The sequence below is a fragment of the Corynebacterium sp. MSK032 genome (genome assembly GCF_030232065.1).
Classification (GTDB): domain Bacteria; phylum Actinomycetota; class Actinomycetes; order Mycobacteriales; family Mycobacteriaceae; genus Corynebacterium; species Corynebacterium jeikeium_D.
In genome coordinates this window covers 1-57671 of sequence record NZ_JASPJR010000005.1, presented here as the reverse complement: position 1 = coordinate 57671, position 57671 = coordinate 1, and the positions used below count along the sequence as shown (strand labels likewise).

Below are 57671 nucleotides of genomic sequence, written 5' to 3'. Positions count from 1 at the left end.
CGCCCGGATCTCGTCGTTGTCGTTGTCGACGCCACGGCACTGGGCCGTGGCCTCTACATGGCCGCGGAATTGGCGGAACAGCCCCAGCGCATCGTTCTGGCTCTGACCAAACTAGATGTTGCCAAGGCCAAGGGCATCGATGTGAATCCGGACGCATTGCAGTCAGCTATGGGGATGCCGGTGGTGGCGCTGGATCCCCGTCGTAAAGCGGGAATGGCGCGGTTGGCCGACGCGGTAGCAGCGGCTCTGGACGGATGTAGTTCGGTGTCGTCACCGATTCGCCAGGTCGATGGTGAATCGATTGAACGCCTGGACGACGCACGCTTTGCCGCGATTGATGCGGCGGTTGCGGCATCTACGGGCGGGGTGGAAGATCGCCAGACTTTCTCCGACCGCATTGATAACGTGGTTCTTCACCCGGTGCTCGGACCGATTGTGTTCCTGGCAGTTATGTGGGCAGTCTTCCAAATCACGACGACGGTAGCAGCACCGTTGCAGGACGGTTTGGAAACCCTTATTACCGGTAATTTCGCAGATTTGGTTACTCGTGGATTAGAAGCGGTGGGATGGGACCATCCGATTGTCACCGGGCTGCTTGTAAACGGCATCATCGGTGGTGTCGGCATGGTGCTGACCTTCGTTCCGCTGATGGCACTCATGTTCCTGTGCCTCGCAGTACTCGAGGATTCAGGGTATATGGCGCGTGCAGCCGTGGTGGCTGACCGTGTCATGCGTGCAATTGGTCTTCCGGGTAAGGCATTTATTCCGCTGATTGTTGGCTTTGGTTGTAACGTGCCAGCGATTTCGGCAACACGTGTGCTGAGTAATCCGCGCCACCGCATTTTGACGGCACTACTGGTTCCGTTTACCTCCTGCTCGGCGCGTCTAACCGTGTATGTCATGTTGGGTGCGGTGTTCTTCTCGGAACACGCGGGCACAGTCGTCTTCGCTATGTACGTGATCTCGATTCTGCTGATCGTTCTGACCGGCCTTGCACTGCGTAAGACCTTGTGGCGCACCATGCCGTCGGAACCGCTGGTCATTGACCTGCCAACCTACCAGCTTCCGACCGCACGGCTGGCACTATCTGTGATGTGGATGCGTCTGAAGGGCTTCCTGCAGACCGCTAGTGGAATCATCGTCAGCACCGTCATCGTCGTATGGCTTCTGATGTCTATCCCGGTTGTCTCCGGGCACTCCTTTGCCGATGAAGACCTGGCACCGCAGGACTCCGCATACGGTGCAGTCAGCGAAACTATTGCTCCTGTGTTTAACCCGGCAGGTTTCGGTACATGGTCTCTGACAGGTCCGTTGGTGACGGGCTTTGTGGCCAAGGAAGCCGTCATTTCTACCTGGGCACAGACCTATGCAGTGGAGGACGTCACCGACTCCGATTCGAGCGAACAGGCCTCCAGCCCGCTCGCGGAGAATATTCGACGTGACTTTGACAATGCATCCGATGGACATGGATTGGCAGCAGTCTGGGCCTACATGATCTTCCTGCTGGCTTACACACCGTGCGTGGCTACGCTCGCGGCACAACGTCGAGAGATCGGCTTGAAGTGGACGGGCTTCGGTTTGCTAGCGCAGCTGGTCGTTGCATGGGCACTGGCCGTGATTGTTTTCCAAGGGTTGAAGCTGTTCCTGTAAAGCCTCGTTGATTCCTAGTAGCTTCGGCAAAGCTACTAAGTCACACTTGCGAACTAGAAATCAGATCCAACAAGAATCGCGATACGGAAAGGAGCTATCGCCGTGGGACTCTTTAGAGCCAGGAAGAATACGACGGTTACTCGTCGGCCTTCAGAAGCCGTTCAGGATGCAATTGCGCAGGGCATTAGCTCCCGACGCAAGATTTGCGAAATCACTGGCCTGCAGCGAGCAACGGTAGACCTCATCCTTGACCGCATGGAACACACCGGCCAACTGCGCCGGGAATCCCTCGGTGGCATGTGCCCAGGCGGAGGTTGTTCCAACTGCGGAATGTCCGACAGCGGTACGTGTGCTGGCGGTAGTTCTAATAGTGGTCCGGTCGCACTGGTTCTGACACGCAGGCCACCTTCTGCAGCCTAAGTCTTGAGCTTCGGCTCGGTATTCTCCGCACACAATGCGGAGAATTTGGCTTGTCATGCGACAATAGCAGCTAGTATGACGAATTTTTCCAACAACTTTGATGAGGTCAGCGACGAAACGTCGCAGCAAGCTCGCACCTCGCACGAGATGGACGATTTTTTCATCGACGCTAATGATGCTGGCGAGAACGCCGATAGTGCCTCCGGGGATGCGTTCGCAACGAACGTCGGCACGCAAAGGGAACCTACCGTCGGTGATTTGGATTTGGAGGCGCGTTCCTCTCTGCGCCGGCTGACCAGGTCAGTAGCACATACTGAATCCGAAGAGGTGATGGTCGAGTACCGTCAGCTCCGACTGGAGCGCGTTGTGCTGCTCGGTGTCTGGACATCCGGGACCCTGCAGGAAGCCGAAGTGGCGATGGAGGAGCTCGCCGCGCTGGCAGAGACTGCAGGTTCGGAAGTTTTAGAGATGGTGCTGCAGCGTCGCGATAAGCCGGACCCTGGTACTTACGTGGGATCCGGCAAGCTCAACGAGCTTCGCGATATTGTCGCCTCTACCGGCGCAGATACAGTTATTTGCGACGGTGAGCTGTCTCCCGGCCAGTTGGTGGCGCTGGAGGATCGCCTTGACGCCAAGGTTATTGACCGCACCATGCTGATTCTGGATATCTTTGCTCAGCACGCGAAGTCCAAGGAGGGCAAGGCGCAGGTCTCGCTGGCACAAATGCAGTACCTGTACACGCGTCTGCGCGGCTGGGGCGGCAACCTATCGCGTCAGGCTGGTGGTCGCGCGGGCTCCAACGGCGGCGTGGGTCTGCGTGGTCCGGGTGAAACTAAGATCGAAACCGATCGTCAGCGCCTACGCCAAGATATGGCGCGAATCCGCAAGGAATTAGCTGGCATGAAGACTGCGCGTGAGATTAAACGCGCACGTCGTAAGGCTGGACACCTGCCGCGCGTGGCAATTGTCGGCTACACCAACGCGGGTAAATCTTCGTTGCTCAACGCACTGACAGGCGCTGGTGTGCTGGTGGAAGACGCGCTGTTTGCAACGCTGGATCCGACGACTCGTCGCACCAAGCTTCGCGACGGTCGCACGGTGATTATGACCGATACGGTCGGATTTGTTCGCCACTTGCCGACGCAGCTCATTGAAGCTTTTCGCTCGACCTTGGAAGAGGTGCTCGAAGCCGACGTCATCATGCACGTCGTAGACTCCTCTGACCCATTCCCGCTGGAGCAGATTAAGGCTGTCAACAAAGTCATCAACGAAATCGCGGAGGAAGAAAAGGCCGAGATTCCGCCCGAGCTGTTGGTAGTCAACAAGGTGGACAAGGCCGATGGCATCACTCTGGCGCAACTGCGCCACCAGCTCGATGATGCGGTCTTTGTCTCTGCGCGAACGGGTGAGGGGATCGGTGAACTGGAGACCCGACTCGAGCTTGCACTCAATGAGCTGGAGTCTCACGTCCACATGTTGATCCCCTATGACAAGGGCAATATTGTCTCCATGCTCCACGAAGATGCGACCGTGCTGTCGGAGACATGGACAGAGCAAGGCACCCAGATGGATGTGCGTTTGCCCACTAGCCTCGCGGATGAACTGTCGGCATACCGCATCGAACCTGCAGCGGATCCTCACTTCACGGCGGATGCGAATGAGGATAGTAGCAACGACGCCTAGTCGGAACAGGGAGAGCGACAAAGAGCTCCGGCAGTCCTGGGTTTAATGCGGTATCCGTGGCGTGATCTGCGGTGGGCATCCACTAGCATTACAACCATGAATTCTACTTCTGACGCGGAGACCCAACAGGGAACCTCCGCAAATCCGCCTGCTGAAAACGCCGAACGTGGCCGTCTTTTCGGTTGGGATATTCACGGTGACGGTCGAAAGATTGCACCGGGAGCCGTGGTGGCTCCCAACGAACGCCTCGATTGGCCTCGTACAATTGGCATTGGCGCACAGCACGTCATTGCCATGTTTGGTGCAACTCTTCTGGTGCCGCTGTTGACTGGTTTCCCAGTCAATACCACACTGCTGTTCTCGGGTATCGGCACGATTGTCTTCCTGCTAATCACCCGAAACCGCTTGCCCTCTTACCTGGGCTCGTCGTTTGCCTTCATCGCACCACTGACCGCGACACAGGCGCAGGGTATTGGTGTTCAGCTCGGTGTCGTGCTCTGCGCCGGCATCGCGCTCATGCTCGTTGGCTGCGTTGTAAAGTTCGCCGGCAAGCGTGTCCTCGATGCAGTGATGCCACCTGCAGTAACCGGTGCCATCGTCGCTCTCATCGGACTTAACCTGGCGCCTGCCGCCACGGAGAACTTCGCCACTCAGCCGTTGGTCGCATTTGTCACGATGGCATCCATTGTCTTCGCAACCGTCGCTGGCCGCGGTATGGTCAGCCGTCTGGGTGTCCTTATCGGCGTACTAATCGGCTGGGTCTTCGCCGCTGCCACTGGAAATCTCTCGCCCGAGGCTACAGAAACTGTCGGCAATGCCGCCTGGATTGGTCTGCCCGCATTCCACGCGCCGGAGTTCCACTTCAATGCGATGCTGATTGGTCTGCCCGTCATCGTAGTACTCATCGCAGAGAATGTCGGTCACGTCAAGGCTGTTGCTGCCATGACCGGCCGAAACCTCGATGACATCGCTGGCGATGCTCTTATTGCAGACGGTCTAGCCACCACCATCGCCGGTTCAGCTGGTGGTTCTGGTACCACTACCTACGCTGAAAATATCGGTGTTATGGCCGCTACCCGTGTCTATTCGACCGCAGCTTACTGGGTGGCAGCTTTCACCGCCATTGCACTGGCTTTCATTCCAAAGTTCGGCGCACTCATCTTGACTATTCCTACCGGCGTGCTCGGTGGGGCAACGATGGTGCTCTACGGCCTGATCGGTTTGCTCGGTGTGCGCATCTGGATGGACGAAAAGGTCGACTTCAACAACCCGGTTAATCTCACCGCTGCCGCCACCGCGCTGATCGCGGGTATCGGTAACCTCACCCTCGACATTGGTTCGCTGACGCTGGAGGGTATTGCTTGGGGGTCGGTCGGCATTATTATCGGCTATCCAATTTTGAACTGGCTCTACAATCGCATCGGCGAGAACCGCTCGTAGGCCACCCGTCCAGGGCAGAATCTCGCACGAATGCTTAACGACGGACCCCGTGACCGTTGCCACGATGTTTCGTCGTTAAGCTCTTTTGCTTTTTAATCGCTCAGGTCTTGGGCGATGAGTTCGGCGATTTTCTCTACCGCAACCGCGTTACTACTGGTCACAGTGACTTCATCGCCGAATTCGGCACCGAGTGCCATGAGCATCAACGAGGATGAAGCATCGGCCGGTTCGTTGTCGGGCTCGTCTGAGTCAAGGAGCTCGACCAGAATTTCTTCCTGAAAACGGGAGGCACGCTCAGCGATGACCGTTGCAGGGCGGGCATGAATACCCACCTTGGAGCCGACGTGGACATGTTGAGTAACCATGCGAGCGGCATCCTGCCTTTCTGCTTCTCGATTTCCTCGATGCCATTTCTGAGCTTAATAGGTTGCCCGGATGGGTTGGGGAATGTTTGCTGAAAATCGTAGAAATGCTCGTTGGGATAAACCAGCCGGTGCGGTAAAAACTACGCTTCCGCTGAAACGTCTGCTTCTAGGTTTTGATTATCGGTGCTGACTTGCCGCGGCCACAGGCTTTTAGCTGCCACAACGAGAATTGCTGCCACTATGCTGCCCAAGACGATTGCAGTAAGCCATGCGACAGGGTTGTCGATTGCAAACAGCACAAAAATACCTCCGTGCGGAACACGTGTGGCCGCACCCAAAGCCATTGAGGTGCCACCGGTGACGGCACCGCCAATCACAATCGACGGAATCACACGTAGCGGATCTGCGGCGGCGAAGGGAATTACTCCCTCTGAAATGAAGGCCGCACCGAGCACCCAGCCCGCTTTGCCGTTTTGACGCTCCGCCGAACTGAACAGCTTTGGTCGGATCACAACTGCCAGAGATGTAGCCAATGGAGGTACCATGCCCGCCGCCATCACAGCGGCCATGACCTTCCATGATGCGGGATCTGCTGAGGCGATGTTTGCGACGGCAAAAAGATAAGCAGCCTTGTTGATCATTCCGCCCATATCCACGCACATCATTGCGCCGAGAAGACCACCGAACAGGAACGCCGCCGTCGTATCCAGTGATTGCAGCCACTGCTGCAGAGCCGTCATCAGCCACGCCAGCGGCATCCCGAGCAGCAGGTACATGGTGAGCCCAACGGACATAGCGCCGAGCATAGGAATCACGACAACCGGCATCAGCGGTCGCAGCCAGTCCGGGACTTTCATCCTCAACAGTAGGGCTACAACTAGTCCCGCCAGGATGCCTGTCACCAGGCCCCCAAGGAAGCCGGCGCCAACCGTGACCGCGATGGCACCGCCAATAAAGCCTGGTGCAATGCCGGCTCTGCCAGCCATGCCAAAGGCGATATAAGCACTCATTACAGCCACAATGACCTGCATGCCGTGGTTGCCAATGGCAAAAAGCGCCGAGCCGAGATACAGCCACAGCCCACTACGATCAATTAGCACGGTGCCGAGATCTTCTGTCGGCACAGCAATCGGGGCATCGAGTCCGATAATCTCCGGCAGCCGCAAATCCCTAGTCACGGCGTCAGCTACTACACCAACCTGATGACCGCCGACGAGGAATCCCAGCGCAATCAACAACCCCGATGCGGCCACGAACGGCACCATATAGCTGACACCGGTCATAATGGCATCACGAACCCAGTGTCCGAAGGCTTTGTCACCGCCTAACGATGATTTATGTGCCCCCACCTTCGTAGTTGCTTGTACCCTCTCAGATGAAGGGTCTGCGCCTGTAGTACCGGTTTGCGAACCGGCCTCCTTGTCGTGGTCATCCTTAGGTTGCGGCGCCTTTCGGTCGTAGGCGCGAACCCGTGATTGTTCTGCTTTTGCCTTCGCTTGTTTAATAACCGCAGTAGGTTCATTGACTGCCTTACGAATTGGCACTTTGACCTGTGGTTTATCGCTGAAGCGCTTAAGCCCCGTAACCCCAATATCGGCTGCGATTACTAGCACGTCGGCCCGGACAATTGCCTCTGCGGGGGCTTCCTGGGTTCCTGCCGAGCCCTGCGTCTCTACAGTTAGTGTGACATCAGACATGCTTTCTGCCGCGCCAGTAAGCGCTTCGGCTGCCAAATAAGTGTGTGCGATGCCCGTGGGGCAGGCCGTGATGGCGACGATATTGGTCTTCGCCGGAGGTTTTTTCGCTTTCCGACGAGGCGCTTTGGTGACGTGCTCGCTAATGATCCGGGCAGTCTCTTCATCGCTTTCAGCACCGCGAAGAGCTGCGCGAAACCCCTTATCGCGAAGTGCTTTTGCGAGTGCGGCCAGAATATCGACGTGGACATCGCTGTTACTAGATGGGACACCAATGAAAAAGAGCAGGTCCGCCGGCCCATCTGGTGTGGTGAATTCTGTAGCGCTGGTTAAGCGGGCAAACATCAGGGTCGGCTTCGACCAGTCCTCATGGCGGCAGTGGGGGATGGCTATCCCTCCCGACAGACCTGTCGGGGCCTTCTCTTCGCGTTCGAGGGCTGCTGCGACGATGCCGTTGCTGTCGGTGGCGCGGCCGGTCTCTACAGCTTTAGCGACGAGATAGTTAAGGATCTTCTCCTTTTGCGGACCGATATCTAGGTCAAGGAACACTGTCGACTCATCGGCTAGGTCTGATGCAATAGCGGAAAAATCTGCCGAAGAAGACATGGTTTTCTAATGCTCCTTATCTAGGCATCGAAAAGCTAAGTGTCGAGCTGCCATAACCGGCCGGCCTCGGGGTGAACCTGTTCTGGATAGGGGATGGTCGTACCGGGAAGACTGGTTGCCGCCGCCCCATAAGCTACGGCGGTGGTTAGTGCATCTTGGTAGCTATCACCGCGTTCGCGGGACATAACGTAGCCGGCCAAAGCACAGTCTCCAGCACCGACCGTCGACTGAGCGACTATCGAGGGGGAGGTAGCAGCGAAACAACCGCCTGACTTCACTGAAAGCACCGCCCCTGCTTCGCCGAGAGTGGTCAGGACTTCGGAAACGCCAAGCTCGTTCAGCGCACGAGCAGCCTGCGCTACGGGAAGATAGTTCCCTTCGGCTGCAGCGGCCTCAAGTTCTTCGCCGTCCTGATCAATGATTTGACCAAGTTCGTAGGCGTTCGGCTTCATCAAAAAAGGTCGCACCTTTGGAAATGCGCGAACGACCTCAGTCAGTGGGCCGTCGCTCGTATCCATAGCAACACGAATATTCGGGTTGACCGAATACACCGCCTCGGTGCATTGAACGTAAAAATCCCTGGGGACACCAGGGGGCAATGAACCTGCGAAAACTACCCACGTGGCGTGTTTAGCATGGTGGATAAGTTTCTCCAGGACACGCCTACGGTGCGCTTTCGTCAATGTCATGCCAGGGGAATTGAGCTTGGTGGTCGTCCCATCTGGCTCTGCGAGTGTGAGATTAACGCGGGCTTCGTTAGTCGTGTTGATGGCTTCATGGGGTATGCCAGAGACTTCCAACAGGCGCGTGAATTTTCCGGAGTCCGATGCCGGGTAGAGCGCGAGCGTCTTTTCTCCGGCGTAGTGCAACGCCTTGGACACATTAATTCCCTTGCCACCAGCCATGTCCTCAGCCATTGGTAGGCGGAACACGCCACCTCGCTTGAGCTCCGTATCGAGTCGAGCAAGTCGATCGATTGACGGATTTACAGTCAAGGTCAGGATCATGAAGAAACCACAACCTCGACACCTTGCTCCCTGAGATCGTTGACGAACTGTTCCGGGGCAGAGGAATCTGTAATCACGACGTCGATATCTTCCAATGCTGCAAAGCTGACGAGAAAGTCGCGGCCAAGTTTCGTCGAGTCCGCCATAACGATGACCTTGCGCGCATTCGTAATCATCGCGCGCTTTACCGCCGCTTCCTGCGGATCAGCAGTAGAAAGACCGTGGTCAATTGTCAAGGCATTAGAACCAATGAAAGCGACATCGGCACGCATAACCGCGAGAGTGCGGAGTGCCGTATCGCCAGCAACCGCCTGAGTAATGACGCGAACTTGGCCGCCAAGGAGTTGAAGCTCAATGCGGTTCGATCCTGCGAGTGTGATGGCGTTGGGAAGAGAGTTTGTGACAACCGACCAACGGCGGTTATCAGGGGAGTGGACCATCAGCTCTGCAAGAGCCTCGGTGGTAGTTCCAGCATCGAGAAAAATTCCACCACCAGAGTCAGGCAGAAAATCCGCAGCACAGCGGGCAATAGAGAGCTTCGCGTCCTTTTGCGCGTTCTTTCGAGCGGCAACTGAAAACTCAACAGTCTGAAAAGAACGAGTAGCCACAGCGCCACCGTGTACGCGGTGAACTGCGCCCTCTGCATCCAACTGAGCTAGGTCACGGCGAATCGTCTCTGCTGTGACATCGAAAGCTTCCGCAAGATCAGCGACCGTCACGCGCCCTTCGACTGCTGTCAAAGACGCAATCTTCCGGCGGCGTTCCTCTGCGTACATTCCCCGCTCCTTAGCTGTTAAGAAATTTCAGCTTTACTATCTGTTCCCAGTATGCCCGTTTATGTCTGTTTCGGGCAACGAAAATGTGGGAAATTAGAGGCTGCGTAGGACGCTGACAATCTTGCCGAGGATTTTGGCGTGCTCCGCGGGGAGTGGGTCAAAGGCGCGATTATGGGGCATGAGCCACTTGCCAGCAGCGTCTTCGTGCCATTCCTTGACTGTTGCTTCATCTTCAAACAGGGCTGCAACGAAATCTCCCTGTTCGACCACGTCTTGGGAACGGACTACCACCCAGTCTCCGTCGAGAATGCCCGCGTCAACCATGGAATCACCCACGACCTTGAGTAGGTATAGCTGACCAGAGCCCGTAATCTCCATCGGAAGTGCCATGTGACTTTCCACATGCTGCTCCGCCAAAATAGGGTTGCCAGCCGCAATCTGTCCAACGATAGGAACGAAGATTGGCTCTGGCATGTCCTCTGGCATCTCGGGAGTTTGGGTGGTGCCAGTAGCCTTTGGCCCAGGCTTTACCGGAGTGAAAGTGCCAGCGGAGGACTTCGAATCCCTTACGTTTACCGCGCGGGGTTTGTGTGGGTCGCGGCGGAGAAAGCCCTTCTTCTCCAACTCCTTGAGTTGGTATGCCACCGACGAGGTGGAATTCAAGCCCACAGCATCCCCAATTTCTCGAATGCTCGGTGGGTATCCGCGAAGTACGACGGCATCCGAAATGACGTCAAGAATCCGACGCTGCCGATCGGTGAGTGTTTTAGGGTTCGCTTTCTTCTTTTGAGCCATGGAACATCCCTTCTCAAACTCTTTCGAATGAATCATAACTCAAAACTGTTCGAATCGTCGAGCATCGAACACTGTGCCCCCTTGAATTCTTTAGAAAACGTGTACATTATCCGTGCTCGGAGGCGGTGGTGATGTCGAAAATCGAAAATAAATCCGGATAGCAGTAGACAATATTCGAACATGGTGTTATAAATCGAACATGACAAGTTACTCGAACAGTCGTTTGATGAAAGGGTCTAGACGGATTCTCCGCATCCGCCCTTGGACATAGTCTCCACAGCGTCGGGAAACGGTCGTACAACTCTTATTCTCTCCAGGCCGGCAACGGTGGGAGAGTCAACGTTGGAAAGGGAGAAAACATGATGTCTACGGTTTCAACCGCACTTGGTGTTAGCAGCACATCTGATATTGACTTTTCTCAAGTTTCCGAGCTCCCTGCTCGGACGACACGGAAAGCCCCGTTGGTGTGGGGTGAACGTAGTGCGTCTTGCACACAGCACATCGTTCGGCCCGGTCAGCGTGCACGTATTGCACAGCGCAATCGAAATGGGGCTTCATCGGCGCGAATGCGGAGGGACAGGTCGCGGCCCAGTCATGTCTCGGTCAACTACGGGCGTCCGTCTCTATCCGTTAGCAGGGCGCAGCAGTCCAATCGTAGTGATGTATCCGCAGGCACTAACCTGACTCGCCTGATGGCGGTATGGGCTCTAGGGCTTGGTGCTTTCTTCGGAGTTTTCGGCAGCATGGTCTTTGAACAGGGACAAAGTGAGGCGGTCGAAAGCACCTTTACGTCTACGTACGCTTCCTACTCCGCGCAATAATCATTCCAGTTTCCGGTGTTGGGGTGGGACGTAGACTGGAGACCGTGTATTGCCAGTTTTGTCATCATGATCAGACACGAGTCTTGGACTCACGGTTGATAGATAACGGTATGGGGATTCGTCGCCGAAGGGAATGCCTGAATTGCGGCAAACGTTTTTCTACGATTGAACGCTCGCAGCTGATGGTCGTTAAACGGGATGGAATCCCTGAGGAATTCAACCGCGAAAAGGTTATCCAGGGTGTTCGACGTGCGTGCCAGGGGCGCGAAGTATCAGAGTCTCAGCTGAAGAAACTTGCACAAAAAGTGGAGGAGAGCCTCCGCGAGAAAGGCACGCCCCGGGTGGACTCAAACGATATCGGCCTTGCCATCCTTGAGCCGCTCAAAGAACTGGACGAAGTTGGCTATCTCCGCTTCGCTTCGGTGTACAAGTCCTTTTCCTCCGCGGACGATTTCGCGCAAGAGATTGCCAGCATGCGCAAGGGGAAAGGACCGCAGGCTAATGGCAACGAGGTTAAAAAGAACTAACGCAGTTTATCCACACGTTTCTTTATTCGAGTCAGGGATACGCTCTGGGCGGTACCCAGCCGTTGTGCGAAAAGGCTGACGCGCAGCTCTTGAATGAGCCACTGAATATCCCGTACCTCCGCGGAATTCGAACGTGCCTTAGGCAGCTGCTGAAGCTTTGCCGCCAAGTATTCGCGGGCCTCAGTCACCTCATCTTCACGTTCGGCATCACGGTCCGGGTCACGGTCCATTTCCTCAAGCCGAATCTCCATCGCTTGGAGATAACGTGGCAAATGTCGTAGGTGCTGCCAACCGTGCCTTGCCACAGCGCCCTTAGGGAACATGAACTCCAGCTGGCGACGCATATCGTCAATAGCATCGCCTTCCCACTTGTTTAGCTGATTTACCACCGAGACATAACGAGGCATTGCCTGGGCAACGCCGACGACCAATTGGCGCACCTCTGAGGCGACTCCAGAACGAACGTGTTCGAGTAGTTTGTCGAATTCCTTCGGATCGCGGACCGGGCCGCCGGCAGCCATCATACGGTCGCGAATCACTGCGACACGGCAGTCCTCGACAAGCCCATCGGCGCCCCCATGTGGCCATGCGTCCACGCCAACACGTTGCTGGAGTGGAAGCCCCTTAGTCATTTGTGCACCATTTACTGGGCAATCCCGCAATAGCATTGTCAAGTTTGTGGTCGCCAACGTCGCCTCAGCCTGAGCCTTAGTTGGTTTGACCTCAATGGCCACGCCATCCTTGGTGGTCACCAGCGTCGGATACATCGTGACGGACTGACCGTCGACATTACTTTTGACCGTTAATGAGACGGCGCCCAAGTTCTCTGAAGTCCACTTTTTCACAGCTTCGCGTGCTGCAGACTTCGAACGTTTCGACACAGCAGTTGAGACCGTCGAGGCATGCTTGTCTCGAAGCGCAGCAAGATCTCGGCTCTGATCGACGATCTTTCCATGGCGGTCGACCACTGCGTAGTTAAAGCGCAAGTGTGCTGGCAGCTTCGAAGGGGCAAAGTCTGCACCATTGATGCCCGAGCCTCCGAGTCGTCGTAAAGCATCGGCAAAAACATCGACGAAGCGGCCTGAGTACGGAGTCATCGTCTCCAGCGCGCGGCGTGCGAAATCCGGGGCGGGGACAACGGACTTCCGCAGTGCCTTCGGCAGAGTGCGAATGTAGGCTTCCGCGAGCTCAGCGCGAAGACCTGGTACCTGCCAGTCGAAGCCATCTTCACGCAGACCTGCAAGAAGAGGCACGGGGACACGGAGAGTCACACCGTCATCAGGGGCGCCCGGTTCGAATTTATAGGACAGAGAGAAATCGACCGAGCCCTGCTGCCACATTTCGGGGAAGGCGTTGTCGTCGATGTCGCCGGCTTCGGGGTTGAGCAGCTTATTGGGATCAAAGTCCAGTAGATTTGGCTGCTTGGGCTTAGTTTTCTTCCACCAGCGGTCAAAATTGGTGGCCGTGGTGATAGAGGCGGGCAGCTTGGAGTCGTAGAACGCGTAGAGCACGTCGTCATCGACGACAATGCCGCGGGAACGCTGCTTTTCCTCGATCTTCTCGGCTTCGGCAAGTTTGTCTTGATTGTTCTTAAAGAACTCGTGATGTGTGTTCCATTCGCCGTCGACAAGCGCAGAGCGAATGAAGATCGAGCGGGCGGCGTCGGCATTGACTCGGTGATAAGGCATCAAACGGTCAACCACCACGGGCACGCCGTAGAGCGTCGACTTCTGGTAAGCCATCGCTGCACCGCGCTTAGTAGACCAGTGAGGCTTTGAGTACTGGTGCTTGAGCAGATGAGGGGCTACCTTCTCTAGCCACTGCGGCTGAATCGTGCCGACGTTGCGCGCAAAAGTGCGCGAGGTCTCGACGATTTCCGCAGCCATCACCCAGCGAGGCGGCTTCTTTGCCAACGCGGACGAGGGGTGAATGAGGAACTTAGTGTTGCGGGTGCCAGTAAATTCCTTGCCCTCGCCCTCGCGCGTACCAATCATCGATAACAGACCCGGTAACAGTGACTTTGCCACCTCGTCGGGATTGTCGACACCGTTGGTTGAGCTGCGGGCCGAAAGATGCCAGCCCAGCTCGGCCGTTGCCTGGTGGAGCTGACGCACCAAGTCCTGCCACTCGCGAACGCGCAGATAGTGGAGGTACTCGCGCTTGCACATCTTGCGGAATTGGTTACCGCTAAGCTCGCGACGCTTTTCCTCCAGGTACTCCCAGAGCTTCAGTAGGGAGTTGAAGTCGCTGGTGGTGTCCTTAAAACGGGCATGTAGCTGATCTGCCTGAGCTTGGAACTCCAGTGGACGTTCGCGAACATCCTGCAGAGACAAAGCGGCGACAATGACGGTTACCGCCCCAAGAGTGGTGTTCTCGTACCCTTCGACCAGCATGCGGGCAAGACGCGGGTCGACTGGGATACGGGCAATTTGTCGGCCGATGTCCGTCAGCTCGGGGGCATCAGACCCCGACGTGGTGGTAATAGCCTGAAGCTCTGTGAGCAGGTTAATGCCATCGCGGATTGCTTTGTGCTCTGGTGGCTGGACAAAGGGGAAGTCCTCAATCGCGCCAAGCCGCAGTGAAATCATTTGCAGTACAACCGAAGCGAGATTGGTGCGCAGAATCTCCGGATCCGTAAACTCGGGGCGCGAGAGAAAATCCTCTTCGCTGTAGAGACGAATCGCCACACCATCAGCTACACGGCCACAGCGTCCAGAGCGCTGATTCGCGGATGCCTGGCTGATGTCCTCAACTGGCAGGCGCTGCACCTTCGTGCGGGTGGAGTAGCGGGAAATGCGTGCGGTACCAGTATCGACGACATACTCGATACCAGGGACCGTCAGCGACGTTTCCGCAATGTTGGTCGCCAGCACAATGCGACGCCCGGAATGCGGAGTGAAGATCCGATGCTGCTCTGCATTAGATAGCCGACCGAATAGTGGAACGGCTTCTACACCTTTCCAGTGTTTGCCCTCGATGGCTTCGGCAGCTTCTCGGATCTCTCGCTCACCCGAAAAGAACACCAGGATATCGCCGTCGCCAAGCCGCATCAGCTCTTCACACGCAGCGATTACACCATCGATCTGCTCGATGGCGACTTCCTTTTCCTGCCCATTCTTCGCAACAACGGTCCGCACCAGCGGGCGATAGCGGATTTCCACCGGGTAGGTGCGCCCCGACACCTCGATGATGGGCGCAGGGTGCTCGTCGTCAGGCGCGAAATGACGAGCGAACCGTTCCGGATCAATCGTCGCGGAAGTGATAATGATTTTCAGATCTGGACGCTGCGGCAGAATATGCTTTAAATATCCCAGCAGGAAGTCGATGTTGAGGCTGCGCTCGTGCGCCTCATCGATGATGATGGTGTCGTACTCGCGTAGCAGTCGGTCGCGGCCAATTTCGGCCAGCAGGATACCGTCGGTCATCAGTTTGATGCAGGTATCCTTGCTCACGCGATCATCAAAACGCACTGCATAGCCGACGTGCTGTCCAATCTTTTCGCCCAGCTCATGAGCGATGCGCTCCGCGACGGAACGCGCCGCAATACGACGTGGCTGAGTGTGACCAATCTTGCCCCGCACGCCGCGTCCCAGTTCGAGGCATATCTTCGGGATCTGCGTAGTCTTACCAGAGCCAGTCTCACCAGCAATAATGACGACCTGGTTGTTTTCAATTGCCTCTGCAATGTCGTCGCGGCGCGCGGACACCGGCAACTGGGCAGGGTAGGTGATGCGAGGAATCGCTTTACGACGATCTTCTAACCGCTCCAGCGCAAAGTCGAGGTCTGCAGAGATTGCAGACAGCGCCTTCGGCGCGGATGCTCGCTTTAGCCGGCGTCGGAAGGACTGAGCCTCCCGAATCGGCAATTGATCAGCGAGCTGGTAGAGCTCCTTTTTACGCGTGTCCTTAGCAGGTTTGCCAGAGCGCTGTGGCCTGGCGGAATTGCGGTGGCCGGAGTGGTGGTTTCCCGACTGGGCACGTGGAGCTGGTTTATCAGAACGGCTAGGAGTACTCATGGTTGCCTACTAGATTAGCCGCGTCTGGGGAGACAACCCACATCTGTGCTGATTAAGAGGTGCTCGAGATAGTCCGATGGCAGCAGGGAGCGTCCTACTTTGCGGCTGCTAGCTCTTCGGCAACTTCCTTGCAGTCCTCGCGCCCACAGTGCTGTGTCTCGGTGTGCTCCCAGCAATCATCGCAAATAAGCACCTGACGACGGCAGGTATCTTCGTTGATGCAGTTCTGGAAGGTGTTTGTGGGCTTGCCGCAGTGGACGCAGTGCCCGAGCTGTACGTAGTCCTCGTCTTCGATGCCATCGCCAAACTCCATATGCATGCGCTTGTCGAAGACATATAGGGAGCCTTCCCACAGCCCCTTATTGCCAAACTTTTCGCCGTAGCGCACAATACCGCCGTCGATTTGGTAGACCTCTTCGAAACCGCGGTTCTTCATAAGTGCGGAGAGGATCTCGCAGCGGATGCCGCCGGTGCAGTAGGAGATAACCGGCTTGTCCTTCATCCAGTCGTACTTACCGGATTCCAGTTCGTCGATGAAGTCGTGCGTGGTCTTTACGTCCGGGACGACAGCGTTTTTAAACTTGCCAATCTCGGCTTCCATTGCGTTGCGGCCATCGAAGAAGATGACATCGTCGCCGCGTTCCTCGACCAGTTTATTGACCTCTTCCGGCTTCAAATGTGTGCCGCCGCCAATGACACCATCGACATCGACTTTCAGCTCACCCGGAGCACCGAAAGCGACGATTTCGTCGCGAACCCTGACGGAGAGTTTTGGAAAGTCATCAGCGCCGCCTTCGCTCCACTTGAACTGCATGGAGTGAAAAGCGGGGTACTGCTTGGTTTTCTTGATGTACTTCTTGCAGGCATCGAGATCACCGCCGACGGTGCCATTGATGCCGTGCTCGGACACCAGAATGCGGCCCTTGAGCCCTAACGACTCGCAAAGATCGCGCTGCCATAGCATGATGGCACGCGGATCGGACAGTGGGGCGAACTGGTAGTACAGAAGAATCTTGCTGATGCTCACGGGGACTATTCTAGTCTGCTCTCTCAGTTATCCTATTTTCGGCGTGAGCTGCTGGTATGGCTTAGTGCTTCTGATAGAGAGCCTTCTTCTGGTACTTAGGCTCCGAAGTCACTAGCACACCGAGGTTGCGGAAAATTGTTTCGTCCACGCTGCCCAGAATGGTGGTGGTGTGGACATCGCAGTTTCGAAGGTTCTTCAGCTCGGCGAGGGCTGCGCGGGCATCGTCGCTGGTGGCCGCCGACACGGAAAGGGCGATAAGAACCTCGTCGGTATGTAAGCGGGGGTTGCGGCTGCCCAGGTGATGCGTCTTAAGCGTTTGAATTGGCTCAATGGCAGCTGGGGAGAGCAAGTGCAAGTCCGGGTCGATATTGGCGAGCTTCTTGAGAGCGTTGAGGAGCATTGCTGCTGAGCATCCGAGTAGTTCAGAAGTCTTGCCCGTGATGATTGTGCCGTCGTGCAATTCGATTGCGCTACCCGGTGCCCCGGTAGATTTCTCAACTTCAAGTGCTGGTGCGACGACTCGGCGGGCGGCTGTCGACACGTTGGCCTTGCTCATAATCATGGCAATGCGCTGTGAGACTTCGTCGTCTGCGCTGTTCTTGTGTTCGTCGACAAGAGCCTTGTAGTAACGGCGAACGATTTCCTGGTTGGATGCCTCTCGGCACACTTCGTCATCGTCGATACAGTAACCGGCCATATTGACGCCCATGTCGGTCGGTGACTTGTACGGCGACTCGCCCGCGAGCTTCTCCAACAGAGTGCGCAGCAGTGGGAAGACCTCGACATCACGGTTATAGCTGGTGACCTTGGTGTCATAGGCGGCCAAATGAAAAGGGTCGATGAGATTGATGTCATCGAGATCAGCTGTTGCCGCCTCGTAGGCCAGATTTACCGGGTGTTCGAGTGCCAGGTTCCAGATAGGGAAGGTCTCAAACTTTGCGTAACCGGAACGAATTCCGTGTTTGTGATCGTGATAAATCTGCGATAGACAGGTCGCCAGCTTTCCAGAGCCCGGGCCCGGCGCTGTAACAACGACCAAGTCCCGCGACGTTTGCGCCCATTCATTCAGCCCGAAGCCGGCTTCACTGACAATTTTCTCCGTGTTTGTCGGGTAGCCCTCGATATTGCGATGGCGGATTACGCTCAATCCGAGTCGCTGCAGGCGCTCAATGAAGTTCTTTGCCAGGGTGTTGTCGTCGGAAAGCTGCGTGACGACGACGCTGTCGACTAGAAACCCGCGTTCACGAAAGACATCGACGAGGCGCAGCACATCGTCTTCGTAAGTGATGTCGAGGTCAGCGCGGACCTTGTGGCGCTCCAAATCCTTGGCATTGATGCACACCATGATTTCCAGATCGTCTTTGAGGCGATCGAGCATAGCGATTTTATTGTCAGGCGTGAAGCCGGGGAGCACGCGCGAGGCATGCATGTCATCAAATAGCTTGCCGCCCATTTCGAGATAGAGCTTGCCGCCTTCACCTGCGATGTCTGCGCGCCGCTTCTTAATATGAGCGGATTGCATTTCGATGTACTTTTCGCGGTTAAAACCGACAGCCTGAGCCATGGTGCCCTTTCTGAAGTTGTGTCTGCGAGGAGCGCGCTAAAGCTTGCGAAATTCTACTGTGTCCATGGTAGTGATACTGCCTTGCGAATGTCGTATCGGTTACTGCTGTCGCGGGGGGAATTTTGGGAACTTTGGCTTATTAGGCCACGCGTAGGGGATTGTCTGATTAAAGTCCAACATATTGATATTCAAAAAGAAATATGAAGAGGATGTGACATGCTCGATCCCCAGATGGCATCATCGTCGAATTCGGCAGAACCAACCGCACGCGCCCCGTACCAAGTGGGCAGGCGAGGCTTCCTCGTCGGAGCAACTGCCGTGTCAGCTGCGAGTATGATGCCTGCCGTAAATGGTGCATCAAAGGCAAACGCCGCTCCTGCAAACGGGGCTTCTGCCGCCGCGGGGAATTCGACCACCACTTTGAATGTCGGTCGAGGAATGGCTGACATGACAGGCGAGCCACTCGGCGCTGGCATGAACGGGTATGCGGTCATGGACCAGACCACCTCGGGTCTGCGTCTTCGCCAGATGGCGCGTGCATTCATCTTCGGTGATGACAACGACAACCGTGTCGTCCACGTCACCGCAGATATGGGGCTCATGTTCCAGTCCATCCAGATGGAAGTTCTGCGGCGACTGCGAGCTCTCTTCGGAGACCTCTACCACGAGGGCAACGTGCTTATCTGCGCATCTCATACGCATGTCGCGCCGGGTGGTACATCGGGCCATCTTATGGTCGACCTGACTACTCTCGGTTTCCGTCCCGTCACTTTCGAAGCTGTGGTCGTCGGTGTGGTCAAGGCTATTGAACGTGCACACGCTGATTACCAGCCGTCGACTATCCACCTGACCAAGGGGATTGCCAAGGATGCGGGTGTTAACCGCTCCCTGGAGGCATTCAGGCGTAACCCCGAGGAAGAACAGCGTCTTTTCCCCGACGGAGTCAACCCGGAAAGCCATACACTGCACGTGAGTCGCGGTGGTCGCGAAGTCGGATTCATTAACTGGTATGGAATTCATCCGACCACCTTCGGCCCCGAGCACACCATCATCGACGGCGACAACAAGGGCTATGCAGCATGGAAGGTTGAGGTCGACCGCGGGGTTACCCACCGTGAGCCGGCCGATGCCCCCTTTGTCGCCGCATTTACCATGTCGTGCCCGGGTGACATCAGCCCGAACATGGGGCTCGTGCCAAATTCGGGTCCCGGCAACGGAGACGAAGCAGAGTCCGCCCGCATTCTCGGTCAGCGTCAGATTGACGCTACCCAGGGTCAGACCATTGCACTGCCAGGAGGCGGAATCTCTACCGTCCACAAGTGGGTCAACCTCGGCGATGTCGACATTGACGGCCAATTCACGCCCGACGGCCAGCCGCACCGCACTGGACCTGCAATCCTCGGTGCGGCCTTCGCAGCCAGTAGCCAGGAGGACGGCGGCGGCGAACCAGCCCTAGGTTTCAACGAGGGCCAGCGTGGAGGCACACCGTGGGTACGTCAGCTCAATAACGTCGTACTCCCGAAAAATATCGGGGAGATTCAGGGCGAGAAAGAATGCCTGCTGCCAGTGGGCTACATCGATGGTCTTCTCCAGCAGACCCACATGTTCTCCATCACCCGCATCGGTGGCTTCACCTTGATTACCAACGGCCTTGAACCAACCACGATGTCGGGTTACCGCATGCGTCAGCACGTCGCTGAAATCCTCGGCGTTCCAATCGACACTGTCATCTGCCAGGGCTACACCAACAGCTATGGACACTACGTCGTTACCCCAGAGGAATACGATCAGCAGGACTACGAGGGCGGCGCAACGGCTTTCGGCAAGTACACGCTCAGTGCGATGATCTCCATCTATCACGATCTCGCCCACGCGCTTGCCGACGGCATGGCTGTCGACCCGGGCAGTGCTGCAGGTGACCTCACTGGCATCATCCCGCCGTCGCCAGCAGGAGGAAAGACTATCGATTCCGTACCAATGGGCAAGAATTTTGGTGACGTGCTCGAATCGACTGCAAGCGTCACGGTAGGGCAGCAGGCCGTTGCCCAATTCGTCGCGGCAAATCCGAATAACGACTTGCGACTGGAAGACGGCTACCTACTCATCAAAAATGACCGCGGTGAGATCGTTTCTGACGACTGGGACCAGGCAACTGTCATTGAATTTGCCAAGGACGGTAATTACACCACCGCCAAGGTCACTTGGGAGACCGGAGGAGTCGCGCCGGGCAAGTATGACATCATCGTGCGTGGTAGCGCGTTGGGTGCCGGTGATTCGCTGAACGAGTTCGAGGGAGCCGCCGCGGTGGAGCTCGTGTAAGAACGTCCAATTAAATACGTCCATGCGCACAATGTGACTTATACTTCGGCCTTTAAAAACTCGTCAAGGCCTTGTCTCACGTATAGTCCGTTGTGCGCACTATTTTTATGTATCCGTCAATTTGGCAGGAGCAATTTGCTTCATGAATACCCCAAACGATCCATATAGCAACAACGATCCTTACGGTGACGGCAGCCGGGACAATGAGTCCAATAACTATGACTCCCAGAGTCACGGTTTTCCCAACAATGGTTCGCAGGACTACAACCCTTACGGGTTCGATTCGGACGCACAACATGGCCCGCGTGGACCAGCGGATTCGCCCCAGTGGAATCAGGCTTACGGCCGTGAACAGGCTTATGGCGAAATTCCTTCTTATGGAACTGGCGAGTCGCGCGATAGTTACGGCGGGCAACCCTATGGTGCAGGCTCGAGCTATTGGCAGCAACCGGCAGGCGGGAATCCTGCAGCCGGTGCACTTGCTCCCGGAGTCAACATGCCAGGTGGCGATGAGCCACCGGTGAAGCCTGTGGCACAGGGGCCGACGAAGGTCGACATTGGAAGTGCCTTTTCCGCGGCGTTTCGTAGTCTAAACAGCAATTTTGCTTCCTGGCTTGGCATCATGCTGACGTTCTTCGCCGTACTAGTAGCCCTGATTGTTGGCGCAGCGGCAATTCTCTTTGCATCTGGTGATTTCGATCCGGACTTCGAGCCGAACTATCCAGGCGATGTTCCGTTTGAGGATCTAGGGTCAATGTTCGCGACTCTCGGCGCGATGGCACTCCTAATTGCCGTGGGCATGTTCGCGATGCAGGCATTTATGCTGCGCGGTGCATTCGAAGCTGTCGACGGGCGAGTGCCGAGCTACGGTACTTTCTTCCGTGTAAACCGGTGGGGATCTCTTATCGGTGCCTACATTGTCACGTTCCTGGTGGGGCTGCTCGCCATGCTTCCGGGGATGGCGCTCTTCATCGCTGGAGTATCCCTGTCTGCCAACGGCAGTGAAGCTGCAGCTGCGATGATTCCCATCGGCTACCTGTTGGTACTTGTGCTGTCCATCTTCATCATGCCAATCACAGCGACTATGCCGCTTCTTGTTTTTGATGGTCGAGCAACAGCACTTGAGGCTCCGGTCGTCGCATGGCGCTTGGTGAAGCCTCAGTATTGGACGATGCTCGTTGCATTCATTCTGACGTCGATTGTTTCTTCCGCAGGTGCAATGCTCTTCTATATCGGTATGTTGTACACAGTCCCGCTTGCTCTCCTAGTGCAAGTACATATCTACCGTCAGCTCATCGGTGGCCGGCGGGTTATCAATGAAGCCCAGGAGAATCCGGGTTATTACCCGCCACAGCAGTAGCCAAAAACGAACAAGAAAAAGCGCCCAAGGAACCGGTACAAATTGGTTCCTCGGGCGCTATTTCGTCAGCAGGTAATCCTGCGGGGGAGCGTTCGGCTATCAAAAGCCGAACCTATGCTCCGAATATTTAGCGGGTAGCCTCAGCGAAGACAGCCTGTGCAACACCAGAGACGGTGCCTGCAATCTTCACAGCTTCCCAGACCTGCTCCTTGGTCAGACCAGCATCGCGGACGACCTTTGCGTGAGAAGTCACGCAAGCTTCACAGCCGTTGATGGCAGAAACTGCCAGAGACCACAGCTCGAAGTCTTCCTTCTCGACACCCGGATTGGAGATGATGTTCATGCGCAGGCCGAACTTGACCTGTGCGTAGTCATCACCGAGCATGTGGCGAGTGCGGTAAGCAACGTTGTTCATGCCCATAACGGTGGCCGCACCAAGCGCAGACTCGAAAGCCTCGTCAGACAGGTGCTCCTTGGCTTCCTCAGCGATCTCGGAGAAAACGGTCTCGTTGCAGGTGGCAGCAGCGGATGCAAGCAGGGTACCCCACAGCTGCTGCTCGGAGAGTTCCGTAGAACGGGTGAGAGTGCCAAGGTTCAGCTTCATGTCCTTGGCGTACTCCGGTAGACCGGAACGAAGGTTATCGATGCTCATATGAGTTACTTCAGCTCCTGCTTCAGAACGTCCATCTTGTCGATGTTCTTGGTCGGGTCATTCTTCTGCCAGTTACATGCGCAGACCTCTTCAGACTGAAGAGCGTCGAGAACACGCAGAACCTCGTCAACGTTACGACCGACAGCGTCCGGGGTAACGGAGACGAACTGAATGATGCCGTCCGGGTCAATGATGAAGGTTGCGCGGTCTGCAACACCGTCAGCGTTCTCGACGCCGAGTGCACGCATCAGGTCATGGCGGATGTCGGAGAACATCGGGAACGGGATGTCCAGCAGTTCCTCGTGGGTTGCACGCCAGTTGAAGTGGGAGAACTCGTTGTCGCCAGAGCCACCGAGAATAACGGTGTCACGGTCCTCGAATTCCTCATTCAGCTTGCCGAATGCAGCAATCTCAGTCGGGCAGACAAAGGTGAAGTCCTTCGGGTAGAAGAAGACGACCTTCCACTTACCCTCGTAGGACTCATTGGTTACCTGCTCGAAGTAGTCATCCGGAGAAGAAGCGTTTGCATCACGCAGGTTGCCGCCCTTCAGAGCGGTCAGAGAAAACTCGGGGAACTTGTCGCCAACAGTCAAAATTGCCATGGAATCCTCCTGAATGTATTCCTTTTGGGGTCACACACCATTATGCCTATGGATTCCCGAACCGTCAAGAGGAAAAAGTTAATAAGCTCGTGTAGGCTTATAGGTATGCGTAATAGAGATTATCGGCCCACTTTGCCTCAGTTACGTGCCTTTGTCGCGATTGCCGATACCGGTCACTTCGGTCAAGCCGCTGCCCGCCTCGGCATTTCACAGCCCAGCCTGTCACAAGCGCTTTCCACCCTTGAGCAGGGACTGGGGGTGCAGCTTGTAGAGCGTTCGACTCGCCGAGTGCTGGTGACGCCACTCGGTCGCGGTCTGATTCCATATGCCCGCCAAGCATCTGAAATTGTTGACGAGATTGTTGCTCGCGCCTCTGGCCGTACAGATGATTTGTCCGGACCACTATCCATTGGTGTTATCCCTACGGTTGCTCCATACGTGCTGCCCAACTTCCTCCAGTTGGTTCGTGACGAGCTGCCAGATCTAAAGCCTAGGATTGTCGAAGAGCCGACCGAGCGCCTCATCGAATCACTTCGCTCCGGCACCATTGATGCAGCCATCATGGCACTGCCATCCGATGTGCCTTCCTTTGAAGAGATTTACCTCTACGACGAGGAGTTCTACATCGTCGTGCCAGAGGATCATCCGCTGGCAGGTAAGGAAGACGTAAAGCTTGAGGCAATCAGGGACTTGGACTTGCTTCTGCTTGACGACGGTCATTGCCTGCGCGACCAGGTGTTGGATATTTGTCGCAAGGTCGATGCTGTTCACGGCGAGACCTCCAGCTTGGAAACACGGGCGGCTTCTCTATCCACCGTCGTGCAGTGTGTTGCCGGTGGGTTGGGGCAGTCGCTTGTACCGGAATCGGCTGTCAAGATTGAGGCCGACCGCCCCGGCCTGGCTGTTGCACGATTCGAAGGTCCGGCACGGCCGGGACGCACCATTGGGCTGGTTCACCGCGCATCATCGGTACGCGGCGGCGAGTTCAATCGAATTGCTGAACTGGTACGGCAGGCATACATGGACGCTGTTGCCTAAAGCTCTCTTGGCGCATGCTGCAATAGCGTACGAAATAAGCAAAAACCGGGCTGGCAGTTCCAGCCCGGTTTTTCGCGTTTATCCCTGAATAATTCGCAGCGATCCCAACCTGACCTCGCCGTATTCATCAGATGCAGCCAAGTCAACGTCCGCTTCAAAGCGCCAGCCGTGGTCGCCCTCAGGGTCATCGAGTATCTGGATCACATGCCATAGGCCCTCACCAGCCTTGCGGTCAATCGAAATCATATCGCCGCCGCGAGCCTTTGCATCGATCCCTAGGTCATCGTATTCATCGAAGTAGTCATCCATTGCGGCAGGCCAATCTGGCGCATCGTCGAGGTAGTTGTCCAGGTCGGCCAGCTCCTCCTCCTTTTCAAAGGCAAAGAGCTGCACGTGGCGGAACATGAGATTGCGCACCATACGGGTAAATGCACGTTCGTTGCCTGTAAGGGGCCGCGACTCGTCGGTGCCAAAAGCCGCTTCCTTGAGAGTTTCCTCGTCCAATGGCTTGTCCGGATCGGCCATTTGCGCCCATTCATCCACCAGGGAGTTATCCACCTGCACAACGAGCTCGCCGAGCCATTCCACAATGTCCCGAAGTTCCTCGTTAGCGGCTTCCGGTGGGAGAGAATGTCGCAAAGTGCGCCAGGCATCGGTGAGGTAGCGCAAGAAAATACCTTCAGAGCGGGCAATTCCATACTCAGATACCACGTCCGAGAAAGTCATGGCCTTTTCCACCATCTCGCGCACTACTGACTTGGGCGACAGCGAAAATTCACGCACCCACGGGTGACCTTGAGCATAGGTGTCGAATGCACCCTCCAGCTCGTCGGCAAGCGGCATCGGCCATGTGATGTCTTCGACGATGTTCATACGTTCGGTGTAATCAACACCCTCGGCCTTGAGCGCGGCGATTTCTTCACCGCGTGCCTTTTTCTGCTGCGCGATGAGCAGTGGGCGAGGGTCTTCCAGAATTGACTCAAACACACTGATGACATCGAGTGCGTAGTTCGGGCTGTCCTTATCCAACAGTTCGAGCGCGGCGATGGCGAAAGGCGACAGCGGCTGATTGAGCGCGAAGTCACGCTGCAGCTCCATTGTCAGCTCGGGGCGGCAGTCATCGCCCTCGCCATGCGTGACGACGATTCCCGCGTTGACCAAACCGCGGTAGAGCTCAATTGCGGTCAGAATAGCCTCATTTTGCTGGTGGCGGGTGTCGTGATTGGTGCGCAGCAGATGACGCATGTGTTCGTAGGTATCGCCACCACGTGCAATGACGTTGAGCAACATACCGTTGGTCACTGCAAAGCGGCTGGTCAGCGGCTCTGGTGGCTGAGAAACGATTTTGTCGAAGGTCTTCTCCGACCATGTCACTTCGCCCTTGGGAACGGACTTCAGCCGCAACTTCTTCAGTTTGGCCTCATCCTGGCCGGCACGGCGCCGCAGCTTGGCGTTTTCGATTTCGTGTTCAGGTGCTTCGACAACTACGGTGCCCTCGGTGTCGTAGCCAGCACGGCCGGCGCGTCCAGCGATCTGGTGGAACTCGCGTGACTTGAGAATACGGCTACGACGGCCATCGAACTTGGCCAAACCGGTAATCAGCACCGTGCGAATAGGCACGTTGATGCCGACGCCGAGGGTATCCGTGCCACAGATGACCTTCAGCAGACCAGTCTGAGAGAGACGCTCAACCAAACGACGGTACTTCGGCAGCATTCCCGCATGGTGGACGCCAATGCCCTGGCGCACCAACTTGGAAAGAACTCGACCAAAGGCCGTGGTAAACCGGAAATCGCCAATCTCTTCGCGAATCCGCTCCTTCTCCTCCTTCGTCAGCAGCTTCAGACCGGTCAGTGCCTGAGCCTGTTCAGCTGCTTGGCGCTGGGAGAAAAAGACGATGTAGATTGGGGCTTTGCCGGATTCCAGCAACTCCGCCAGCGTGTCATGAACTGGTGTGTAGACATAGTGGAAATCCAGCGGTACCGGGCGCGTCGTACCTGTAACGAGGTTGACGTCGAGTCCCGTGCGTTCCTTCAAATCCGTCTCAAACTTTTGAGTATCGCCGAGAGTGGCGGACATCAACAGGAATTGGCAACGGGAAAGCTCGAGCAAGGGCACTTGCCATGCCCACCCGCGATCGGGATCCGCATAGAAGTGGAATTCATCCATTACCACCTGGTCAATATCGGCGTCGGCCCCGTCGCGCAGGGCGATATTGGCGACAATTTCCGCAGTTGCGCAGATGATGGGTGCACCACCGTTGACGGTGGCATCGCCGGTCATCATACCGACGTTCTCAGCGCCAAAGACCTCGCAGAGGGCAAAGAACTTCTCGCTGACCAAGGCCTTAATAGGCGCTGTGTAAAAGCTGCGTTGGCCACGGGCAAGCGCGCAGAAGTGGGCAGCAATAGCCACCATGGACTTGCCCGACCCTGTCGGAGTGGCAAGGATGACGTGGTCGCCACCAGCGAGACCAATAGCGGCCTCCTCCTGGGCCGGGTAGAGCGTGATGCCCTGATCCCTGGTCCAGGCAATGAACGAGTCCATAATCGCATCGTCGAAAAGGGACTCTGGAACCTCAGCTAGGTCGGGAAGCATTTCAGATAGTGACACGCTTCCCACCCTAGCGGTAACCCCGGATTAGAAGCGGAACCAGGGCTTCCAGCCGCGCCGACGGCGGGGCTTTTCCGGTTCACCGGATTCTTCGCTTTCCGCCTGCTCTTCCCGAGGCTGTTCAGACTCGGGCTGTTCTGACTCAGGCTGTTCGGCAGTGCCGTCTGCAGAAAACTCCGCAGACCTATCATCCGCCGAGGCCGACTCGGGTTCTTCCGAGTGTGCGTCAGTGTCCTCTGATGTAGTTGCCGAGGAATCCGAGTTGGCCGGGGTCTCCGCCTCGTCGTCAAGCGAGGAAGAATCCTCTACTGGGCGCAGCGGTTGAGAAGCGAGGAACCTTTCGAACTCAGCGCCAATCTCGTCGGCCGAAGGCATCTCGCCGTTAGGTCCAAGTAGGGGAGAAGTCTCCAGCTCTTGACGACGTTGAACTTCCTGGTCGTACTGTTCCTCGAGAAGATTGACCAGCTGAGAGACCTCGCCGGAATCATTCGTCTGCGTATTGAGCAGCTCCGCCACCCGCGCGGATTCCTTCTCCAACGCCTCAAGCGGGAGCTCGAGCTTGGCTAGTTTTGCTACCTCCTGCAACAGCCGCAGTGACGCCAGCGGATACTCAGAGGCCGCGACATAGTGTGGCACCTGTGCGGTGAAACCAAAGGCATCACAACCGCGGCTGGCGAGCTCGTACTCAATGTTCAGGCTCGCAGCACCCGGAACTGTGACGCGGTTTCCCCAGGTATGCATATCACCGAGTTTCCGCTTATCTGTGCCGTGGGCGATGATGCCCAGCGGTCGGGTGTGCGGAACCGTCATCGGTGCCGAGTACAGCGACACAGTCCGACCGACATCGTAGCGCTCCGCCAAATCTGCCACGGCAGTCGAGAAAGCCTCCCACCGCATGTCTGGCTCAGGGCCAGAAAGCAGCAAGAACGGCTTACCGACGTTGTCGCGAACCACATTGAGTGACAGGTTCAAATCGAATACATCCACAATCTGGTCGTGGTTCATCGTCACAGAGGGACGGCGAGAACGATAATCAATCAGCTCGTCGATAGAAAAGTTCACCAATGGACGGTGCTCGAGAGCACCCAAGAGGAAACTAGCTGATTCCGAGACGGCATTACCGGCATCCGCATAACCGCTAAGTGCAATGACCAGGGTCAGATGGCCCTCGCTTCCCGTTACGTCAGGAACCGGAAAAACTACCTCGTACATATTGCCCTGAGGCTTGTCGGTCGGATCACTCACGTACGACTACCTCCTGCATCACATTTTTCGTCATTTGAAGTAAACAACCACGATACCGCAGAAATTATTCCAGTTATCCACAAGTTGAAAGTAGTCCACAGATGGGCCGATTTTTCCGGTCGCGCACAAGCAAGGCTGTTGCGGATTCGATAACAATGAGAGCCACCAGATGGCGAGAGGATTGTCCGCTGTCGAGCTATTCCAATGGGGGAAAAGGGGTAAGGAATTAATGGGAAACAAACAGAACTTCGGTGCAGGACAAAAGCCTGAAATTGAGCCGAGTGTTTTTTTGACGAACCTGCCGGGAATCGTTGGATTCTATCCGCGGGGGCAGGTAGTGATTGCGGCGTTGTATCGTCAGCAGGTCGAAGATCTCATCGATGGCAAGGTCGAGTTTGATCCGACAGCGCATGCTGGCCCGATGCTGATTAAGGATGTGGCCTCGATGGAGAACAATCCTGACTTGGTGCGGGCAGCCGCGGACTTCCTGCTCGATGAAGGATGCACTCACGCAGATGTGTTTATCATCGACGAATCCTGGGGGATTGAAAAGGACTCCACACCTATTACAGGCTGGCTGCGAGAAGGCGGCCTGTATGAGGTGCGTTTGGCGGGCGTTGCCACTATTGCTGCGGGGGAAGTTGTCACGGACGAGCAGGGAGAGATCGTCGGCATTGTCGGTGACAGTCTGATGACCGACAATGCAAATCTAATCTCCCGGCAGGGAGAGCAGATTTTCAAAAACTATGAGGAGTACCGCAGCTATTTTCGAGGTGGCCAATTCCGCGACAGTAAAGACAGGGCTCTGATTGAACGCCTCCGGGAACGAGCGACAGCCGTTGAGCAGCCTAGGAAGCTCAAAATTGGTTCGGACAATCCCGCGCTCATCGAGCATTTCGACATGCTAAAAGCCGCCGTGGAAAACGTGGCCGATGGTGTGATGGATGCACATGAGGCGGTTCGCGATGAAACCGCGGGATATGCCATTGCTGCAGCACTGACCAACGTCACCTTGCGCGATATGTCCATGATTTTCATTACTACGCAGTTGGCGCAATCAATGGGAGAAATCTGGCGCGAGGCCGCAATCGTCCACCGCGGCAGCCTGCGTGCTAACGCTTTAGCGTGTTTTGCCATCGCAAAGTTCGCGGCTGGGCTGGAGAACTATGCGCAAACAGCTCTCGATGAGGCAGCGGGGGAGCAACCGAATCATTCACTGACTCAGTTGCTGGAAATTGCGGTCGCCAATCAAATTGTGCCGAGGTGCGTTGGCACAATTCTTGGTGCGGCACAAGAGGTGCTGCGCAGGGTATACAAGGTGAAAATGCCGCGTATTGATTAGCGACCCTGCAAGCTGTGCTGCAGTACCTAGCGGTGCGCCGAGTGGGCTCGGTCGCCGAGGTTCTTGGTGTACTCCCATGCATCGGCGACGATGGTTTCCAGCTCCGTATGATTGGGCTTCCATCCGAGCTCGTCCATGGCGCGCTGAGAAGAGGCAATAAGGGTTGCCGGATCACCGGCTCTACGCGGTGCATCCTCAGCAGGAATCGGGTGACCGGTGACCTTACGGCAGGTCTCAATAACCTGGCGAACCGAAAAGCCGTCGCCAGAACCGAGGTTGAAGATACGGTGGGTTCCCGGCGTGTTGGACTCCAGTGCCAAGACGTGCGCATCGGCGAGGTCTTTGATGTGGATGTAGTCACGAACCGCGGTGCCGTCCGGAGTCGGCCAGTCATTGCCAAAGACCATAATCTTGTCGCGGTGACCGAGCGCAACCTGCAGTACCAGGGGGATGAGGTGAGTTTCCACCTCACGGTTTTCGCCAAAACCGCCCCAGGCACCCGCCACATTGAAGTAACGCAAGCTGGTAGCGCCGATGTTGTATGCCTTGGCGTAAGACGAGATGGCGTAGTCCATGGCCAGCTTGGTGGCACCGTAAGGGTTGGTCGGTGCGGTTGGCATGTCTTCGGTAATTGGTGTCTTCTCTGGCTCACCGTAGGTTGCAGCTGTCGAAGAGAACACCAGGTTATTCGTACCGGTATCACGCATTGCGTCGAGTAGCTTCAGGGTTTGGCCCACATTGTTGTGCCAGTAGTCGGAAGGAACCTCAACAGACTCGCCAACAAGCGATTTCGCAGCGAAATGAACGACGCCGTCGAAGCTGTCGGAGGACAGAACCTCGTAGGCCTTGTCCGCCACATCGCCTTCGACTAGGGTCGCGCCCTCTGGCACCGCATCACGGTTGCCAACAGAGAAGTTGTCCAGAATGGTGACGTCGTGGCCAAGAGAAATCAATACTGCCGAGCACACGCTACCGACGTAGCCGGCACCACCAGTGACGAGGAGTTTCATTTGATAATCACCATGATTGCGTGAGACAGAGTATCCGGAATGTCAAGAGAATGATCACCACGGGCGAGAGTCACGCGGCCGGCGGCAACCTCGGCAAGTGCCTCAGTACCCGGCATAATTCCAGCCTTGTGGAGACGCTTCATGTAGCTCTGCTCGACCTGCAGGATTTCGTTAATCTGGACGATCTCAACGGTGTACTCGCCGGGGTTTAGATCGGACAGTCGGCGAACGTTCTCTAACGACTCTGGTGACTGAGTCCCACCGAGGTCTCCCAAACCGGGAATCGGATTGCCGAATGGGGAGCGTGTGTAAGAGTCAAGCACGTCGAGAAGTTTGCGCTCGACCTCGTCACTCATTACGTGCTCCCAGCGGCAGGCTTCGTCGTGAACCTTGTCCCATTCGAGGCCAATGACATCCGTAAGTAGGCGCTCAGCTAGGCGGTGCTTACGCATGACAGCCGTGGCCAGCCTGCGGCCCTCGTCGGAAAGCTGCAAGCTGCGATCTGGGGCAACTACGAGAAGGCCATCGCGCTCCATGCGCGCAACGGTTTGGCTAACGGTCGGCCCCGACTGCTCAAGGCGTTCGGCAATGCGAGCACGCAAAGGAATGATGCCCTCTTCTTCGAGTTCGAAAATCGTACGTAAGTACATTTCCGTGGTGTCAACCAAATCCCTCACGGTTTTCCTCCGATAACACAGTCTTAAAAGTTTTCACTCAAGTATTAGGATAACCACACTTGCGCAAGAAAGATGTTAGGGCTCGCAAATCTAGTGGCTTTGGTGCTGATTAGGCAGCGAAAAGCTTGGTTCGGTGGGCGCTGCTGAGACGGAAGGGAGCGTACGCGATGTCGAAAGTTCGACGTGCAGACGAAAACGCCGACCGCCAGTGTGGATGAAACTCCGGCACGGGGTCGGCATTGAAGTCCAGCTCTATCTCAGGGCTGAAATTAGGAACCCTATCGATGTCACCGCCATGTGGCGTTAGTTTGCGTACTCACGCAGCTTGTCAGCACGGTCACCCTCGCGGAGCTTGGACATAACTTCCCGCTCAATCTGGCGGACGCGCTCTCGAGACAGGCCAAAGTGGCGGCCAATCTGATCCAGCGTGCGGGGCAGGCCATCGTCGAGACCGTAGCGGAGCTTAATAACTTCCTGCTCTCGAATCTCGAGAGTGGACAGAACCTTGCGGACATCGTGGTGACGCAGGGAAGCGACAACTGCCTCCTCGGCATCAGTTGCCTCTGAGTCCTCGATGAAGTCTCCCAGAGGAGCTTCCTCATCAGTGCCCACCGGCATGTCCAAGCTCACCGGGTCGCGGGACTGACGCAGCAGCATCTCAATCTTGGCTTCTGGAATGCCGGATTCCTCTGCCAATTCCTCATTCGTAGCCTCACGGCCGAGTTGCTGGTAGAGCTCACGCTTGATACGAGAAATCTTGTTGACCTGCTCAACCAAATGAACAGGGAGGCGAATGGTGCGCGACTGATCAGCCATACCGCGGGTAATAGCTTGGCGAATCCACCACGTTGCGTAAGTGGAGAACTTGAAACCCTTGGTGTAGTCGAACTTTTCCATGGCGCGGATGAGGCCCAAGTTGCCCTCCTGGATTAGATCCAGCAGAGGCATACCGCGGTTGGTGTAGCGCTTCGCCAGCGAGACCACAAGACGGAGATTGGCTTCGAGTAGGTGGGCGCGTGCAGCCTTACCTTCCTTTGCCAAAATCTTGACATCACGCTTCTTTGCGCGGGTCATTTTCGCGCCGGTCTGCAGCAAATGCTCGGCGTATACACCGGCTTCAATGCGCTTAGAAAGTTCCACCTCTTCTTCAGCGCTGAGAAGAGCAGTCTTTCCGATGCCGTTCAAATACACACGAACCAAATCGGCGGACGGATTGGAGTTATTGCCAGTGCGGCGCCCCTTGTCCCGTGGCTGACCTTCCAGTTCGTCATTTTGAATATCGGCACTCTTCATGAATCTGCCTCCTGGATTTTTAAGTGGACTCGATAACTACAACGCACGGAGTTACGGAAATGTTCCCGTGAAAGTTGATGAATGTCAATAGGGTAATTTTGCCATGCAAATATAATGTTAAGAAAAACTGCCGCGACTAGCATTCTACGAGAACTGTAAAGGGTCCATCATTGACGGATGCGACCTCCATCATCGCTCCAAATTGTCCCGTTTCGACCGTCAAGCCACGATTGCGCAAGTTCTCGACAATTTTTTCTATGACGGGTCCGGCCTCTGGGCCCGGAGCCGCGTCTACCCACGACGGCCGCCGTCCCTTCTTTGTCGCCCCCATCAACGTGAATTGGCTAACAACGAGCACCGGGGCGCCAGCGTCGACAGCGCTGAGCTCGCCATCCAGAATGCGCAGCTCCGCAATCTTGCGGGCCATCGTTTCCCAAGCATCGGCAGTGTCCTCGCGGCCAACACCTACGAGCGCCAAAATGGCGCCGGTATCGCCTCCGTCAACGTGGCCAACAACGGAGCCGTCGACAGTGACTGACGCGGATTTAACTCGGGTGAGAACGGCTTTCATTTACTGTTTATCCTCCAAGAGCTCGGCGGGGAGAATCAGACCATGGCGAACCAAGTCAACGACGATGGGAACTAGGGCGTCCTTGATTGCAGGGACTTCGGACTCATCAAAGGCTCCAAACATTGCCATGATGTCGATGACGGAGCCCAGGGCAGCTTCGGGATGCAGTGCACCCAGGATGGTTGCGACGGACTCATCGATTGAGTGTGTCCAGGCGGGGCCGTCGGTGCGTGAGATGCGCGTATCGAACTCAGTGAAGCCCTGGCCGCTGTCGACGTCGGCAAGCGAAACGCGTTCTAAGGCGACGCCGGGTCGCACAGTAAAGGCAGCTTCGAGGATGGTGTTAGCAGTTTGTGCGCGAAGCCATTCGGCGCGGCCGAGATACTCCTGGGCTTCGGCGCCGAAGGGAGCGGCCAAAGGCTGCGGCATTTCTTCGCACACGGCGGAAGTCGGGCCGGCAATGCGTTGGACTGTGATGTAGCCGAACCCGATGCCTGTCACGCCGCTGTTGCGGAAGTGCTCCAGCCAGGCACGGGAGCGCTCGCAGCCTTCTGGGCTGCGGGGGTCGATGGACTCGTCTCGAAGCCAGGTGCCGATGTATTCCGCCGGCGTGGCGACATCTCGTTGTGTTACCCACACTTCGAGGCCTTCAGCAGGGAGCCAAGAGGCGATGCGCTGTTGCCAACTTTCGCCTTCGATATGGGCCCAAGCACCGAGCAGATGCGCCGTGCCGCCGTCGGTGAGATGGTCGGCCAGACCGCGGATCATAAGTTCGGTGGCACCGTCCAGATTCAATCCTGAGTCACGGTAAACATGTTCCACACTTGGCAGCCCTACGACGAACGGCGGGTTCGCCACAATGCGGTCAAACTTCTTGCCTGCAACCGGTTCAAACCACGAACCTTCGACGGCCTGCGCCTGGTCGAAGCCATTTGCGGCGAAAGCAGCGCGGGCAAAAAACAGCGCCCGGGGGTGAATGTCCGTCGCGACAATCGACTTTGCATCCGGCTGGGCAAGACTCTGGACGCCACAACCGGCACCGAGGTCGAGTACGGATTCCACCGCCGAGGTCGGCGAAATATCGAGGAGGGAGCGGGAAGCCCGCCCTACGCCCAAGACATGATCGGGTCCAGGAACGTGATCGCTCATAGAGGCATCGCGGTCGGAAAAGACAATACGGTCGACTCCCGCAATCTCGACCGGGCGCACATCGATACACACCTGTGCGTTGGTGGCGGTGCCGGCAAGTATGCCGCTGCCCAGTAACTTGGCTGTCAGCTCAGCCCCAAATAGCTGCTGTGCGTCGGCGAAATCGCCCAGGATGAAAAGACGCAACGCGGTCACAGTGTCCGCAGAAACGCCCTCAGTTTCGGTAAGTAGAACATCGACAACGCCGGGCTCACCGCGGTCCAGCGCGGCCAGTCCCTCGGCGCCTAGGACTCGACGCAGTGACTTACTGGAAAACTCAAGGCGCCTGAGCGCGGTGGCAAATTCCTCCGCACAGTCGACAAAATCACGAAGCTGCTGATCAGTCGGTGGGGTGAAGGTGGAGGGGGAAAAGGTCATCGTAGGCACTACCTTCGTCGTAAAGCGGGGCGGAGGGGCTAGTTAGGGGAGCTTGACGACGAATCGTCGTCTTCCGGCATATCGATGACATTTGCGTCATCGAAGGGATTTGAGGTGGTCTCGTTACCGGACTGCGTCGGTGCGTCGGTGTCTTCGGTACTGGCGGCAGAACCGAGCGCGCGCATCTCTGCTTCCTTGAGGGCGCGCTGGCGTTGCTGCTCCTCCCATTTGCGGTTTTGCTCGCGTACAACTCCAGGCTTGTAGACGCGCGGCTTACGCTTGTCAGCGGGTTCTCCAACGCCATTGGCGATGACAACCGCGATCCACGGCATGGGTACGGAGACGACCATGAGAATCGCTGCAATCCACGGCACATCCCACCACAGATAAAAAGCGCCGGAAAGAAGCAGCAGCGGAATGCGAGACCATTGCAGAGCCGCGTAGACGTGGCGGCGGTGGTCATAGTTGCGAATCCGAGAGCCGCGGGCGTCGGTAATCAACGCCGCGTCTTTCTTGCGTCGCCGGGAACTTCCGCGTTTCGGCAGCGCGGAGTCGCGACGGTCATTGATTCGCGCCATGGTTGTCTAGCATACGCCTGTGGCGTGGGGTCGTCTCAACTAGCTATGTCCGTTGCAGCCGCATGCTCGCGTAGTCGTAGCGATGTTGTGGATGGCTGTGGAAGGCAGCAGTCAGCAGCGGCCAGCACCTGGGTCACTGGGCATAATTTGACCGATGGGGCACAATTGGAATCTGTGAGCACTCCATTGAAGACGACAAAGACGATTGAACGCACCGATACCCGCGTCGATGAGTCGACGAGGGACGATACCCCGAAGTTCTTCCATTACGTCAAGAAGGACCAGATCGTGAACTCCGCGGTCAACGGCTCCTACGTCGTTGCTCTGTGCGGTGAAACCTTCCCTGTGAAGAAGTCAGCGAAGCCGGGTTCACCGGTATGCCCTGACTGCGAGCGGATTTACAAATCCCTGCGTCGCAAGTGAGCGGGCTTCGTAAATGGCAGCAGGAGGCTCTCGACAAATACCTGGCGACTAACCCCAAGGACTTCCTTGCAGTGGCGACACCGGGCGCAGGTAAGACGACCTTCGCCCTGCGTATCGCCAGTGAGTTGCTGTCGCGCCGGATTGTCGAGCGCATCATCGTCGTAGTTCCCACTGAACACCTGAAAGTGCAGTGGGCTGCTTCTGCTGCTCGTTCGGGGATTGCGTTGGATCCCAAATTCTCTAACGCCAAGGGTGTGGTAAACCCCTCCTACCAGGGAATTGTTGTGACCTACGCCCAAGTCGCAGTGCATCCGTTTAAGCACCATGCCGTAGCCACCGCTCGGCCGACATTGGTGATTCTGGACGAGGTGCACCACGGCGGCGATGCCAAGAGCTGGGGCGACGGTATTTCCGAAGCTTACGGCGATGTCGAACGCCGCCTGTGCCTAACTGGTACGCCGTTCCGCTCCGATGACGCGGCGATTCCGTTTGTTCGCTACTCGCCGGACGGCGATGGTTACTCGCGTTCCGTCGCCGATTACACGTACGGCTATTCCAATGCGCTTGCCGACGGCGTCGTGCGCCCAGTGGTCTTTTTGGCTTATTCCGGTGAAGCTCGCTGGCGTGATAGCGCGGGTGATGAGTTCGCTGCGCGACTGGGCACCGTGATGAGCCCAGAGGAGACCACGCGTGCTTGGCGCACCGCGCTTGACCCAAAGGGCGAGTGGATGCCATCTGTGCTGCGGGCAGCGCACACCCGGCTCTCGCAGATGAGGCAGCATATCCCGGACGCGGGTGGCCTAGTTATCGCCTCCGATGCGGCAACTGCCCGTGCGTACAAACGCATTCTCGAGCAGATTGCCTCTACGCCGGTGGCGTTAGTGCTCTCGGATGAACCGGGCTCGTCGGAACGAATCAAGACTTTCTCCGAGTCCACCGATGAGTGGATGGTAGCCGTGCGCATGGTCTCCGAAGGCGTGGACGTGCCGAGGCTGGCGGTCGGCGTGTACGCGACCAGTTCCTCGACTCCACTATTCTTCGCGCAGGCTATCGGACGATTCGTGCGAAGCCGCATGCCGGGGGAGACTGCTTCCGTCTTCTTGCCGTCGATTCCGGTGCTGCTCGACTTGGCCTCGCAGATGGAGGTGCAGCGCAACCACGTGCTCGGCAAGCCGGATCGGCCTTCGGAAGGCTGGGAGGATGACTTGGTCGCTGAGGCCAATCGCCGCAAGGATGAACCCGACGAATTGCTGCCGGCCTACGAATCCATTGGCGCGGATGCTGAACTCGACTACCTCATCTACGACGGCTCCTCCTACGGCACCGCAACCGTTGCTGGTTCCGCCGAAGAGGCCGATTATCTGGGTTTGCCAGGGCTTCTCGACGCCGATCAGATGCGACTCTTGCTGCGTCAGCGGCAGGATGAACAGCTTAAAGCCGCCAGTGCCCGAGAGAAGGAAGCCCGCGAGGAGGCGAGGGAATCGTCGTCAAGCGGAGGCGAAGGGGGCGCGGTCCACCGCATTGAAGGATCGGCGTACCCAAGGCCGCAGAAGGTGGCCAGTGAGGTGTTGCCGAAGTTGCGGAAGGAGCTCAATACGCTGGTGTCGATGACAGCGGCGCGAACCGGTAAGCCACATGGTCAAGTGCATAACGAGGTTCGGCGCGCCTGTGGTGGCCCGCCGACTGCGCTATGCACGGAGGAACAGTTGCGTGATCGCATCAGCTACCTGCGTAATTGGTAGGGTTTCAAACGAACTGAGCAATCTATGGTGGAGAGAAGAATGTCGGCAAGCAGTGATAAGTCGAGGCCGTCGGAATTGACCGGCGGTGGTTTGTCAGCTGTACCAGGCAATGACGGTCGGACTATTGGCGTGCTGGCACTGATCTTTGGCGTCGGCGGACTCTTGATGTCCTGGATGATTGTTGGTGGCATCCTCGGTGTCTTTGGCATTGTTCTAGGCATCATCGCGATGGCGAAGGCAATGAGTGCGAAGAAGCGCGTGCAGGCAGCTGGGGGAGACGCGGTCATCAGCGGTTCGTTCGGATTGGGCGTGGTCGGCATTGTGACGGGTATTGCGGCCGCCGTGGTGTCGCTGATGCTGTATTCGTCGACATCAGATGCGATGTCGAAGTGCGAGAAGTTCGAGCGCACCTCTGGAGAGTATGCCGAGTGCATCTCTAAGCAGATGGGTACTGATCAGCCAATGAAGCAATCGGAGTGAGTTCGGAAGCGACATCAATGGCGGTCTTACTTTGTGCCCGGAGTTTTCGGTCAACGCCAAATACGCAATCAGGAAATCAGCTAACCCCGTAATCCACCCCCGAAGCCCAACTGCCTGCAGTTTCGGCCGGGGGTTTCTTAGTGAAATCTCATATTTGGCCGAGTGTTGGTAATGATATTGGTGTCAGAAAGTACCCACATTTGGCATCCCCTACATGCGGTAAACGTTTGAACACGCGTGCAATACAGGATGTCTGCTGATTATTAAATAGGAGCGTGAATCGTGGCAGCGACATCTACGCGCGACAACTCCCCGGAACTGTCACCGGGCCAACAAGACCGTGGATACCTCAGCCGGGAGCTTTTCCGTAAGCGCACCGGTCTAGGACTCGGTATCATCCTGGCCCTGCTCGTGTACTTCTTTATGCCGGCTGAGCTCGATCACAACCTGCGTGCAACCGCAGGTGTAGCAGTGCTTATGGCCGTGTGGTGGATGTCCGAGGCTATCCCGATTGCCGTTACGGCTCTGCTGCCGCTGGCTCTATTCCCGATTCTCAACCTCGCGGAGATTAAGGATTTCTCGGGCAAGTACACAGACCCGACCATCTTCCTCTTTATGGGCGGCTTCCTGTTGGCGCTGGCGATGCAGCGTTGGAACCTCCACAAGCGCGTCGCATTGTGGGTTCTGGTGCTCATGGGGTCGTCACCAAAGATGCTGATTCTCGGCTTCATGGTGGCTACTGGCTTCCTGTCGATGTGGGTGTCCAACACAGCTACGGCCGTGATGATGCTGCCAATCGGTGTGTCCGTCCTGAGCCTCATTGTCCGAATGCTGCACGATGAGAAGATTGCTGCAGAGGATGCGGGCTCTGCGAGTGAATCGGTCGCCGAAACCCCCGGTGGGGATGCGCTGGAGGAGGCCGAGGAGTCGTCGTCAAGCTATGACCCGATGCCAAAGTCGAACTTCGGTATCGCGCTGATGCTGGGTATCGCTTACGCGGCATCGATTGGTTCGCTGGGCACCATTATTGGTACTCCTCCGAACGCTATGCTGGCGGCCTACATGGCGGAGCAGGGAGTCAATATTGGGTTTGGCCAGTGGATGCTGCTCGGTGTCCCGGTGGCGGTTGTGCTCATGCTCTGTGCATGGTTCCTGCTGACAAATGTTCTGTTTAAGCCGGAGATTACGCATATTCCAGGTGGGCGCGAACTCATGCGTGACGAGTTGAAGCGCCTTGGCCGTATGTCGACTGGAGAGCGCCGAGTGCTCCTGGTGTTTATCGCGGCGGCACTGGCGTGGGTCTTTGTTCCGGTGCTGCTGCCCGACACCAAGATTGCTGATGCGGTTATCGCAATGACCGTGGGTATTGCGTTGTTCCTTATTCCGGGTGGCCCTAATGGCGTGAGGCTCATGCGCTGGGAAAATGCGTTGGAGCTGCCGTGGGGTGTGCTGCTGCTGTTCGGTGGTGGCCTGGCGCTGTCCTCGCAGTTCGGTGCCTCTGGGCTGTCGGACTGGATCGGCGAGCAGCTGTCTACTCTCGGCTGGATGCCAGTGGCTGCACTCGTGGTTGTCGTCGGCGCCGTTGTGCTGTTCCTGACCGAGTTCACCTCTAACACCGCGACGGCCGCGACCTTCCTGCCGCTGGTTGGTGCGATGGCAATCGGTCTGGGCCACGACCAGATGATCTTCGCAGTTCCAGTTGCACTGGCAGCTACTTCGGCATTCATGATGCCGGTTGCAACACCGCCGAACGCCATCGCCTACGGCTCCGGCTACGTCAGCATGCACAACATGGTCAAGGCCGGTGTCTGGCTGAACATCGTCGCACTGATCGTGATTTCTGTGGCGTCGCTGACGCTGCTGCAGTGGGTATTCGGCGTCGTGTACTAGCTGGGTAGGTAGTAGCCCGTAGTGGATGGTGGGCCAGTGTGCTGAACCACCATCGGGCTTCTCCGCCTAGCGTTGCTCAGATGCTCCTTCGCCCCGTTACACTTTGGTGGTTCGGGGCTTTTGGCTGCAAATGTGAAACTGTGTGAGTTTATGACACTTTCAGGCCATTTTTGAGGTCATTTTTGACATAAACGCAGTCAGTAACTCACTAGCGCTGACACCAAAAGAAAAACCGGGCTCGAATAAGGTGTGAAACCTCATTCAAGCCCGATTCTCTGGGGCTAGCTGTTAGCCCCTGAACAACTTCAGGTTAAAGCTTTACTCCAAGTAGTCGCGCAGAACCTGCGAACGCGATGGGTGACGCAGCTTGGACATCGTCTTGGACTCGATCTGACGGATGCGCTCGCGTGTCACACCGTAGACCTGGCCAATCTCGTCAAGCGTACGCGGCATGCCGTCGGTAAGGCCGAAGCGCAGGCGGACGACACCGGCTTCACGTTCGGAGAGAGTCTCCAGAACGTCGCCAAGCTGGTCCTGGAGGAGCGTGAAGCTGACGGCGTCCACAGCGATGACTGCCTCTGAGTCCTCAATGAAGTCACCGAGCTGGGAGTCGCCCTCGTCACCGATGGTCTGGTCCAGCGAAATGGGTTCACGAGCGTACTGCTGAATCTCGAGAACCTTTTCCTCGGTGATGTCCATCTCCTTAGCGAGCTCTTCCGGAGTGGGCTCGCGGCCCAAATCCTGGAGCAACTCGCGCTGGATACGGCCGAGCTTATTAATGACCTCAACCATGTGAACCGGAATACGAATGGTTCGAGCCTGGTCGGCCATTGCACGAGTAATTGCCTGGCGAATCCACCAGGTTGCGTACGTGGAGAACTTGTAGCCCTTGGTGTAGTCGAACTTCTCGACGGCGCGAATCAGGCCGAGGTTGCCCTCCTGAATCAAGTCGAGGAAAGCCATGCCACGGCCGGTGTAGCGCTTTGCCAGGGACACCACAAGACGGAGGTTGGCTTCGAGCAGGTGATTCTTGGCGCGCTGACCGTCACGAGAAATCTCGCGCAAGTCGCGCTTCTGAGCGTAAGCGATGCGCTCGCCGGCTTCCTTGGCCTCGTCAATCTTGTACTGCGCGTACAGACCGGCCTCGATGCGCTTTGCCAGACTGACTTCTTCCTCGGCAGTCAGCAGCGCGACCTTACCAATCTGCTTGAGGTAGGCGCGGACAGAGTCGGCGGAGGCGGTGAGGGCAGCATCTTTGCGGGCCTGACGCAGACGAGCAGACTCGTCCTCGTTCCAGACCTCGTCGCCCTCGTCCTCTTCATCCTCGTCTTCGTCTTCGTCCTCGTCGTCCTCTTCTTCATCATCGTCGAGGTCGTCGTCTTCGAGGTCGTCATCATCCAGATCGTCGTGAAGATCATCGTCTTCGAGATCATCATCCAGATCCGGGTCGTAGTCCTGCTCCTGCTCCAAGTCGTGGTCGAGTTCCTCGTCCTCGAGTTCTTCGTTCTCAGTTGCGTCGAGAGCCTGCGCGTCCTTCGCCTTCGCTGCAGCAGCCTTGGCCGCGGTGGCCTTCGCAGCCGTTGTCCGCTTAGTTGCCTTCTTGGCGGCGGCCTTACGCGTGGTTTTCTTAGCGACGGACTTCTTGGCCGCCTTCTTCACGGTCTTCTTGGCCGCTGCCTTCTTAGCGGTCGTCTTCTTCGCCGCAGTTTTGGTAGCAGCCGTCTTTTTGGCAGCAGTCTTCTTCGCGGCAGTCTTCTTTGCCACGGTCTTCTTCACTGCCTTCTTGATGGCCTTCTTTACAGCCTTCTTTGCAGGAGTAGCTGAACCGGTGCCACTCCCGGTGGATTGGTCCTGAGCTTGCCCCAGTTCGTTGCCTGCCACGAACGCCCTTTCACGATGTACGTTGTGTGCGCCGCCAAAGCCGCCGCCAGCTTCTCTCGGTCGAAGAGAAGCTCAACGCGCCAGTGGTGCGCCTTTACTTCGTCTATAGCCAACTAGCCGAATGGAAAACATTCAGAGCTGACCTTTTCGTGCCACGGTCATCAGTGTTGCTTTCTGGCTCCTAGCGAAGAAGTAATCGGTGAAAATCCTCATCGAAGCAGTGCGCTGGAATTCGATTTTCCCAATCCTCCTCGAGCCTGTTGATTATTCAACCTTGCCGTGAGTCAACTTCTTATTGTAAACCAATTCTTAAAATCGCCGCCACGGGGCATGGCTTCAAGCACGTGTCACGCCCGACACGTAGCTACCAATCCCCATATAAGAAATGAAAGTGGTTAAGGGTAAAGTCCCTGGTCAGCTGCAAAGGCGGCGCCAGCAATACCCGCATTATTATCCAAACTTGCGGGGACAACTGGAGTCTTACATGTCAACAGCGGAATCCACTTTTCGTGTTCGCGACTGATTCCGCCGCCGACGATGATCCGTGACGGCCAAAACAGCGCCTCGTAGGTCTTAAGCACCTTGCTCACGCGCTCAGCCCACTCTTCGAAGCCGAGCCCCTCCACATCCTTAACTCTCGCGGATGCAAAGTGTTCGGCCTCCATGCCATCAATGATGAGGTGGCCTAACTCCGAATTGGGGTAGAGCAGTCCGTCATGAATAAGCGCGGAGCCGATGCCTGTACCAAAAGTTAGCAACAACACGGCGCCTGTCTTATTGCCCGGATCGCCAAACTGGACTTCAGCGAGGCCGGCAGCGTCAGCGTCGTTAAGCACGTGCGCCTTGTTGTTGGGCAGGTATTTAGCGAAGAGCTCTTGGCAGTTCGTATTAACCCAAGAACCGTCAATATTGGCGGCCAGCAAGGCAATCTGATTCTGTACGACGGACGGAATCGTGATGCCGACATCGGAATCCCACTTCGCAATGTCCACAATTTCTGCAATGGTCTCCGCAACCGCTTCCGGAGTTGCCGGCTGTGGCGTGAAAATTTTAATGCGGTCGCCAATAAGCTGCCCAGTATCAAGATCCACGCGGCCCCCTTTGATTCCAGAGCCTCCGACGTCGATGCCAAATCCAATTCGTTGTCCCATAGCTCAAATTGTACGAAACAGACACAATGGGGGGCATGAGCATGAACTCGCGTGGCACCGAACAACTCGCTAGCAGGGCAGATAATAGGGGGTTTAGTGCGTCGAATAGCCCCGGTTCCGTGCGACCCAGCGTCAGGGATCTGCGTGACCGCGCGGTACTTATCGCCCGCGCAGCCGCGGCGCACATCGCCAGTCGTCGGGTCGAACTCGGCTCCGATGGCGTTTTAGCAAGTTCCGAAACGAAGTCCTCAGCTGTAGACCCCGTCACCGTTGTCGACCGTGAATCTGAGGAGCTCATTCGTTCGCTTATCAAGACGTTTAGCAGCTCTGACCGCATTTTGGGCGAAGAAGGCGGGCTTGACGACGGCGCGAGTTCCCCAGCGCAGGCTGCCAACGAGGGCGAAGCGGTGACCTGGATTGTAGACCCCATCGACGGTACGGTGAATTTCCTCTACGGCATGCCCAATTTTGCTGTGAGTATCGCTTGCGCCGTAGGCGATGAGGTAGTGGCGGGTGCAGTGGCAAATGCGTCCTCGGGAGAGATTTACAGTGCAGCTAAGGGAGAGGGCGCTCAGGTTTCTCGACGGGACGGCACTGTGCAGACGCTTAGTTGTTCCCCAACGGCCGAGCTGGAAAAGACACTTGTGGCAACGGGATTCAGCTATTCCGCTAGTCTCCGGCAGGTGCAGGGCCGGATAGCGTCGCAGTTGCTGGGGGAGTGTCGAGATATTCGGCGCATGGGATCGGCGGCGCTGGATTTGTGCATGGTGGCGCACGGCCGTGTTGATGCGTATTACGAACACGACATCAAGATTTGGGATTATGCAGCTGGTGCTCTGATTGCGGCTGAAGCAGGCGCAAGGATTAGGGTCCCGGAATTCACTCAGTGTGCCAACGTTACTGGCCGGCCGGAGGGAGACCCGCTCGACTTTGGTGTCGGTGCGGCGAACTCTGAAGTTGCCGATGCGTTCTTCGAGGCATTGGATGGTGCTGTCGCGCAGGCTAGGAATTAGTGCGTCGGTCTAGGAGCAGGTGCTCGAGCCTAACGAGCTCAACCCCTCTAGGTCGGCTTGTTCGCCACGGTTCAATGCGGACATCGTTTCCTCAACCTGGCTGGCTACTTCGAGATCCTTAAACCCCTTACCCAAGGACACATCGACGGTTGCATCCGGCCGACCATCGTGGATGAGCTCAAAGCAGGGGAAAAGAGCGTGAAGCGCTGCGGCGTGGCCATTGAAGTCCTCGCCATAACGCAGCTGGCCGAAGCAACCGAGGTCTTGGTTTTCCACAATAGGGTCGTTGCCGTAGGGAACCTGCTCATCGAGGACAAAATCGAGCTGCCGCAATTGCTCGGCGACGGTTGTAGCCTGGCCGACTTTGCCGTTGGCATTATAAACGCGCACATGAACATCCGACGGTGGAACGACGTGCTCTCCGATTAGCGTGGTGGAGGAAACAGGGGTGCCAGCCGCGGGGAGGGAACAGGACACCGGATAACTTGCCGGTTGGCTCCGGAATGCCAATACCCACAACGTAGCGGCAATCACTACAGCAACGACGGAAACAACCACGTAGGGAACAATTTTTCGTCGATGTGATGCGCTCGTAATGCTCGCGGGGCCTGAACTCATAGCCATCATGTTATCGTCTCCTCGTCTAATAGGCATAGAAACCTATTTTGACCTGCAGAGATGACAGATTGCGTGAATTGCCTTAATATCCGCTGAGAAAGGCACTGGAGAGTACAGGGTGTCAATCGTCTCAACGCGTTGTATTCTCCGAGAAAAAGTCAGTTCACAATGTCTAGCAAAGGTCCAGAAAGAAGGTTTGGGACATGGCTGTAAACTACGATGCCCCGCGTACTCGTGAAACCGAAGAGCTGGAGACCGATTCCCTCGAGGGCCTTCAGGCTGCATCTGCTGAGAAGGAAATCGACGACACTGACGACGGCGAAATTGTTGAGCCGTTCGAGTTGCCGGTTGCCGACATCGCGGGTGAAGAATTCGATATGGATGTTGCCCCGAAGGGGGAGGATGAATTCACCTGTGGCTCCTGCTTCATGGTGATGCACCGCTCAATGATCGCAATCGATAACGGCGATGGATTCCCCATCTGTCAGGACTGTGCCTAATCCCCGCACAGCCGGGATAGCTTCCTAGGAAAAAGGAAAACCGCCACTACCACGGTTCTGGCGGCGCTGGGGCCGTCGGCAAGCGTGTAGCGGCGGTGAGAGATTTGACCTAGCGGTCGAAGAGACTGTCAAGCAGTGCCTCGGGGTGGCGGGTGGAGACCAGCCAATAGGGGGTGGGGTCGTCCGGATCGTCGAGGACTAGCAGCACCATCGTGGGAATCCACGTGTGTGTAACCAGGAACGCTGCTGGATCGAGCTGACGGCCCAACGCATTGCGCTGCGCGGACTTCGGGACCACCAGGGATTTGGCAACAACCGATGCTGGCAAAACTGCCGTGCCAGCGTGAAGCCAGCGTTCACCAGTGCTGTCCACTTCCACGGACACCGTGGTCTTCGACATAGTCAACAGCACCCACACGCCCACGGCCAGACAAATAATGCCGCCGATGACAAGCCAAATCGGTGAACGGTTAAAGCCAATCTGGGCCGTGCATACAAAAACGGCAGCAGCGCCGAGTACCCAGAACCACCAGGGAACCCAGAGCTTTTCGGAATAGACAATCGATGAATCTCCGCTCGAGCTCATTGCTATTGCCGCACCTTCAGAGACGGATGCTGAGCTGTCGTCGCGACGAGGCTGCAGGTTATCTTTTCCACTCACGGTTATCCATTCTAGGGCACGGCTATGCTCGGTACTGACAAGGCCGAAGTGCGGTTCTTAAAAGACGCGACAGCGAAGGATATACAAAGAGATGACTTATGCCCCGGTGCAAGTGAAAAAGCTCGCTAAAGACGCTGTGATTCCCCAGCGTGCGCATGCCGATGATGCCGGTGTGGATTTGAGCTCAGTGGAGGATGTCATCCTAGCACCAGGGCAGCGGGCGCTCGTGGGAACCGGTATTGCCATTGCTTTGCCGGCGGGCACAGTGGGATTGGTTCATCCTCGCTCCGGATTGGCTTTCAAAAAGGGGCTGTCCATCGTCAACGCTCCCGGCACGATTGATGCCGGTTACCGTGGTGAGCTTAAAGTCTGCCTGATCAACTTGGACCCGACCAATGCGGTGGAGATCGCCAAGGGCGATCGAATTGCCCAATTGGTTGTGCAGAAGGTCGAGCTCAGCCCGCTGGTGGAAGTCGATGAGCTCGATGAAACTGAACGCGGCGTGGGAGGTCACGGGTCAACCGGAGTGTCCACGACGCTTTAAAACGCCTCTGACAGCGCGGGGACCCTACCAAGTGTGGTTCAATGCGTGAAGAGCTCAATAAAGCGTTTACAAAAGCGTATACAAAGATTTCTTTTTAGCGAGGTGTCAATAAACCACCATGTGGCCATTTGGAAAGAAGAACCAGCCAGAAGAACCAGCTGCTGAGGCAGAGACCGTTGCCACCGACTCTGCGGCGCCAGCTTCTGAGGAGGCTACCGCAACCGTGCATGACGACGCGTCGGAAACCGCCGCGGAGAACGCACCAGCAAACGGCCCCTTCGATATCAACAGCGCTAGCCCGACGCAGTTTGATTTTTCGGACTTCGCGAAGGCCAGCCTGAACCTCGGTTCGATGCTGCTGCCTATTCCTCACGTTGGTGATATTCAGGTGGAGATGGGGCCGACAGGTCCAACCATGCTGCACGTCGCCACTGAGCATGGCCGCGTAACTCCTGTAGCATTCGCTGCTCCGACGTCGGGTGGCCTCTGGGAGGAGTCCGCTCAGGAAATCAAGGACGGTCTTGAGTCCGATGGCCTCGATGTCCATGTCGAGCAGGGGCCGTGGGGTTCTGAGGTCGTAGGTCGCACCTCCGATATGGAAATGCGAATCATCGGCGCCGACGGCCCGCGTTGGATGCTTCGCATGACGGCCTCCGGTCCGGCTGATCGGGCGGAGGAACTTGCGAATCTCGCCCGCGGTCTCCTTGCCCGTAGCTTCGTCTCTCGCGGTGAGAACCCGATGCCAGCAGGTCAGCCGCTTCCGGTTACGCTGCCGTCCCAGATGGCCGAGCAGATTCGTCAGGCATACCAGCAGCAGACCCAGGCTGCTCAAGCTGAAGGTGAACCTGGACAGGTGCCAGGCGCTACTGGTATCAACCCGGATGGTTCCACCAATTAGTTTGGTTAACCCTACAGCATAGAGAGGCTAGCTGCTTGACAAGGTAGAAGAGGATCTGCAGGTGCCACTGTGCACTGCCCGCCGCCGTCACCCGACGGCGGCTTTTCTCTTGTCAGCGGGTAGTATCACACTGCGTGAACATCGAAGTGACTATTGACCGTCCCGCTGCCGGCGGAGAATTCATTGCCAGCTATGACGGACGTATCGGTTTCGTCACCGGCGGTATCCCCGGCGAACGCGTTGTTGTCGAAATTGCCAAACCTGATGCCAAGCTTTGGCGCGGCAATGTCGTTGAGGTTCTGGATGCCTCAGAGCATCGAATTTCGCAGCGTTGCGAAGCAGCTCAGCAGGGCGCGGGCTGTTGCGACTGGGGTTTTATTGATCCTGAGCACGCGGCGCGTCTCAAGGCTGATGTCTTGACCGATTGCCTGCGCCGTCTTGGACGTTTCACCGCCGACGAGCTGCCAGCTATCGATGTTCTTCCACTGGCTCCGACCTCCCGTTGGCGCACGCGCGTGCGGCTGGGTGTGGATTCCCAGGGACGAGCGGGATTACGTCGTTCCCGTTCCCACGAGCTCGTCATCGGCTCCGAGTGCGTCCAAACAGTTCCCAATCTCATCGCTGGCTTTTCGACGGCCGGAACCATCCCTGTTGCTAAGCCTGCTCGCGGTCGAGGGAGCAAGAAGCCGAAGCCAGGAGAACTCCATGTGGCCATGGACACGGAGGGTAACCGAAGTGCTGTATACGTTTCCGGCAGCGGCAGGAACCGCACGCAAACGTTGATTGAAGGCGAGCCAACTACACAGCACACCGTTCACGGAATTACTTTCGATGTGCCGACGACCGGTTTTTGGCAAGCCCATTGCCATGCCCCTGAGTTCTATGGATCGCGCATCATCGACCTGTTGGTTGGTCAGTCTTTCTCCTGCGGTTGGGATCTTTACGGTGGCGCAGGCGTTCTGTCGGCGGCACTGCGCAAGCTAGTTGACGCAGAGGGTTCAATTCTCTCTGTCGAGGGTTTTGCCGCGGCCGCGACGGCGGGGCGCAAGGCTTTCACTGCAGCTGACCACAGTGGAAATGCGTCGCCTGCGGCACCAGTCCGGTTCGTAACCGGGGATGTCACCAAGGTAGTGCGCCACGAAGTTGCTAATGCGGAAACACCAAACCCGGATATCGTCGTTCTCGACCCTCCGCGCTCCGGTGCTGGTAAGGATGCCATTGCCGCTATTGCAGAAGCCAAGCCACGCACGGTCGTACATTTCGGTTGCGATCCGGCGACTTTTGCCCGCGATGCCCGGTACTGGGCTGACTATGGCTACGCGTTCAAACACCTCGAGGTCGTGGACGCATTTGGTCTAACGCATCACTTTGAAACCATCGCGGTGCTGGAGCAGCTGTAGCTAGAGTGGCTGCCGCATGGGCGCAAGAACGTTGGCGCCGATCACGTCGGCAAGCAAATGTGCCTGCCATGGGCGGAAACCCTGTTCCCTGAGGTGAGCGGAGATTTCTGTAACGGCTGGCAGGCCGCCAGCGTAGTTGTCGTGGTGGCGGAATACGAATGAGCCGACTGCGCGACTGTGAATCCACCACACCAGTTCACGTGTCTGCGCGGAAGTGATGAGTGTGTCTTTGCGCAGGTGTATTTGGGCACAGACGTTGTCGATGCAGTCTCGCGTGGTTTCGAAAATCTCGGCGGCTTGTGGGGCATGTTCAGCCCAACGGCGAAAGTGGGGCATCTGGTTGGGAGCCTGCTTCTGGGGCTTCGGCCATGACGACCTGGGTTCCTGACGGGCTTCATTAACGACCTTCAACCAAGCGTCCGCGGCACCGCGACGGCGACGTGGAAATCCACGGATTGCAGTTAGTTCACGCTGCGTACCGGGGAGTTGTTCTGCGATTGTACGTAGAACGCTGTGACCCATGACGTGTGTTGGGGAGACATCACGGCGCTGCGCGATTTCGTCACGCTCAGTCCACAGTGCACGGGCGACGTGAAGTTGTTCGGGAGTGCGCAGCTTCCCAATCCCTTTGAGCCCCTGCCACGAGTGTCCGACGTGCAGACCATCGAGGTATTTACGGTTTAGAGCGAGTTCGCGTTCGCATTCCTGTTCCAGCCATTCCAAACGGTCGAGCTCAGTCAGCGCCTGACAAAGAACCTCGGCGAGTTCGATGAGCAGCTCGACATCCAAGGCTGCGTAGTCCAGCCAATCTGCTGGCAGTGGACGAGTAGACCAATCCTCTCGACCGTGCCCCTTGGCAAGTCCAACTCCGAGGAGTCGCTCTGTCAGAGCTGCTAAGTTGACTCGCTCCAGGCCGAGAAGGCGGCCGGCCAGCTCAGTGTCAATGACTTTGGTGGGGTAGAGACCCAGAGCTGCGAGGCAGGGAAGGTCAGAATGAGCGGCGTGAATAATCCAGGTCAGGTCGTTGACTGAGGAACCGAAAACGGCCATCGCCTTGCGACCATCTTCGGGATCGATGAGAAAGGTGCCCGCTCCACGGCGGCGAAATTGAAGCAAGAAGGCGCGGTCGTCGTAGCGATATGCCGAAGCTCGTTCAGTATCGACTGCGAGCCAACCGTGTCCTTTGGCCAGCTGCTCACCGGCGTCAATAATGTCGTCGATGGCAGAAAGCACGCGTGGAGTTCCCTCGGCTGGGGCAAGTCTTACTTCTACGTCGGGACTAGTTTCCACGTCGGAGCTCATCGCACGCCTCTTCGGTCGTCGGTATCAGCAGTCGCCGGTATCAGCCCAGCAGGGAAACGCCGACGGGTGGCAGACCAGCGACGTTCGCTAGTACCTGAGCGAAGGATTCAACGTGGGTGCGCAGGTCGGTGCCACGAGCAGTCCACGATGCGCGCATTTCTAATTGAAAGGCCTGTGGCTTGCCGCCGATCTCGCCATAGCGGACAGAGTTCGTAGTAGTCACCGTGCCACCCAAGTTCGACAGTTCGGCGTTGTTCTCAGCCAGAGCCTCGGTGAGCCATTGCCAGGCAACCTGGGGAAGCAACGGATCTTCCGCGAGGGAGGCATCCATATCCGCCTGGATGTATGCAACCAAGCGCATGTCACCGTCCCAGGTTTCCTCACTGCGGGGGTCATGGAGCAAAATTAAACGACCAAAGGCATCGTCGTCCGAGGACTCGGGGACGATATCAGCTTCGGGCTGCGTGACCTCAAGCGAGACAGCGTGGCTAAACGGTGCCAGCTTCTGCGGTGGCCGAACGGTGCCCAGAGCAATCTCAGGTCGCAGTTCAGCAGAGTGCATTGACTGGACCGCGGCGCGGAAGTTCTGTGGCATTGAATCGGTTCCATTCACGCGCCTGAACTTAGCCATATGACGCTTGCGTTAGTGGGAGGCGCGCCGAAAAGAGTGGGAAGCGACCAAGCGGTTCGTCGAAAACGCACAGCAGGGCGAGAGAATTTCCTGTTCTTAGTACCCCACATATCAATTTCTAAGGTAAGTGGGGCATGATTGTCCGTATGAACAATCGTCGCACTTTGACTGATGCCCCGATTCTTGATGCAGCTTACGGTCGAACTCCTTCGCGCCGCCCGGTGTGGTTTATGCGGCAAGCTGGTCGTTCACTGCCTGAGTACCGTGAGGTGCGCAAGGACATCGGTATGTTGGACTCTTGCTTCCGCCCGGAACTGCTCGCTGAGATTACTATGCAGCCGGTACGTAGGCACGACGTTGATGCTGCGATTCTTTTTTCCGATATCGTCGTGCCGCTGAAGGCTGCGGGTGTCAACCTGGATATTGTTCCTGGCCGCGGTCCAGTAATGGATACTCCGGTGCGCTCGGAAGCAGACATCAAGGCTCTACCGGAAGTCACGGAAGAGCAACTCGCTCCGGTGGCCGAGGGTATCGGCCTCATTCTGCAAGAGCTGAATGATACCCAGGCACTCATTGGTTTCGCCGGTGCACCGTTCACCTTGGCGTCGTACCTGATTGAAGGCGGTCCATCCCGCAATCACGAGCGCACTAAGGCGCTGATGCACTCGGACCCTGAATTGTGGGATCACCTGATGCAGAAAATCACTCCGATGGTGATTGCTTTCCTGCGCGCGCAGATTGGCGCTGGTGTGGACGCTATTCAGCTCTTCGACTCCTGGGCTGGCTATCTCACCGAGCGTGATTACCGCCGCTTTGTGTTGCCGTACTCGAAGGAAATCTTCCAGGCTGTCGCCGACGCCGGCATTCCGCGCATCCACTTCGGTGTGGGCACCGGCGAGCTTCTCGGTGCGATGGCTGAAGCCGGCCCAGAAGTCATGGGCGTCGACTGGCGCGTGCCACTGGACGTTGCTGCCAACCGCATTCGTGCCACGCTTTCCGACGTTCACCGAGGCGCAGACCCGGCGGAAAACAGCCTTGCATTGCAGGGCAACCTTGACCCGGCGATTCTCTTTGCCGGTGAAGATGCAATGACCCAAGAGATTCAGCGCATCTGCTCTGAGGCGGACCGTGCAATTAAGCGTGGTGACGCCCGTGGACATATCTTCAACTTGGGTCACGGGGTGCTACCGAATACCGATGCCGACGCGATTACGCGCGCCGTTGAGATCATTCACGCAACGTAAAAGCCGACGCAACAGGCGTGTAAAACACGCACTAGCTAATTTCCTACAAGTCTTATCGACCGTGCCCGCTCGAGGCGCGGGCATAGAGAAAGCGTACGAAATACCGTGGTTGCACAACCTTCTACCATTGCCGTCATAGGTGGCGGTATCTCCGGCCTGAGCGCAGCGTATGAGTTGCGTAAAAAGCTCGGACCCGCCGCAAGAATAATTGTCATCGAGTCCAGTGCACAGGTCGGCGGCAAGCTGAAGACTCGACCAGGAGCTAACGGCCCTCTTGAGGCGGGCGCTGAGGCGTACCTGGCGTTCCGTCACGATGCCACCGATTTTTTCAAGGAACTCGGGTTGGCAGATCAGCTAGTCGCCCCTTCGGGGCTGCCTTCCAAGCTCTACATTGGCGGTGAACTCAAGGACCTTCCGCGTAACACGGTCACCGGTATTCCAGGAAGTTCAGAAGGGTTGGGCTACCTCCTCAGCGAGGCCACCCTCGCCAAGATTGATGCCGAGTCGAACCCCGAGCTCACTCCAGCCTTGCACTGGGTACTGGGTGACGACATGAATGTCGGCCAGCTGGTCGCGGCGCGGCTCGGTGAGGAAGTCGTTGACCGCATCGTCTCCCCGCTGCTCGGGGGCGTCTACTCAACCACCGCATACGATCTGGGTCTGCGTGCGACCATCCCACAGCTGGCGGCAGCGCTTGATGAAATGGCTAGTGTCGGTGACCATGTCAGCCTCACCGGCGCTGTCCAGCGCGTTCTGGAAGCACGTAAGGAGGCGCAGCAGGCGCGTCTGAGTAGTGAGGCTGCGACAGATTCGACGAAGACGAAGCGACCGGTGGTCTTCCAAACGTTCCGCGATGGCTTCGAGGTTCTCTACAACACGCTTGTCGACGAATCGGGAGCCGAACTCCTCTTGTCGACGAAGGCTACTGGTCTGCGCCAGCATGACAACGGCTTTGAGGTGACAGTGGAACTGCCGTCGGAAAGCGGCACGAGCATTAGCACTATCGACGTCGACGGTGTTGTCGTGGCGGCACCTTCTGCAACCACATCGGAGCTGTTGAGCAATCTTGCGCCAGAGGCGGCCGAGCTCATTGGTGGGGTAGACACGTCGAACTCGGCGGTGGTCGGTATGTGTTTCGACTCGTCGGAAGGACTGCCGGAGATCAACGGCGTGTTGTGCGAGATTGGTGCTGACCTGTCCGCGAAAGCTTTTACAGTGTCGTCCCGGAAGTGGCCACATATTGGTGAGCGCTACGGTGCCGTTGTGAGGGCAAGCTTCGGCCGTTTTGATGATGACTCGCACGTGCATCGTAGCGACGAGGACCTCATCGCCAGGGCAAAAGCAGATTTGGCTAAGGCGACTGGCTTTGATGCCGAACCGACAGCGGTTTTCGTCCAGCGTTGGTGGGCGGGGATTCCACGCTTCGATATGGGGCATGGAGGCCTGATGGATTTTGCTCGCCAGGATTTGGCCGAGGTGCCTAAGCTTGCAGCAACAGGGGCGTGGCTCAGTGGCCCGGGCATTCCGGAATGTATCTCCAACGCCAAGGCTGCGGCCAGCAAGATTGCTGCGGAGCTGGCATAAAGCTGCGAGATTGGTGCTGAGTACGAAACTGGCGCTGACCCATCGTTTTTAAACAAACCTTTCAACCGAACTAGGAGACAACTAATGACCAAGCTCGATTTCAAGAAGCTCAACGACACCATCCGCTACACCATGTGGTCTGCCTTCAAGGTGACCCCAGGTGCACTCGGTGATAACCGCGAAGAGGCAGTGGCTAAGACCAAGGAATTCCTGGCTCGTTACGAAGACACTGATCTGATCATCCGTGGTTTCTACGATGTTTCGGCCATGCGTGCTGAAGCCGACTTCATGTTCTGGATCCACGCAGAGAAGCTGGAAGACCTGCAGGCGTTCTACAACGCCTTCCTGCGCGAGACTCCGCTGGGCAAGGCATCCACTCCGCACTGGTCGAACGCTGCGCTGCACCGTCCAGCTGAGTTCAACAAGTCGCACCTGCCGTCGTTCATCATGGGTGAAGAGCCGGGACGATGGATTGCGGTTTACCCCTTCGTTCGTTCCTACGACTGGTACCTGCTGGAGCCGACCGAGCGACGCCGCATCCTTGCTGAACACGGTATGGCCGGTCGTGACTACCCGGATGTGCGCGCCAATACTGTCCCGGCGTTCGCACTCGGTGACTACGAGTGGATCCTTGCATTCGAGGGGCCGGAGCTCGACCGCATTGTGGACTTGATGTGGAAGATGCGTTACACCGAGGCTCGTCTGCACGTCCGCGAAGAGATTCCGTTCCACACGGGACGTCGCGTCGATGACATCGCAGAGATCATCAACGTTCTGCCGTAGCTCACGCAATCAACGAGAGAATCAGCAGCGCCGCTGGTCAAGCCCCGTTAACTGACGGGATTTTGACCAGCGGCGCTGCTTCTCTATCTAGTTATTCAGCCGTCTTGTCCGGTTCGAGCGTGAGTGAAATTGAATTGATGCAATAACGCAGGTCGGTCGGAGTATTGTATCCCTCACCCTCAAAGACGTGGCCGAGGTGAGACTTGCAACGACTGCACAGCACTTCGGTACGGACCATACCGAGGCTGGTGTCTCGGCGCTCAATAATCCGGTCTCCAGCTAGTGGAGAGAAGAAGGATGGCCAACCGCAGTGAGAGTCGAACTTCTCGTTCGACCGAAACAGCTCGTAACCACAGGCCCGGCAGCGGTAGACACCTTGAGTCTCGGTATCGGTGTACTCACCGGTGAAGGCGCGTTCAGTACCTGCCTGACGCAAAACCTGGTACTCCGCGGCACTGAGGCGTTCGCGCCATTCTTCTTCGCTCAGATTCCAGTCTTCGCTATGCGATTCAACCATTCTGAATAGCCTCCTCAGATTTGAGATTAGATTCCTGATTAGACTTCCTGCCTGCTATCTTCCAGTCGCTTAGCCAGCTGAAGCCGGATGCAAAGCTACGGCCATTGACGGCATCCACAATCGTCATTCGAATGAGTGCTGCCGTGATGGAGAGGATTAGAACGGCCCAACCAATACCGCCGATTGCAACTGTGAACCACGGGAAAAAGAGGTCATCTTCATCAATCCACCAATTGGCGTAGAAGAAACAGAGTACGACTCCGAGTCCTGCGCCCCAATTCAACATGACTGTCGAACCAATATTTCCTTCATTGTCGCGAGCCAAAACCAATGGGCGAAGCACGGTGAGAACCATTGGCAAGAGTGTCATCGAGTAGTACTGCTGTCCCAGGCTGGAAAGGAAGAACGCGCCGGTGAAGAGAACTCCGGAAGTCGTAGCAATCCAGAATTTCTCATCCCTTTCGAGCCAGCGAAGAAGGAGCACGACAGATACCAAGACGAAAATGCCGAAAAAGACTTGCCACAGCAAGATCAGTGTCGGGTGGGCACCCAGCCAAACAAGCTGCCCAGTCAGTGAAGCATTTGCAAAGTCACGGACAACTCCCAGGTAGGGGATAGTGATATCTAGGTAGTCACGTGGTTGGACCATGAGCGGCCACGCGATGACATTGGCTGCAATCACCACTCCGATACTGGTCAGTACCGTAGAGAACTGCCTGCGCATGAACGGTAGGAACAGCATTGGCAAGAATACAGGTTTAATGGTGATTGCGATACCGATGATCAGGCCGGCCAGGATATTGCGCCGCTCGGTCAGAGCAATAAAAAACAGCACTAATGCAAGGAACAGTGAACCGTTGACGTTCGTAAAATCAAGGGTGTTGGTAACGGGTTCCGTGAGGTAGAGCAGTGCTATCGACGCTGGAATGATGGGGCCAGAGCGCGCAATACCAAGCCACCTCAGCAGCAATACAATTGCCGCAATGATTGCAGCTGACTGAAACACCGCAAACCAGATTCGGCCCGATTCAAGCGAGCCGAACAAATCAATCGGGGCTAAAAGTAGGGTAGCGCCTGGGGAATACAGATAGTGCGGATCGGCTGTTACGTAGTCTTCCGAATAAACGGGTACCTGCGATACGAATCGATTAATTGCCGACCAGACCGTCGTAAAGTCATCTGTGCCAGAAACGTCTTTCGGCAAAACCCAGGTGCGGTGAAAAATCACCACAGCTGCGATAGGCCACAAGAAAGCGCTGAGTCCTCGCGACACGTGCCGAGACAGAGGGCGTGGAGCCACCGAATTTGTCTCTGGCGTGTCCTTGGACGTTTGCGTTAATGCCGTTGCGCTTGCGCTCACGTCGATTTTTGGTTTACTCACAATACTCCACCCTACTGGGTGAAGCTGCGGGAATAGCGTAGGAAGATGTGTGAGTCGGAACGTAGGATATCCCGCACTTCGAAAGCCTGCGGGTTCGTCGAGTTCCCGTCATCATCAGGGTCGTTCTCGCCGAAAGTCAGGGGACCGTTACCCACCCACATCGGCGACAACGTCAGGAACAGTTCGTCGACGCACCCGTTTTTGAATGCTTCTCGATACATTGTCGGTCCACCCTCTACGACAATGTCCCGATACCCATGTTCGGCCAGCCACGCTAACGCCGCTTCTACCGAGGGGTCAGGGAGCTTAACGACGCGAGCTCCGACTGACTCTATCTTTTTAACTTTGTTCTCGTGCGCGGCTGTTTCCTCTTCGCTATTAAAAGTGTCCTCAGTAGGGGTGAAGATTATCGGAGAATTCGCTTCTGCGTTTGTAAAAAAGTCGGACTCTACGTCCAAGTCCAAGGAACGCGAGAGCGTGGACATTGCCACATGCTCAGAGCGACCAAGCTTTTGACGAACGGCCTCTAGGTGCTCCGGTATCTCAACTGGGCCGTAGTCTTCTGCGACAATGGTGCCCGTGCCGACGAAAACGACGTCGGCAAGCGCACGAAGCGTGTTGAAAATTGTGGCGTCGGTGTCATTGCCAAGCTGTCCTGAGGCGCCTTCGATGGCGCCACGTCCGTCCATACTGGTGACGGCGATGGCGGTAACTGTGGGAGTGGCGGGGAGCTTCGGCGCTGAAGCAGGTGTCGTTTGTGCTGGTCGGGAAAGAAAGTGAAGAATTTCATCGGTAGATGGGTTTGCGGATGTGAGTGTAGCCATACCGCCGAGGTTAAGCTCACGATTGCAGAGTAGGCAAGGCCTGCCTTATAAGGGCAGTGCCATAATCGTTGTTGTTTGCGAGGGTTTTACCTATAGTGAAGGTATGCGACTCACAGATACCCTTGAAAAGGCATTCAACGACCAGATCACTATGGAGCTCACCGCTTCGCACGTCTACCGTCAGCTCGCTATCGAGCTGGACCTGCTGGACCTTTCTGGTATGGCAGAGTGGATGCGTGCACAGGCGGAGGAAGAAATCGATCACGCCAATCAGTTCATTAACCACCTTGACGCTCGCGACAATCGCCCGCAGATCGGCGCAGTCGAGGCGCCGGAGGTGAAGGTCACATCCGCTATCGATGCATTCCGCATTGCGCTCGAGCACGAGGAGAAGGTTTCGGCATCTATCCGTAACCTGCGCAACCTTGCTGACAGCGAAGGTGACATCGACTCTCGTCCGCTGCTGGATAGCTTCGTAGTTGAGCAGATTGAGGAAGAGGACACCGTCCGCGGCATCATCGGTCGCCTGGAGATTCTGGGTGACGATGGCGCTGGCCTGCTGCGCCTGGACAAGGAGCTCGGTGCTCGCGACGCAGCGTAACCTCGAGTTCAGTTCACAAATTTGATAGAAAAGACCGCTCCAGGGCTAAGTTCCTGGGGCGGTCATTTCTATTCGGCTGGAGTCTCAATCGATGGGCTCGGCGTCCAGTCAAACCTAAATTCGTGGAGCTGCCATGTGCTGATCATTCATAGTCCCAAGCGAGTGAGCTGCTCAGCAAAGCCCGCCGAATTGGAAAACTTGGCAGCCGAGACGCCCGGTGAAAGACATGTCTTGCTACTTAACACGGGGGAGCGGTACGGCTCAATGAAGGGTTAAGTGACAAAAAGTGTGTCTGATTTTCAGCCTATTTGCTGGTCAGGCCGCATAAAACGGGCTTATATAAGGT

49 protein-coding genes (1 of these 49 running past the window's edge) are annotated in these 57671 nt (G+C 56.8%); 22 read left to right on the top strand and 27 right to left on the bottom strand.

Annotated elements, in window-relative coordinates:
• From feoB to QP995_RS04185, 4 genes are all read left to right on the top strand, one after another.
• Nucleotides 1-1650 carry the 3' portion of a ferrous iron transport protein B gene (gene feoB / locus QP995_RS04200; protein WP_049170878.1) on the top strand. It extends 336 nt beyond the left edge of the window, so 1650 of the gene's 1986 nt are visible here — the last part of the coding sequence; the start codon falls outside the window, past its left edge; the stop codon is at nt 1648-1650.
• 102 nt (nt 1651-1752) lie between these two features.
• Nucleotides 1753-2070, top strand: coding sequence for a FeoC-like transcriptional regulator (locus QP995_RS04195; protein WP_141739556.1), 318 nt, complete (start codon nt 1753-1755; stop codon nt 2068-2070).
• 75 nt (nt 2071-2145) lie between these two features.
• Entirely contained in the window at nt 2146-3753 is a 1608-nt protein-coding gene (hflX, locus tag QP995_RS04190; protein WP_070652953.1) for a GTPase HflX, read from the top strand.
• Between the two features lie 96 nt (nt 3754-3849).
• Nucleotides 3850-5193 (top strand): uracil-xanthine permease family protein, encoded by a 1344-nt coding sequence (locus QP995_RS04185; RefSeq protein WP_224433128.1) that lies wholly within the window; start codon nt 3850-3852, stop codon nt 5191-5193.
• A 92-nt stretch (nt 5194-5285) separates the two neighbouring features.
• Here QP995_RS04185 and QP995_RS04180 read toward each other — a convergent pair whose 3' ends face one another.
• The 5 genes from QP995_RS04180 to lexA all read right to left on the bottom strand — a co-directional run bounded on the left by QP995_RS04180 (nt 5286) and on the right by lexA (nt 10436).
• Nucleotides 5286-5558, bottom strand: coding sequence for an HPr family phosphocarrier protein (locus tag QP995_RS04180; RefSeq protein WP_016422625.1), 273 nt, complete (start codon nt 5556-5558; stop codon nt 5286-5288).
• Nucleotides 5559-5698: 140 nt separating this feature from the next.
• Nucleotides 5699-7858 (bottom strand): PTS fructose transporter subunit IIABC, encoded by a 2160-nt coding sequence (locus QP995_RS04175; RefSeq protein ID WP_284852949.1) that lies wholly within the window; start codon nt 7856-7858, stop codon nt 5699-5701.
• A gap of 35 nt (nt 7859-7893) precedes the next feature.
• The gene (locus tag QP995_RS04170; protein ID WP_284852948.1) at nt 7894-8865 is read right to left on the bottom strand and encodes a 1-phosphofructokinase family hexose kinase; all 972 of its coding nucleotides are present in this window, start codon (nt 8863-8865) and stop codon (nt 7894-7896) included.
• Nucleotides 8862-9641 (bottom strand): DeoR/GlpR family DNA-binding transcription regulator, encoded by a 780-nt coding sequence (locus QP995_RS04165; protein WP_284852947.1) that lies wholly within the window; start codon nt 9639-9641, stop codon nt 8862-8864. Before QP995_RS04165 ends, QP995_RS04170 begins: the two co-directional genes overlap by 4 nt.
• Before the next feature lie 93 nt (nt 9642-9734).
• A complete protein-coding gene (lexA, locus tag QP995_RS04160) occupies nt 9735-10436 on the bottom strand; it encodes a transcriptional repressor LexA (protein WP_016422629.1) in 702 nt (233 codons plus the stop codon).
• Between the two features lie 865 nt (nt 10437-11301).
• Between lexA and nrdR the strand changes: the two genes are divergently transcribed.
• A complete protein-coding gene (gene nrdR / locus QP995_RS04155) occupies nt 11302-11784 on the top strand; it encodes a transcriptional regulator NrdR (RefSeq protein ID WP_042388651.1) in 483 nt (160 codons plus the stop codon).
• Here the strand turns inward: nrdR and hrpA are convergent.
• The 3 genes from hrpA to QP995_RS04140 form a co-directional block, all read right to left on the bottom strand.
• Nucleotides 11781-15800 carry an ATP-dependent RNA helicase HrpA gene (gene hrpA, locus QP995_RS04150; RefSeq protein ID WP_284852946.1) on the bottom strand — a complete coding sequence of 1340 codons (4020 nt, stop codon included), beginning with the start codon at nt 15798-15800 and terminating at the stop codon, nt 11781-11783. The genes nrdR and hrpA overlap by 4 nt on opposite strands.
• Before the next feature lie 94 nt (nt 15801-15894).
• Nucleotides 15895-16827, bottom strand: a complete 933-nt coding sequence (trhO, locus tag QP995_RS04145) for an oxygen-dependent tRNA uridine(34) hydroxylase TrhO (RefSeq protein ID WP_016422632.1) — start codon at nt 16825-16827, stop codon at nt 15895-15897.
• A gap of 61 nt (nt 16828-16888) precedes the next feature.
• The gene (locus tag QP995_RS04140) at nt 16889-18391 is read right to left on the bottom strand and encodes a DUF1846 domain-containing protein (protein WP_016422633.1); all 1503 of its coding nucleotides are present in this window, start codon (nt 18389-18391) and stop codon (nt 16889-16891) included.
• A gap of 216 nt (nt 18392-18607) precedes the next feature.
• Between QP995_RS04140 and QP995_RS04135 the strand changes: the two genes are divergently transcribed.
• Nucleotides 18608-20710: a neutral/alkaline non-lysosomal ceramidase N-terminal domain-containing protein gene (locus tag QP995_RS04135; protein WP_049170894.1), complete on the top strand. Its 2103-nt coding sequence runs from the start codon at nt 18608-18610 to the stop codon at nt 20708-20710.
• Nucleotides 20711-20852: 142 nt separating this feature from the next.
• Nucleotides 20853-22070, top strand: coding sequence for a hypothetical protein (locus QP995_RS04130; protein WP_284852945.1), 1218 nt, complete (start codon nt 20853-20855; stop codon nt 22068-22070).
• Between the two features lie 127 nt (nt 22071-22197).
• Here QP995_RS04130 and ahpD read toward each other — a convergent pair whose 3' ends face one another.
• On the bottom strand, nt 22198-22722 hold the full coding sequence (ahpD, locus tag QP995_RS04125; protein WP_049170900.1) for an alkylhydroperoxidase, AhpD family: 525 nt from the start codon (nt 22720-22722) through the stop codon (nt 22198-22200).
• Between the two features lie 5 nt (nt 22723-22727).
• A complete protein-coding gene (locus QP995_RS04120) occupies nt 22728-23324 on the bottom strand; it encodes a peroxiredoxin (protein WP_016422637.1) in 597 nt (198 codons plus the stop codon).
• A gap of 105 nt (nt 23325-23429) precedes the next feature.
• Between QP995_RS04120 and QP995_RS04115 the strand changes: the two genes are divergently transcribed.
• Nucleotides 23430-24362 carry a hydrogen peroxide-inducible genes activator gene (locus tag QP995_RS04115; protein ID WP_048733293.1) on the top strand — a complete coding sequence of 311 codons (933 nt, stop codon included), beginning with the start codon at nt 23430-23432 and terminating at the stop codon, nt 24360-24362.
• A 78-nt stretch (nt 24363-24440) separates the two neighbouring features.
• Here the strand turns inward: QP995_RS04115 and QP995_RS04110 are convergent, their stop codons facing one another.
• On the bottom strand, nt 24441-26960 hold the full coding sequence (locus tag QP995_RS04110) for a DEAD/DEAH box helicase (RefSeq protein WP_284852960.1): 2520 nt from the start codon (nt 26958-26960) through the stop codon (nt 24441-24443).
• 42 nt (nt 26961-27002) lie between these two features.
• On the bottom strand, nt 27003-28220 hold the full coding sequence (locus QP995_RS04105; RefSeq protein WP_284852944.1) for a PAC2 family protein: 1218 nt from the start codon (nt 28218-28220) through the stop codon (nt 27003-27005).
• Nucleotides 28221-28449: 229 nt separating this feature from the next.
• Between QP995_RS04105 and QP995_RS04100 the strand changes: the two genes are divergently transcribed.
• Nucleotides 28450-29562: a DUF4192 domain-containing protein gene (locus QP995_RS04100; RefSeq protein WP_284852943.1), complete on the top strand. Its 1113-nt coding sequence runs from the start codon at nt 28450-28452 to the stop codon at nt 29560-29562.
• 26 nt (nt 29563-29588) lie between these two features.
• On the opposite strand, the gene galE is transcribed toward QP995_RS04100, so the two are convergent.
• The 6 genes from galE to QP995_RS04070 form a co-directional block, all read right to left on the bottom strand.
• The gene (gene galE / locus QP995_RS04095) at nt 29589-30572 is read right to left on the bottom strand and encodes a UDP-glucose 4-epimerase GalE (protein ID WP_016422642.1); all 984 of its coding nucleotides are present in this window, start codon (nt 30570-30572) and stop codon (nt 29589-29591) included.
• Nucleotides 30569-31249, bottom strand: a complete 681-nt coding sequence (locus QP995_RS04090) for an iron-dependent transcriptional repressor DtxR (protein ID WP_016422643.1) — start codon at nt 31247-31249, stop codon at nt 30569-30571. Before QP995_RS04090 ends, galE begins: the two co-directional genes overlap by 4 nt.
• 303 nt (nt 31250-31552) lie before the next feature.
• Nucleotides 31553-32542 carry a sigma-70 family RNA polymerase sigma factor gene (locus QP995_RS04085; protein ID WP_016422644.1) on the bottom strand — a complete coding sequence of 330 codons (990 nt, stop codon included), beginning with the start codon at nt 32540-32542 and terminating at the stop codon, nt 31553-31555.
• Nucleotides 32543-32678: 136 nt separating this feature from the next.
• Nucleotides 32679-33113, bottom strand: a complete 435-nt coding sequence (dtd, locus tag QP995_RS04080) for a D-aminoacyl-tRNA deacylase (RefSeq protein WP_049170914.1) — start codon at nt 33111-33113, stop codon at nt 32679-32681.
• Entirely contained in the window at nt 33114-34679 is a 1566-nt protein-coding gene (locus QP995_RS04075) for a DUF7782 domain-containing protein (protein ID WP_284852942.1), read from the bottom strand.
• Between the two features lie 38 nt (nt 34680-34717).
• Nucleotides 34718-35257, bottom strand: coding sequence for a DUF3099 domain-containing protein (locus QP995_RS04070; RefSeq protein ID WP_016422647.1), 540 nt, complete (start codon nt 35255-35257; stop codon nt 34718-34720).
• Nucleotides 35258-35431: 174 nt separating this feature from the next.
• Between QP995_RS04070 and QP995_RS04065 the strand changes: the two genes are divergently transcribed.
• From QP995_RS04065 to QP995_RS04050, 4 genes are all read left to right on the top strand, one after another.
• Nucleotides 35432-35680: a DUF3039 domain-containing protein gene (locus QP995_RS04065; RefSeq protein ID WP_005509477.1), complete on the top strand. Its 249-nt coding sequence runs from the start codon at nt 35432-35434 to the stop codon at nt 35678-35680.
• Nucleotides 35677-37422 (top strand): DEAD/DEAH box helicase, encoded by a 1746-nt coding sequence (locus tag QP995_RS04060; protein WP_016422648.1) that lies wholly within the window; start codon nt 35677-35679, stop codon nt 37420-37422. The genes QP995_RS04065 and QP995_RS04060 overlap by 4 nt, the downstream gene beginning before the upstream one ends.
• 39 nt (nt 37423-37461) lie before the next feature.
• Nucleotides 37462-37902, top strand: a complete 441-nt coding sequence (locus QP995_RS04055; protein WP_070429445.1) for a hypothetical protein — start codon at nt 37462-37464, stop codon at nt 37900-37902.
• 282 nt (nt 37903-38184) lie between these two features.
• Nucleotides 38185-39792, top strand: coding sequence for an SLC13 family permease (locus QP995_RS04050; RefSeq protein ID WP_284852941.1), 1608 nt, complete (start codon nt 38185-38187; stop codon nt 39790-39792).
• Between the two features lie 318 nt (nt 39793-40110).
• On the opposite strand, the gene QP995_RS04045 is transcribed toward QP995_RS04050, so the two are convergent.
• Together QP995_RS04045 and ppgK are read right to left on the bottom strand one after the other, a co-directional pair.
• Nucleotides 40111-41673 (bottom strand): RNA polymerase sigma factor, encoded by a 1563-nt coding sequence (locus QP995_RS04045; RefSeq protein WP_016422651.1) that lies wholly within the window; start codon nt 41671-41673, stop codon nt 40111-40113.
• A gap of 395 nt (nt 41674-42068) precedes the next feature.
• The gene (ppgK, locus tag QP995_RS04040) at nt 42069-42824 is read right to left on the bottom strand and encodes a polyphosphate--glucose phosphotransferase (protein ID WP_070642196.1); all 756 of its coding nucleotides are present in this window, start codon (nt 42822-42824) and stop codon (nt 42069-42071) included.
• Nucleotides 42825-42943: 119 nt separating this feature from the next.
• Here ppgK and QP995_RS04035 point away from each other — a divergent pair, with 119 nt between their 5' ends.
• The gene (locus QP995_RS04035; RefSeq protein WP_239660062.1) at nt 42944-43837 is read left to right on the top strand and encodes an inositol monophosphatase family protein; all 894 of its coding nucleotides are present in this window, start codon (nt 42944-42946) and stop codon (nt 43835-43837) included.
• Nucleotides 43838-43846: 9 nt separating this feature from the next.
• Here QP995_RS04035 and QP995_RS04030 read toward each other — a convergent pair whose 3' ends face one another.
• Complete coding sequence (locus QP995_RS04030; RefSeq protein WP_168166690.1) at nt 43847-44455, bottom strand: LytR C-terminal domain-containing protein; 609 nt, start codon at nt 44453-44455, stop codon at nt 43847-43849.
• Between the two features lie 203 nt (nt 44456-44658).
• Here QP995_RS04030 and QP995_RS04025 point away from each other — a divergent pair, with 203 nt between their 5' ends.
• Nucleotides 44659-44955, top strand: a complete 297-nt coding sequence (locus QP995_RS04025; RefSeq protein WP_016422655.1) for a DUF4193 family protein — start codon at nt 44659-44661, stop codon at nt 44953-44955.
• A gap of 109 nt (nt 44956-45064) precedes the next feature.
• Here QP995_RS04025 and QP995_RS04020 read toward each other — a convergent pair whose 3' ends face one another.
• Entirely contained in the window at nt 45065-45541 is a 477-nt protein-coding gene (locus tag QP995_RS04020; RefSeq protein ID WP_049173043.1) for a DUF3093 domain-containing protein, read from the bottom strand.
• 166 nt (nt 45542-45707) lie between these two features.
• Here QP995_RS04020 and dut point away from each other — a divergent pair, with 166 nt between their 5' ends.
• The 3 genes from dut (at nt 45708) to QP995_RS04005 (ending at nt 48458) form a co-directional block, all read left to right on the top strand.
• Nucleotides 45708-46160 (top strand): dUTP diphosphatase, encoded by a 453-nt coding sequence (gene dut, locus QP995_RS04015; protein ID WP_016422657.1) that lies wholly within the window; start codon nt 45708-45710, stop codon nt 46158-46160.
• A 118-nt stretch (nt 46161-46278) separates the two neighbouring features.
• Nucleotides 46279-47058 (top strand): DUF3710 domain-containing protein, encoded by a 780-nt coding sequence (locus QP995_RS04010; protein ID WP_049173039.1) that lies wholly within the window; start codon nt 46279-46281, stop codon nt 47056-47058.
• 134 nt (nt 47059-47192) lie between these two features.
• Nucleotides 47193-48458: a class I SAM-dependent RNA methyltransferase gene (locus tag QP995_RS04005; RefSeq protein ID WP_284852940.1), complete on the top strand. Its 1266-nt coding sequence runs from the start codon at nt 47193-47195 to the stop codon at nt 48456-48458.
• Here QP995_RS04005 and QP995_RS04000 read toward each other — a convergent pair whose 3' ends face one another.
• Both QP995_RS04000 and QP995_RS03995 read right to left on the bottom strand, forming a co-directional pair.
• Nucleotides 48459-49760 (bottom strand): HRDC domain-containing protein, encoded by a 1302-nt coding sequence (locus tag QP995_RS04000; RefSeq protein WP_016422660.1) that lies wholly within the window; start codon nt 49758-49760, stop codon nt 48459-48461.
• A 40-nt stretch (nt 49761-49800) separates the two neighbouring features.
• A complete protein-coding gene (locus QP995_RS03995) occupies nt 49801-50355 on the bottom strand; it encodes a DUF3000 domain-containing protein (RefSeq protein WP_016422661.1) in 555 nt (184 codons plus the stop codon).
• Between the two features lie 170 nt (nt 50356-50525).
• On the opposite strand from QP995_RS03995, the gene hemE reads away from it, so the two are divergent.
• The 3 genes from hemE (at nt 50526) to hemQ (ending at nt 54002) form a co-directional block, all read left to right on the top strand.
• On the top strand, nt 50526-51635 hold the full coding sequence (gene hemE / locus QP995_RS03990) for a uroporphyrinogen decarboxylase (protein WP_049173035.1): 1110 nt from the start codon (nt 50526-50528) through the stop codon (nt 51633-51635).
• A gap of 105 nt (nt 51636-51740) precedes the next feature.
• Entirely contained in the window at nt 51741-53219 is a 1479-nt protein-coding gene (gene hemG, locus QP995_RS03985; protein WP_049173033.1) for a protoporphyrinogen oxidase, read from the top strand.
• An 84-nt stretch (nt 53220-53303) separates the two neighbouring features.
• Nucleotides 53304-54002 (top strand): hydrogen peroxide-dependent heme synthase, encoded by a 699-nt coding sequence (hemQ, locus tag QP995_RS03980; protein ID WP_049173031.1) that lies wholly within the window; start codon nt 53304-53306, stop codon nt 54000-54002.
• A 91-nt stretch (nt 54003-54093) separates the two neighbouring features.
• Here the strand turns inward: hemQ and msrB are convergent, their stop codons facing one another.
• The 3 genes from msrB to QP995_RS03965 all read right to left on the bottom strand — a co-directional run bounded on the left by msrB (nt 54094) and on the right by QP995_RS03965 (nt 56724).
• On the bottom strand, nt 54094-54519 hold the full coding sequence (msrB, locus tag QP995_RS03975) for a peptide-methionine (R)-S-oxide reductase MsrB (RefSeq protein WP_256881629.1): 426 nt from the start codon (nt 54517-54519) through the stop codon (nt 54094-54096).
• Entirely contained in the window at nt 54512-55768 is a 1257-nt protein-coding gene (locus tag QP995_RS03970) for a glycosyltransferase family 87 protein (protein ID WP_284852939.1), read from the bottom strand. Before QP995_RS03970 ends, msrB begins: the two co-directional genes overlap by 8 nt.
• Nucleotides 55769-55911: 143 nt before the next feature.
• On the bottom strand, nt 55912-56724 hold the full coding sequence (locus tag QP995_RS03965) for a dihydrofolate reductase family protein (protein ID WP_284852938.1): 813 nt from the start codon (nt 56722-56724) through the stop codon (nt 55912-55914).
• Between the two features lie 103 nt (nt 56725-56827).
• On the opposite strand from QP995_RS03965, the gene QP995_RS03960 reads away from it, so the two are divergent.
• Entirely contained in the window at nt 56828-57325 is a 498-nt protein-coding gene (locus QP995_RS03960) for a ferritin (RefSeq protein WP_016422668.1), read from the top strand.
• The last annotated feature ends 346 nt before the right edge of the window (nt 57326-57671 follow it).

Excerpts from the sequence above, each read along its gene's own strand:
- hflX (WP_070652953.1), top strand. The coding sequence starts at position 2,146 with ATGACGAATTTTTCCAACAACTTTGATGAGGTCAGCGACGAAACGTCG.
- QP995_RS04185 (WP_224433128.1), top strand. The coding sequence starts at position 3,850 with ATGAATTCTACTTCTGACGCGGAGACCCAACAGGGAACCTCCGCAAAT.
- QP995_RS04180 (WP_016422625.1), bottom strand. The coding sequence starts at position 5,558 with ATGGTTACTCAACATGTCCACGTCGGCTCCAAGGTGGGTATTCATGCC.
- QP995_RS04175 (WP_284852949.1), bottom strand. The coding sequence starts at position 7,858 with ATGTCTTCTTCGGCAGATTTTTCCGCTATTGCATCAGACCTAGCCGAT.
- QP995_RS04170 (WP_284852948.1), bottom strand. The coding sequence starts at position 8,865 with ATGATCCTGACCTTGACTGTAAATCCGTCAATCGATCGACTTGCTCGA.
- QP995_RS04165 (WP_284852947.1), bottom strand. The coding sequence starts at position 9,641 with ATGTACGCAGAGGAACGCCGCCGGAAGATTGCGTCTTTGACAGCAGTC.
- lexA (WP_016422629.1), bottom strand. The coding sequence starts at position 10,436 with ATGGCTCAAAAGAAGAAAGCGAACCCTAAAACACTCACCGATCGGCAG.
- hrpA (WP_284852946.1), bottom strand. The coding sequence starts at position 15,800 with ATGAGTACTCCTAGCCGTTCTGATAAACCAGCTCCACGTGCCCAGTCG.
- QP995_RS04140 (WP_016422633.1), bottom strand. The coding sequence starts at position 18,391 with ATGGCTCAGGCTGTCGGTTTTAACCGCGAAAAGTACATCGAAATGCAA.
- QP995_RS04135 (WP_049170894.1), top strand. The coding sequence starts at position 18,608 with ATGCTCGATCCCCAGATGGCATCATCGTCGAATTCGGCAGAACCAACC.
- QP995_RS04130 (WP_284852945.1), top strand. The coding sequence starts at position 20,853 with ATGAATACCCCAAACGATCCATATAGCAACAACGATCCTTACGGTGAC.
- ahpD (WP_049170900.1), bottom strand. The coding sequence starts at position 22,722 with ATGAGCATCGATAACCTTCGTTCCGGTCTACCGGAGTACGCCAAGGAC.
- QP995_RS04120 (WP_016422637.1), bottom strand. The coding sequence starts at position 23,324 with ATGGCAATTTTGACTGTTGGCGACAAGTTCCCCGAGTTTTCTCTGACC.
- QP995_RS04115 (WP_048733293.1), top strand. The coding sequence starts at position 23,430 with ATGCGTAATAGAGATTATCGGCCCACTTTGCCTCAGTTACGTGCCTTT.
- QP995_RS04110 (WP_284852960.1), bottom strand. The coding sequence starts at position 26,960 with ATGCTTCCCGACCTAGCTGAGGTTCCAGAGTCCCTTTTCGACGATGCG.
- QP995_RS04100 (WP_284852943.1), top strand. The coding sequence starts at position 28,450 with ATGGGAAACAAACAGAACTTCGGTGCAGGACAAAAGCCTGAAATTGAG.
- galE (WP_016422642.1), bottom strand. The coding sequence starts at position 30,572 with ATGAAACTCCTCGTCACTGGTGGTGCCGGCTACGTCGGTAGCGTGTGC.
- QP995_RS04085 (WP_016422644.1), bottom strand. The coding sequence starts at position 32,542 with ATGAAGAGTGCCGATATTCAAAATGACGAACTGGAAGGTCAGCCACGG.
- dtd (WP_049170914.1), bottom strand. The coding sequence starts at position 33,113 with ATGAAAGCCGTTCTCACCCGAGTTAAATCCGCGTCAGTCACTGTCGAC.
- QP995_RS04075 (WP_284852942.1), bottom strand. The coding sequence starts at position 34,679 with ATGACCTTTTCCCCCTCCACCTTCACCCCACCGACTGATCAGCAGCTT.
- QP995_RS04070 (WP_016422647.1), bottom strand. The coding sequence starts at position 35,257 with ATGGCGCGAATCAATGACCGTCGCGACTCCGCGCTGCCGAAACGCGGA.
- QP995_RS04055 (WP_070429445.1), top strand. The coding sequence starts at position 37,462 with ATGTCGGCAAGCAGTGATAAGTCGAGGCCGTCGGAATTGACCGGCGGT.
- ppgK (WP_070642196.1), bottom strand. The coding sequence starts at position 42,824 with ATGGGACAACGAATTGGATTTGGCATCGACGTCGGAGGCTCTGGAATC.
- QP995_RS04030 (WP_168166690.1), bottom strand. The coding sequence starts at position 44,455 with ATGAGTTCAGGCCCCGCGAGCATTACGAGCGCATCACATCGACGAAAA.
- QP995_RS04025 (WP_016422655.1), top strand. The coding sequence starts at position 44,659 with ATGGCTGTAAACTACGATGCCCCGCGTACTCGTGAAACCGAAGAGCTG.
- QP995_RS04020 (WP_049173043.1), bottom strand. The coding sequence starts at position 45,541 with ATGAGCTCGAGCGGAGATTCATCGATTGTCTATTCCGAAAAGCTCTGG.
- dut (WP_016422657.1), top strand. The coding sequence starts at position 45,708 with ATGACTTATGCCCCGGTGCAAGTGAAAAAGCTCGCTAAAGACGCTGTG.
- QP995_RS04010 (WP_049173039.1), top strand. The coding sequence starts at position 46,279 with ATGTGGCCATTTGGAAAGAAGAACCAGCCAGAAGAACCAGCTGCTGAG.
- QP995_RS04000 (WP_016422660.1), bottom strand. The coding sequence starts at position 49,760 with ATGAGCTCCGACGTGGAAACTAGTCCCGACGTAGAAGTAAGACTTGCC.
- QP995_RS03995 (WP_016422661.1), bottom strand. The coding sequence starts at position 50,355 with ATGCCACAGAACTTCCGCGCCGCGGTCCAGTCAATGCACTCTGCTGAA.
- hemE (WP_049173035.1), top strand. The coding sequence starts at position 50,526 with ATGATTGTCCGTATGAACAATCGTCGCACTTTGACTGATGCCCCGATT.
- hemQ (WP_049173031.1), top strand. The coding sequence starts at position 53,304 with ATGACCAAGCTCGATTTCAAGAAGCTCAACGACACCATCCGCTACACC.
- msrB (WP_256881629.1), bottom strand. The coding sequence starts at position 54,519 with ATGGTTGAATCGCATAGCGAAGACTGGAATCTGAGCGAAGAAGAATGG.
- QP995_RS03965 (WP_284852938.1), bottom strand. The coding sequence starts at position 56,724 with ATGGCTACACTCACATCCGCAAACCCATCTACCGATGAAATTCTTCAC.
- QP995_RS03960 (WP_016422668.1), top strand. The coding sequence starts at position 56,828 with ATGCGACTCACAGATACCCTTGAAAAGGCATTCAACGACCAGATCACT.